The 57,671-nt window shown below is 44.4% G+C and carries 46 protein-coding genes (1 of these 46 running past the window's edge); 17 read left to right on the top strand and 29 right to left on the bottom strand.

Translation table 11 applies throughout. The features are described from left to right. The 27 genes from G563_RS0109680 to G563_RS0109545 all read right to left on the bottom strand — a co-directional run. A protein-coding gene (locus tag G563_RS0109680) for a D-TA family PLP-dependent enzyme (protein WP_028665144.1) crosses the window boundary here: on the bottom strand, positions 1-82 show its start. Its footprint begins 1,034 nt before the window's first position; 82 of the gene's 1,116 nt are visible here — the first part of the coding sequence; its start codon is at positions 80-82; its stop codon lies off the left edge, out of view. Positions 83-131: 49 nt separating this feature from the next. Beyond that, entirely contained in the window at positions 132-1,508 is a 1,377-nt protein-coding gene (locus G563_RS0109675) for a neutral/alkaline non-lysosomal ceramidase N-terminal domain-containing protein (protein ID WP_028665143.1), read from the bottom strand. A gap of 158 nt (positions 1,509-1,666) precedes the next feature. Beyond that, the gene (locus tag G563_RS0109670; RefSeq protein ID WP_028665142.1) at positions 1,667-2,749 is read right to left on the bottom strand and encodes a dipeptidase; all 1,083 of its coding nucleotides are present in this window, start codon (positions 2,747-2,749) and stop codon (positions 1,667-1,669) included. A gap of 4 nt (positions 2,750-2,753) precedes the next feature. Next, complete coding sequence (locus G563_RS34210) at positions 2,754-3,638, bottom strand: 3-hydroxyacyl-CoA dehydrogenase family protein (RefSeq protein WP_051210867.1); 885 nt, start codon at positions 3,636-3,638, stop codon at positions 2,754-2,756. A gap of 110 nt (positions 3,639-3,748) precedes the next feature. Further along, on the bottom strand, positions 3,749-5,050 hold the full coding sequence (locus tag G563_RS0109660; protein WP_028665141.1) for an aspartate aminotransferase family protein: 1,302 nt from the start codon (positions 5,048-5,050) through the stop codon (positions 3,749-3,751). A 63-nt stretch (positions 5,051-5,113) separates the two neighbouring features. Beyond that, on the bottom strand, positions 5,114-6,106 hold the full coding sequence (locus G563_RS0109655) for a 3-hydroxyacyl-CoA dehydrogenase family protein (protein ID WP_028665140.1): 993 nt from the start codon (positions 6,104-6,106) through the stop codon (positions 5,114-5,116). Between the two features lie 19 nt (positions 6,107-6,125). Next, positions 6,126-6,506: a RidA family protein gene (locus tag G563_RS0109650; RefSeq protein WP_028665139.1), complete on the bottom strand. Its 381-nt coding sequence runs from the start codon at positions 6,504-6,506 to the stop codon at positions 6,126-6,128. A 176-nt stretch (positions 6,507-6,682) separates the two neighbouring features. Continuing rightward, the gene (locus G563_RS0109645; RefSeq protein ID WP_028665138.1) at positions 6,683-7,462 is read right to left on the bottom strand and encodes an SDR family oxidoreductase; all 780 of its coding nucleotides are present in this window, start codon (positions 7,460-7,462) and stop codon (positions 6,683-6,685) included. 362 nt (positions 7,463-7,824) lie between these two features. Further along, positions 7,825-8,742, bottom strand: coding sequence for a Gfo/Idh/MocA family oxidoreductase (locus G563_RS0109635; RefSeq protein ID WP_028665136.1), 918 nt, complete (start codon positions 8,740-8,742; stop codon positions 7,825-7,827). 25 nt (positions 8,743-8,767) lie between these two features. After that, positions 8,768-9,724 (bottom strand): aldo/keto reductase, encoded by a 957-nt coding sequence (locus G563_RS0109630; RefSeq protein WP_028665135.1) that lies wholly within the window; start codon positions 9,722-9,724, stop codon positions 8,768-8,770. A 15-nt stretch (positions 9,725-9,739) separates the two neighbouring features. Beyond that, the gene (locus G563_RS0109625) at positions 9,740-10,552 is read right to left on the bottom strand and encodes an HpcH/HpaI aldolase family protein (RefSeq protein WP_028665134.1); all 813 of its coding nucleotides are present in this window, start codon (positions 10,550-10,552) and stop codon (positions 9,740-9,742) included. A 97-nt stretch (positions 10,553-10,649) separates the two neighbouring features. Further along, complete coding sequence (locus G563_RS0109620) at positions 10,650-11,597, bottom strand: hypothetical protein (RefSeq protein ID WP_157585208.1); 948 nt, start codon at positions 11,595-11,597, stop codon at positions 10,650-10,652. An 87-nt stretch (positions 11,598-11,684) separates the two neighbouring features. After that, the gene (locus G563_RS0109615; RefSeq protein ID WP_028665132.1) at positions 11,685-12,470 is read right to left on the bottom strand and encodes an SDR family oxidoreductase; all 786 of its coding nucleotides are present in this window, start codon (positions 12,468-12,470) and stop codon (positions 11,685-11,687) included. A gap of 5 nt (positions 12,471-12,475) precedes the next feature. Further along, the gene (locus G563_RS0109610; RefSeq protein WP_028665131.1) at positions 12,476-13,240 is read right to left on the bottom strand and encodes a phytanoyl-CoA dioxygenase family protein; all 765 of its coding nucleotides are present in this window, start codon (positions 13,238-13,240) and stop codon (positions 12,476-12,478) included. 22 nt (positions 13,241-13,262) lie between these two features. Beyond that, on the bottom strand, positions 13,263-14,456 hold the full coding sequence (locus G563_RS0109605) for a sialidase family protein (protein ID WP_028665130.1): 1,194 nt from the start codon (positions 14,454-14,456) through the stop codon (positions 13,263-13,265). Positions 14,457-14,496: 40 nt separating this feature from the next. Next, entirely contained in the window at positions 14,497-15,174 is a 678-nt protein-coding gene (locus tag G563_RS34205) for an acyltransferase (protein WP_051210866.1), read from the bottom strand. Positions 15,175-15,182: 8 nt separating this feature from the next. Continuing rightward, complete coding sequence (locus G563_RS0109595; protein WP_028665129.1) at positions 15,183-16,676, bottom strand: hypothetical protein; 1,494 nt, start codon at positions 16,674-16,676, stop codon at positions 15,183-15,185. A gap of 54 nt (positions 16,677-16,730) precedes the next feature. Next, positions 16,731-18,002 (bottom strand): MFS transporter, encoded by a 1,272-nt coding sequence (locus G563_RS34200; RefSeq protein ID WP_051210865.1) that lies wholly within the window; start codon positions 18,000-18,002, stop codon positions 16,731-16,733. Between the two features lie 24 nt (positions 18,003-18,026). Further along, positions 18,027-19,289: a sialidase family protein gene (locus G563_RS0109585; RefSeq protein ID WP_028665128.1), complete on the bottom strand. Its 1,263-nt coding sequence runs from the start codon at positions 19,287-19,289 to the stop codon at positions 18,027-18,029. A 197-nt stretch (positions 19,290-19,486) separates the two neighbouring features. Next, entirely contained in the window at positions 19,487-21,067 is a 1,581-nt protein-coding gene (locus tag G563_RS0109580; protein ID WP_051210864.1) for a hypothetical protein, read from the bottom strand. 31 nt (positions 21,068-21,098) lie between these two features. After that, positions 21,099-22,568, bottom strand: a complete 1,470-nt coding sequence (locus G563_RS0109575; protein WP_028665126.1) for a glycoside hydrolase family protein — start codon at positions 22,566-22,568, stop codon at positions 21,099-21,101. Between the two features lie 441 nt (positions 22,569-23,009). After that, positions 23,010-23,708, bottom strand: coding sequence for a fibrobacter succinogenes major paralogous domain-containing protein (locus tag G563_RS34195; RefSeq protein WP_051210863.1), 699 nt, complete (start codon positions 23,706-23,708; stop codon positions 23,010-23,012). 33 nt (positions 23,709-23,741) lie between these two features. Further along, positions 23,742-25,211, bottom strand: coding sequence for a glycoside hydrolase family protein (locus G563_RS0109565; RefSeq protein ID WP_211235263.1), 1,470 nt, complete (start codon positions 25,209-25,211; stop codon positions 23,742-23,744). 298 nt (positions 25,212-25,509) lie between these two features. Beyond that, entirely contained in the window at positions 25,510-26,991 is a 1,482-nt protein-coding gene (locus G563_RS0109560; protein WP_063828396.1) for a RagB/SusD family nutrient uptake outer membrane protein, read from the bottom strand. Between the two features lie 28 nt (positions 26,992-27,019). After that, positions 27,020-30,247, bottom strand: coding sequence for a SusC/RagA family TonB-linked outer membrane protein (locus G563_RS0109555; protein ID WP_028665123.1), 3,228 nt, complete (start codon positions 30,245-30,247; stop codon positions 27,020-27,022). A 554-nt stretch (positions 30,248-30,801) separates the two neighbouring features. After that, positions 30,802-32,280 (bottom strand): RagB/SusD family nutrient uptake outer membrane protein, encoded by a 1,479-nt coding sequence (locus tag G563_RS0109550; RefSeq protein WP_028665122.1) that lies wholly within the window; start codon positions 32,278-32,280, stop codon positions 30,802-30,804. Between the two features lie 25 nt (positions 32,281-32,305). Next, the gene (locus tag G563_RS0109545; RefSeq protein WP_051210861.1) at positions 32,306-35,518 is read right to left on the bottom strand and encodes a SusC/RagA family TonB-linked outer membrane protein; all 3,213 of its coding nucleotides are present in this window, start codon (positions 35,516-35,518) and stop codon (positions 32,306-32,308) included. A gap of 456 nt (positions 35,519-35,974) precedes the next feature. Between G563_RS0109545 and G563_RS0109540 the strand changes: the two genes are divergently transcribed. From G563_RS0109540 to G563_RS0109460, 16 genes are all read left to right on the top strand, one after another. Then, on the top strand, positions 35,975-36,574 hold the full coding sequence (locus tag G563_RS0109540) for a Crp/Fnr family transcriptional regulator (protein ID WP_028665120.1): 600 nt from the start codon (positions 35,975-35,977) through the stop codon (positions 36,572-36,574). A 167-nt stretch (positions 36,575-36,741) separates the two neighbouring features. After that, positions 36,742-37,206 (top strand): c-type cytochrome, encoded by a 465-nt coding sequence (locus G563_RS0109535; protein ID WP_028665119.1) that lies wholly within the window; start codon positions 36,742-36,744, stop codon positions 37,204-37,206. 17 nt (positions 37,207-37,223) lie between these two features. Beyond that, positions 37,224-39,263 carry a Sec-dependent nitrous-oxide reductase gene (nosZ, locus tag G563_RS34190; RefSeq protein WP_051210860.1) on the top strand — a complete coding sequence of 680 codons (2,040 nt, stop codon included), beginning with the start codon at positions 37,224-37,226 and terminating at the stop codon, positions 39,261-39,263. 70 nt (positions 39,264-39,333) lie between these two features. After that, a complete protein-coding gene (locus G563_RS0109525; RefSeq protein ID WP_028665118.1) occupies positions 39,334-40,374 on the top strand; it encodes a nitrous oxide reductase accessory protein NosL in 1,041 nt (346 codons plus the stop codon). 162 nt (positions 40,375-40,536) lie between these two features. After that, on the top strand, positions 40,537-41,778 hold the full coding sequence (locus tag G563_RS34185) for a nitrous oxide reductase family maturation protein NosD (RefSeq protein ID WP_229598473.1): 1,242 nt from the start codon (positions 40,537-40,539) through the stop codon (positions 41,776-41,778). A 4-nt stretch (positions 41,779-41,782) separates the two neighbouring features. Further along, a complete protein-coding gene (locus G563_RS0109515; protein WP_028665117.1) occupies positions 41,783-42,541 on the top strand; it encodes an ABC transporter ATP-binding protein in 759 nt (252 codons plus the stop codon). Further along, positions 42,538-43,605, top strand: a complete 1,068-nt coding sequence (locus G563_RS34180) for a DUF8744 domain-containing protein (protein ID WP_051210859.1) — start codon at positions 42,538-42,540, stop codon at positions 43,603-43,605. Before G563_RS0109515 ends, G563_RS34180 begins: the two co-directional genes overlap by 4 nt. Further along, positions 43,598-44,365 (top strand): ABC transporter permease subunit, encoded by a 768-nt coding sequence (locus tag G563_RS0109505; RefSeq protein WP_028665116.1) that lies wholly within the window; start codon positions 43,598-43,600, stop codon positions 44,363-44,365. The genes G563_RS34180 and G563_RS0109505 overlap by 8 nt, the downstream gene beginning before the upstream one ends. Before the next feature lie 50 nt (positions 44,366-44,415). After that, a complete protein-coding gene (locus G563_RS0109500) occupies positions 44,416-44,967 on the top strand; it encodes a fasciclin domain-containing protein (protein ID WP_028665115.1) in 552 nt (183 codons plus the stop codon). Between the two features lie 8 nt (positions 44,968-44,975). Continuing rightward, complete coding sequence (locus G563_RS34175; protein WP_037326328.1) at positions 44,976-45,266, top strand: cupin domain-containing protein; 291 nt, start codon at positions 44,976-44,978, stop codon at positions 45,264-45,266. Between the two features lie 204 nt (positions 45,267-45,470). After that, complete coding sequence (locus tag G563_RS0109485) at positions 45,471-46,070, top strand: RNA polymerase sigma factor (protein ID WP_028665114.1); 600 nt, start codon at positions 45,471-45,473, stop codon at positions 46,068-46,070. 162 nt (positions 46,071-46,232) lie between these two features. Beyond that, on the top strand, positions 46,233-47,438 hold the full coding sequence (locus G563_RS34170) for a FecR domain-containing protein (RefSeq protein WP_051210858.1): 1,206 nt from the start codon (positions 46,233-46,235) through the stop codon (positions 47,436-47,438). Between the two features lie 326 nt (positions 47,439-47,764). Beyond that, positions 47,765-51,235: a TonB-dependent receptor gene (locus G563_RS34165; RefSeq protein ID WP_169579742.1), complete on the top strand. Its 3,471-nt coding sequence runs from the start codon at positions 47,765-47,767 to the stop codon at positions 51,233-51,235. Positions 51,236-51,249: 14 nt separating this feature from the next. Further along, complete coding sequence (locus tag G563_RS0109470; RefSeq protein ID WP_028665113.1) at positions 51,250-53,064, top strand: RagB/SusD family nutrient uptake outer membrane protein; 1,815 nt, start codon at positions 51,250-51,252, stop codon at positions 53,062-53,064. Positions 53,065-53,103: 39 nt separating this feature from the next. Further along, the gene (locus G563_RS0109465) at positions 53,104-54,372 is read left to right on the top strand and encodes a hypothetical protein (RefSeq protein ID WP_028665112.1); all 1,269 of its coding nucleotides are present in this window, start codon (positions 53,104-53,106) and stop codon (positions 54,370-54,372) included. A gap of 96 nt (positions 54,373-54,468) precedes the next feature. Then, positions 54,469-55,566, top strand: coding sequence for a DNA alkylation repair protein (locus tag G563_RS0109460; protein WP_028665111.1), 1,098 nt, complete (start codon positions 54,469-54,471; stop codon positions 55,564-55,566). A 288-nt stretch (positions 55,567-55,854) separates the two neighbouring features. Here G563_RS0109460 and G563_RS0109455 read toward each other — a convergent pair whose 3' ends face one another. Both G563_RS0109455 and G563_RS0109450 read right to left on the bottom strand, forming a co-directional pair. Continuing rightward, positions 55,855-56,094, bottom strand: a complete 240-nt coding sequence (locus G563_RS0109455) for a hypothetical protein (protein WP_028665110.1) — start codon at positions 56,092-56,094, stop codon at positions 55,855-55,857. A gap of 354 nt (positions 56,095-56,448) precedes the next feature. Beyond that, a complete protein-coding gene (locus G563_RS0109450) occupies positions 56,449-57,063 on the bottom strand; it encodes an SMI1/KNR4 family protein (protein ID WP_028665109.1) in 615 nt (204 codons plus the stop codon). A gap of 394 nt (positions 57,064-57,457) precedes the next feature. Here G563_RS0109450 and G563_RS38630 point away from each other — a divergent pair. Beyond that, on the top strand, positions 57,458-57,671 hold a 214-nt coding region (locus G563_RS38630), incomplete at its 3' end, for a hypothetical protein (protein WP_037326326.1).

Here is a 57,671-nt window from a genome sequence, read left to right as displayed (position 1 = left end):
TGGCCAATATCCGCTCAGGATACACCAACAATACAGGTGAATCCACACTATCCGAATTCTCTATTTCAAACCAATTATCCATAGATAAAAGTGAGTAGTCAACTCTAAAAAGTTAGCAGAGGTTCAATCACCTATTGAAGTCGTTGGATGAGTGTTAATAGGCTTTTTTTGCAAATTTCTTCGGCTTCATCTTCCAAGCAACTATAGCGGCACCGCCAAGTTTCATAACCTCCTTTTTGTTTTTCTAAAAAAGGTGGTACATAGCCCACGTTGGCATTGGCCAGAGATATCGTAAAATAATTATCTCTTTCTACTTTTTCTTTTAATGTCAATCCTGTTTGGGCAAAAAACTCGCCCGGAAGCGCGCCGATAATTCCCTCCCCAATCCTGAATGCCTGCAAAGGAGCGGACAGCTGGGCGGGGTATTGACTCAACAATAATTGCTCACGCGCATAGAGACTCCGTAAACCTTCTTCGTCGGGTATGATATGCTCATAATTGCTTGCCAATACTTTTTCCGTAGCCGTTGTTATCTCTTCTTCGGTGGGTTTATTGACTTTGAGCGACAGCTCTTCATAAACCACTTTCAACACTGGAGCACTCTCCCACTCCAGCCCTTCCAGTGCCTTAACTACCTTGGTAGCAAGCTCACTTCCAATCAATTCACTTTTGGCAAAAGGCTCGGTAGGATAACGCTCGGGATGCAAAAACTCCCAAATATTAATGTCACCACTCGTGCCATTGCTCATGATACCTACAAAATCCCCATCTGCCTCCAGCAACTCCTGCAAGGTAGCGGCAAAATATCCAAAATAATCAGCTGAAATAGTGCCATTGGGCCAGTCGCCCACATAGTGCAGCGAATAGTTGCCCAAGATGCTAATCCATTCATCGTTTAGGTCTTTTACTGCCAAAAAACTCAATTCAGGGTCTACGGGCGTATCGCTCTGAATGATGTAAGACTCTACCCCAAAAGGATTGGTTTTGATGGCATCGCCATCCCAATGCAGGGGATTAAATGGCTCATAATCAGGCTTCATTTGATAGCGACGACTAAGTACGTGCTCTGGTGCAACCGCTTTTCCAAACGCGATTTTGGCGGGTTTGAGATTGTTTAAGGCCTTTATCACCGATTGCACTATCAAGCCCGGGAGCTTGGTTCTGTACAAAACATCGGGCCCCGTAAGATGTACATCTGCTACCGAACCTGCCGCATGAGTGTGCGTACTAGAAATCAGAATATGCTCTTTGGAGAGACGAGTGACTCGGGTCAAGGCATCTTTTACTTCATCCACAAAATCTTTGGGCATGACACAAATATCCACGACCACAAACACGAGGGTAACGTCATCGTTTTGTAGTACAAGTGCTTTTGAAAAAAGTGGGTCATGGAAATAAACAGCATAATGCGGCACAAAATCGCCGTTGATGATGGTACCCGGAACGGGAGTAATGTCTATTTTGGCCGCCCCTGCTTTTAACTGTTTTTGACTTGCCGATTTCTTCATTTTTAAATTTTTATCATCCTAAGTGTTTAGCACAGTACATTTTCTCTAACAATAATCCCAAGACTAATCACCTCAAACCCCACGCCTTTAGGCTGGGGAGTAAACCAACATTGCATCTAAAAAGGGCTTTAGCCCTGACATTTTCAGGGCTACAAAACCTATTTAGCCCATGCTTTTCTCAAAAACCGTAGCCAATTTTTGCTAAAGATATTGTCGATATCTGTTTCTTGATAGCCTCTTTTACGCAAAATTTCCTCGTATTTCTGAAGGTCAGCGATTGAGTTTAAATCCCAAGGTGACTGCTCCGTACCAAAAATACCATCCAAATCGCTACCGATAGCTACGTGTTGGCTATTTCCCGCAATCTGACAAATATGATCCCAGTGGTCCACTAAGTGTTCGAGGCGGATGTCGAGCTGCCACGGATCTGATACTTGGTCAATAAAGCGTATGTCCATCGCCCAGCAATCAAGCATCCCACCAATGACCGCCCCTCGCTCTACCAATTGCTTGATTTGGGCGTCGGTAAGCTGACGCTGATTAGGTACAATCTTCCTGACATTGTGATGACTCGACCAGATAGGCCCTTCGTAGTGCTCCAACGCCTGCTCAAATCCAAGATCAGTCAAATGGGTGGTGTCCAAAATCATATTCAGCTTTCCCATTTCTTTCATCAATTCAAACCCCAACGGCGTAATCGCCCCTTCCATTTTAGTACCGGGTGCATACCTACCAGGCCCAAAATGAGAAAGCCCAATAGCTCGCAGCCCATAGTCGTAAGCTCGGTAGAGATAAGAAATATCTACCAATGAATCGGCCCCTTCTAAGCTCAAAATATACCCAATGGGCTTGGTGGCGTCGTCGATAGTAGTATCTTCCCACAAGCTGAGGTGCGCTTCCAAAGCGGGCCAGTTGGTGATTTGCACCATTTCTCCTAAGGCTTCCATTTCGCGGTACCATACCAATTGGGCTTGGGTCATGGCCCATGCTTGTTGGGGGCTGTTCCATCCGGGCAAGGCACTTCCGGGAGGCGTGTATCGCGCCAACTGCGTAGCTACCACTATACCGATTTTACCTTTTCGTAGCTCAGGCAAGCACACTGTACCTTTGCCTCGGTCGTTTTTGTCGCGCATGTGCATCTCTCGCTGACGTATTTCGGTCAATGGGCGAGATAGGTCACGATTCCATTCGATGGCATTCATCGACAAATCCAAATGAGCATCAAATATCAATCGACTCATACTTTTATTTTTTATTCATTGCCGAGACTTCCTCTGCTACGGTACTGAAGGGGTATTTATTCATTAGGTCTCTTATCTCAAAACTAAACTTTTGCATCAATTCTTCCCAACGCTCATGTTCGCCTTCGTTGTATTTATAAAATCCTTCTCCTGCTTTCATTCCGGTCGCCCCTTTTTCCAACAATTCGGTAAAAGACGAAGGTAAATCACTATCGGTCGAAAGCTCAGGATTCAAGTCCTTCATTACCATACCATAAGCGTAGGTTCCCATCAAATCCATGTATCTTAGATTGCCCGCAAAAGGCAAATAATAGCCCGCATCATTTCGGCAAGCTCTATCGATATCTTCTATGGTAGCGTATCCATTTCTGACCAAAAAGAATGCTTCCCGAATCAACGCACTTATCAGGGGCATTCTAACCCCAAAATCGCCTTGGATGACGTAAGGGTCTTTGCCCCAGTATTCAATGGCGAGCTGTTCTACGGTAGAAAGCAATAAAGCATCGGTGGTGTCGTTGCCCACAATCTCCAAAAACAGCGTAGAATAAACAGGGTCTACCCAATTGGTCACCATGATTCGTTGGGGATGACGAGCTTCTTTTTGTAATTCTGATAAAGCAATGCTTTCGGAATTGATTCCAATGATGGCATCGTCGGGTAAAATGATTTCCAGCATTTTGACGGCTTCTCGCTTTTCGTGTAGGGTTTCGCCCGTTACGACAAAAGCCAATTCGGCCTGTATATCTTCTATCTCATCTTCGAGCATCCTCATATTGCCCAAAGATGCCTCACTCATGCCGCGCTCACGTACTTCCTCCCAAGCCGCTTGGATGCGTTTTTGTGCCAACTGTGGATGCGAGGTTTTTAATAACACTAGATGCCCCGACATCTGTAGACAAACCGCCAACCCATAGATAGACGGATGGTTGCCGACCAACAGTATTTGTCCTTTACTTAACTTGCTAACCCTCATTACGTACAAGAAAATAAGTTTTTTGATTAAGAAAGACTTTTCAAAACTTTGTCAACAGTACTGATGGCCAAATCAATATCTTCTTCGGTGTGAACAGCACTAATGTACCACAAACCGCGACCAATCACCCTTACTCCTTCGTCGTGCATAGCTGCAATAAACCGCGCCAGCTTTGCTTTGTCGGCTCTTAGGGTATCTCGGTAATCTTTTGTTTGGGCGATTTCGGTAAACGAAATAGCAAACATCGGCCCTGGCCCTTCTACCAACATGGCATGACCATGTTCGGTGGCGGCTTTTCGGATGCCTTGCATTAGTTTGTTTCCCAGCTCAAACATCCGTTGGTAAGGTAGCTCACGCTCAAGTACGGTGATAGTAGCCAACGCCGCTGCTACCGTAGGGTTAGCGGCATTCATAGTACCTGCATGAATTACTTGTGCTTGCTCAATCAGCGCCATCCATTCTTTTTTGCCAACGATTGCACTAATGGCATAGCCACTCGCAATTGCTTTCGCAAAAATTGATAAGTCGGGCGTAATACCAAAATACTTTTGCGCTCCGCCGATAGACAACCTAAAACCAGTGATGACTTCATCAAAAATCAAAGCGATACCGTACTCACTACAAATCTCTCTTAAACCTTCCAAAAAACCTTCGTTGGGCAAAACGCAGCCGTTGTTGCACATAACAGGCTCGGTGATAATGGCCGCAATTTCTTCATAGCGCTCGGCTACAGTACTGCGTACCAACGCTAAATCATTCCAAGGCAAAATGATAAACTCATCTTCTACCCCTTCGGGCAAGCCTTTTGTCCAAGGAAAAACATTAGGATGCTCGCGGCTACCTAGAGCATCTATCGAAGGCGCAGATATGCCCCAACATACATTGTCCATCCAACCATGATAATGGCCTTCAAAACGAAGGAATTTTTTCCGTCCTGTTTTGGCACGCGCTACTCTGAAAGCAGTCTGCACGGCTTCTGAGCCATCCAAACAAAAACGCATCAACTCCGCCGACGGAATAAGCTCGTTGATTTTTTCGGCCAATTCTATTTCTTTTATATGTTGCCCCGCAAAAAGCTGTCCCTGAGCCGAATAAGTGGCTATTTCGGACAAAACCTCAGGATGCGAATGCCCCAAAATAAGCGGACCTTGACTGAGCGTAAAATCTAGGTATTCGTTGCCGTCTACGTCAAAAATCCTACTTCCAGCTCCGTGCGTATAAAACAACGCATGAGGGTGATTATACTTCCGAAATTCGGATGATACGCCACTTGCCAAAACTTTTTTGGCACGTTCTAAAAGAGCGGCCGATTGTTGATAACTTTTCATTTTATTGTTGAGTGCGAACGCACAATTTTATCGCCATTCGTTAATGGTGCTGAGTATTCAATTTTAAGTAAGATTATTTTTGACGACTTTGGTAACACTTTCGGCGGAGTATTGAGCTGCAAGACTATGGATTTCGTGGTTGAAACTCGCAAAAGCCTCGTCCCAAGCAGCAGCTTCGCCTTCCTCGTATTCATACAAGCCGTCGCCATTGTGAATACCTCGGGCGTGTCGTTCTACCATTTTTTGCATCAAAGTAGGCACTTCTGTCGAATTGCTCAGGCGCCCAAAAATCTGGCTTAAAATCGGCTGATAATCCTCCAATCCGTGGTAATCCATGCGTCGAAAAATCCCCATGAGCGTCATCCATGAGCCTGCATCGTAGCGAAAGGCTTTGTCGAGGTCTTCTTTGGTAGCCGCTCCTTTTTCAATCTGGTGAAAAATCTCTCGATATACCGCATACATCAAGCGGTTTGTGATAAACCCACGAATGTCTTTTTTGAGCAATGTAGGTTCTTTACCCCAGTACCCGGCAAGGTTGAAAATGCGCTCGGCATACACCGCTTCGGTAAGGGTTCCACAAGTAATTTCCAGAAAACGAGTCATAAACGCAGGCTCGGCCCAGTGTACGCCCAAAAACCGCTCAGGTTTTTTGATGTACTTTTGCAGTTCACTTATCGGGATAGCGGAGGTATTGGTTCCTACTACTACGTCGTCGCTCACTACTGATGTAATTTTTTGATACACCTCTGCTTTGATAGCAAGGTCTTCAATCACACATTCCAAAACGATTTTGCAGTCGGCCAATTCGCCATAGTCTTGCGAAACCGTCAATGCTTTTGAATAAGGGGCTAAATCGGCCTCTATCAAACCTGCTTTTGAGCACAATAGCAATTGGGATTGTATTCTTTCTTCAGCCTTGAAAGCATCTGCCTCAATCGGAGCAATGGCTTTGACGGTATGCCCTGAAATCAATAATGCAGCCACAATACTGCTGCCCATCAAACCTAATCCTATTACTCCTATCGGAATTTGGCCTGTATTTAACTGTTCGATCATAAGCGAAATCGGCTAATGCTTACGGTAATTTGACAATACAATCTATTTCAACTTTGATATTTTCGGCAAGCACGGATTGAACGGTGGTGCGAGCAGGCTTAATGCCCGGGAAATAAGTAGCATATACGGCATTGTAGCGGTCAAACTCAGCAATATCGGCCAAGTGTACTGTACATTTTACCACGTTTGCCATTGTAGCCCCTGCGGCCTCCACAATACTCTTGACATTGTCTAGGGTGCGTTGTGTTTCTTCTTCAATCGTTCCCAACACAAATTGCGAGGTTTTGAAGTCAACGGCAGCTTGACCACTCACAAACAAAAAACCTCCAACAACAATACCATCTGAATAGGCCCCAGTTACAAAATCAGGATTACGTTCGGGATGAATTACTTTTTCCATTCTTTACAAAATATTATTTTACATAATTCTAACTTTACAAAAATAAATATCATCCCTTTGTCATATCTCCTACTTTTATTTGAATTACTAATACTATTTTTTGAACCTTTTCTATCCTAAAAAACGATTCTTTTTTTACCGTTTTTTTTGTTCAAAGAAGATATTATTTATTCTTTTTAAGCATTGAGGCCTCCGTCCATGAGGATATTTTCACCGTTGATATAAACCCCTGCCTCTGAGCACAATAAAACCACCAACCCTTTGATATCGTCTTTGTTGGCCATGCGTCTGAGTGGTACTTTTTTGCAGTAATTATCGAGAAAAGCTTGCGGCTGATGATTAAACAATCCACCCGGACTAATGCAATTGAAGCGGATGTTTTTGCCAGCATTCATCTGAGCCATGTATCGGGTTAGGTTAATCAAGCCTGCATTGTGAAAGAAATAATCGGGCGGAAGATCGCCCATATTGGTAGTACCTTCATAATTGCTAAGGTCGGGTCCAAACATGCCCATCATTGAGGCGATGTTTACTACACTTCCGCCGCCGCTCTCGACAATCAGCTTTGTCATTTCACGAAGTAGGTTCATCATGCCCGTGGCGTTGACATCCATTGACTCCGCAAACTGCTCAATCGGAGCGTTGTAACCTTTCATGGGTCGTGATACGGCATTGTTGATAAATCCATCGAGACGTCCGAATCGCTCTTTGATAAAATGCACTATTTCTTTGACCGATTCGGGGTTCCCTTGATCCACCACCGCTGGATGCACGTCCAGTCCGGCTTCTTTCATCAAAGTGGCTGTTTGGGTAGCCGAAGCTAAGTCTCGCGAAGAAGTAATAACGGTAGCATCTGCTTCGGCCAAACCTTCTACAATACACTGTCCATACTGCCCAGAGCCACCTGTCACCAAAATGACTTTCCCTTTTAGGCTCAATAATTCTTTTACGTTCATATTCTTTTTAAAGCTTATCTATTTTGCGTCGGAGACGCTACACCATTTTTTGACCCAAATGATAGTTTGGAGCAAGCTATCCTATCTATTTTGCGTCGGAGACGCAGTGCCATTTTTTGACCCAAATGATAGTTTGGGTCAAGCTACATTATCTATTTTGCGTCGGAGACGCTGCACCATTTTTGACCCAAATGATAGTTTGGAGCAAGCTGCATTATCTGTTTTGCGTCGGAGACGCTGCACCATTTTTTTGACCCAAATGATAGTTTGGAGCAAGCTATCCTATCTATTTTGCGTCGGAGACGCTGCACCATTTTTTGACCCAAATGATAGTTTGGGTCAAGTAGAATGCATACCTCATTTTAAAATTTTATGATTACACCACCTACCAATCGGCTTTGATTGGCAGCGATAATGATACGCATTAGCAATTCGGTTTCTGAAAATGCAATACGAGGTTTGCCTTCTGCTACTGCTCTTATAAATTCGATAAGATTGTCCCGAAACATCGAATAGGAGTTTTTGATATCGACCAAACGCCAGCCTGATTGCCCAAAAAAGGAAAACTGGAAAGTGCCCGCGATGTCTTGAAACAAGTGCAGCGTAATCTGTAGGCCGCTTTCTAATTCAATATGAACAATCTCTTTTTCTAGCTCTCCAATGTGCCGCACGCTAGCCACAGGCGGAAAATCAATAATCGAAAAAATCCCTTCCAACAGGTGAATGCCGTATTTTTTCCAGTCTTTTTTCCCAACTGCCGTAATCAATTCTAATTTTCCTAATGCGGCCAATTCTTGCTTCAAGATACGTCCTTCGTTGGAATAGCGCATCGATGAACAAGACATGATAAACTTGCCTTGGTGCCATTGACTTGCAAACCATTCCAAATCTTCTGTCGAATAGGCCAAGGGCTTATCCACAAAAATTGGAATACCTGCTTCGATAAAAGGCGCGGCCATTTCGCGGTGACGCTCGGGGTCGTCGCGGGCGAGCAATACCGCATCTACTTGCCCAATCATGTCTACCAAATTCGTTGCGATGTGGGGTATGCCCGTCGTGTGGGCAATACTCTCCGAAATCGCCGTATCTTGCGTCCACACCTGCGTGACATAAGCTCCCGGAATACCCAAAGTGTCTTTGTTGACGTTTAAGTATGCTGCAACTGCGGGATAACCCACGCGGCTAATCTCCTCAGCGTCAAACTGTCCATTGATAATAGCCGACCACGAATAAGGGTGGGCATTGCCAGGACTCATTCCAATTACACCTATCTTAATCATCTAAATTTCGTTCTTGAGGTCATTACTATTTCAACCAGCCCATTTTATCCCAATGATGCAAGTTGAGAAAATCAGGATCGGGGTATGCCATTTGCGCCAACTTTTGTCGGGTCATTGCATCAATGTCAGGTCGTTGGGCGATAGCCACGGCGGTGTCCAAATATTCCATTTTATCAATGCCTACCAACACCGAAGAAATCCCATCGAACGATAACGCAAACTTGGTCGCTAACGTAGGCAAATCAGGATAGTGTTCGTTTAGAAAGTCCTGATAATCTGCAATATGTTGCTCTACTGCGGCCAAAGCTGGATGCATATTTTTGCCTCGGTCACTCAGCAAGCCTTTCATCAAAACAGAACGCACTACAATACCGACGCCTTTTTGGGAAGCCTTTTCAAAATATATCCCTTGGCTTTGATTCATAAGGTTGAAAGGAAGCTGAATCACATCCCACGCGCCTGATTCAATCGCAAGATTGGTTTCTTCTAAAGTATAAACCGACGCGCCCGTGGCTCGGACAATACCTTGCTTTTTGAGGTCTGCAAAAATTTCGGCAATCAATGGATGCTTCAGTATTCCCAAGTCAGCTTGGTGCAGCATAAACACATCCAAATAATCGGTTTTCAAAGCGGCCAAGCTTTCAGCCAATGACCTTTCGACGAAAGTTTTCAAATCTGTATCGGCAGGTAAAGCACCGTCTTGTCCTCGAAAATGTCGGCATTTGCTGGCAAGTACAAGTTGCGGACGCATCCCGACAAAGGCTTTTCCCATGACATTTTCGCTGGTACCGTACATCCGAGCGGTATCAAAAAAATTGATTCCTTTATCGACAGCAGCGTGTAGCAACTCAATCGCCTGAGCTTCAGTGGGCATATCTGCCTCATTTTCGACGCCAATGCCATACGGAATTCCTATTTCTACACCCCCAAAGGCAACTTCCGAAACCGTCAATCCCGTAGTGCCGAGCTTTCGCATTTTCATTCTTTCAACCAATTGCTAATTTTCTAAATAAGAAGAAGAGGAAGCCTCAGAAGTTGTGTTTTTAAAAGCCGACACCAACTCCATGCAGTAGTTTTTCAGACCTACGACATCCGCACCAATGCTCACAAAATGATAGCCCATGTCTAGCAGGTCTTTCAAATTGCCCGGCCCGCCTACAGTTCCTGCAAACTTGCCGTACTTGGCCGCCACTTCTGCCACTCTGATGCGGGTTTCGAGTAGTTTGGGGTGATTCCATTGTCCTGGAGCACCAATTCCCTGACTAAAATCTCCCGGCCCGAAAAATAGCATATCAAAGCCGTCTAAAGCGGCAATTTCTTCCAGTTCTTCCAAAGGCTCTGGCCCTTCGATTTGAAGCACCACAAATCGCTGCTGATTGGCCTGCACCAAATATTCGTTGAAATCGATACCCGTGTAAGCCGCATCGGCATTACCCCCATCGATAGGCCGACGACCTACGGGGTAAAACCTGACCATGTCTATTACTTTTCGAGCATCTTCCACCCCTTTGACGTGCGGCACCATGATACCCGAAGCGTCCAATTCGAGCGGGCGTAGGTAATCGCTGTAGCTTCCTCGTGGTACTCTTACGAGCAAATCCACATTGTGAGATTTGGTAGCCCAGACGTTGGCCGTCATAATCGACCAATCTTGCCCAATATGCTCTTGGTCAGCCCATACACAATCAAAACCTGCCAAAGCGGCGATTTCGACTGAGCGTGGATCCGCTAAATTTATTTTAAAACAACACACCGTTTCGCCGGCTCTTAGTTTGGCCAACACGCGGCTTTCTCGCATTTTCAATGACATATCTTGACTCTTTTCTTGATTTCAAAGGTAATTTCGGACAATTATCCTTTCTTTCTCTTTTTTACCAAAAAGTGATACTATCTTTCACTAAGACAGTTTAGCGATTCCTTTGCTTTATTTTCAAGATAGCGTAAGCAGCGGCGGCTTTGATATCTTCATTGTCGGCTTCGCTTGGCAATGGATTTTCTGCTTTTAACATTGCATTTAAAAGCCCTAAATCTTCCAAATTTCCTTTATCAGCCAGTACCATTGCCAGTTCAAACCGCTCACCTTTGCGCGGGGATTGGCTGTATTTGAGCAATTCAGCTTTGAGTTTTTTACCTAAAGCATCATAGCCTTCCCGAAAACTGTTGGCCCATGCCGAACTCAATAAATTGGTTCGAGCAGGAGAATCCATTGGCTCCGCAAAAGCTCGGCTTGCCAATATCTGCCATTCGGATACCGAAAGTCCACCCAACTGCCGCAATGCGTAAGCAGGAATGCTCCGCGCTACTATATCCTCGGGGGCAGCATTTTGAAGAGTGGCTAATAGCTTCGTTCTAATTTCGCTTTCTTTGGCGGCACTATGATAAAAAGCATCCCATAAAGTGTACATTGCCAAAGGCTTAGAGGTAGAGGCTAGCGTGGTTTCAAACAAAGAAGGGTTCTCGTCGTAGGGGCATATTTTCAGCTTGGCAAGGGTTTCGGAAGCGTGAAGTCTATCCGCTCCGTCAGGATTGAGAAAAGCCGCTTTTATCTTTTTAATCCACCTATCGCGTTCTTCACCTACGGAAGCCTGCGCCAAAACACGCCAAATCCCAATCCGGTAAGGCAACTGAGTGCCATACAAACGCTCTTCTGCTTCGTATGCCTCCTTGACTCCCGCCGAATGACCCGACCACAACAAAAACTCTGCGGCGTGTACTTTTACCCATTCTTTTTGTTCTCTCAATACTTTATGCAACACCTCCACACACTGCTCCTCCGAACGTGTTGCCTGTAAGGATTGAGAATTACTTTCATAACTAAACAACATACAACAGAAAACCGAAATAATGAAACGCATATTTTATAAATCCTCCCTTAAGACGCTGATTAGAAAGCTGATTAACTACCTGTCAGAAAATCACTACTTTTTTGCTGACAAACAAAATCACCAGACTGTCCAGCCGCCATCTACTACTAAATTGTGGCCATTGATGTAAGACGCCGCGTCTGACAAAAGAAACGCCACCGAACTCGCAATTTCCTCGGCACGACCGATACGCTTCATGGGTGATTTTTGAGAAAGTCTATCCACAAAATCAGGATGATGCGTTTGTACGGCAGGGTTGGGAAAAGGGCCGGGCGAAATACAATTAAATCGTACATTTTGCGCCCCCCAATGAACGGCCAAGTACTTCGTCATCTGAATAATACCCGCTTTGCCGACGCCGTATTCGATTGGATTTTTGTTCATTGGGGCTTCGTACACCTCAGGATAGGGCGAAACCGTGCCGTACATACTCGAAAATAGCACCACATTTCCGCTACCTCGTGCGGCCATTTGCTCTCCCACCCATCTCGCCAGCATAAAAGTAGCGGTGATACCCCCGTGATTGACTCGGTCAAAATCATCGGCTGACAAGGCTTCCATTTTCAACGCTGTAGTAGAAGCCGTCATGTTTACCAAACCGTCGGGCAGGCCTGAGGAACTGATTTGATATTTTACAAACTCTTCCGTAGCGGTCATGTCCGTGGCATCAAGCGAATGTGCCATAAGCCTACTTGAAGGTGATAACGTACTGATGAAATCAGCGGCGCGGTTTTCTAAATCTATACAATGTACCGTGGCTCCTAGTTGATAGAGTTGCTTCACGGTGGCTTGTCCTAAATATCCTGCTCCTCCTACTACCCAGATGGTTTTATGCGTCAAATCAAAAGGCGATGTGAGTGTCATAACAATCAGTTTTGCGCGGCCACGGCTCTTTCGGCTTTGAGTTTTTCGCGGTAAGCCGCTTTGGCTTCGTCATCTTCTTGGGCCGATTCTCCAAAAAACACCAAACCAATGACTTTGCGGGCGCGGTTGGGGCTGTGGTTGCCAGGTGCCGAATGTACCGTCATGGCATGATGCGCCAATACACCACCTGCTTTCATGGGTACGGCTGTTTCAACGGCCAAGTCTTCTTCGGTTCCATAATCGACGATTCCTTGCGAAAAACCCAACGTTTGGGTTCGGCCATGAAGCCGCATCCCTTTTGTATGAGAGCCTTTTAAGTAATGAAGGCATCCATTTGCTGCATCCACGTCTTCTAAAGGAATCCAAAACGTAAGGGCTTGCGGCGGCGTAATCATGAAATAATACGCATCTTGATGCGGTGGCGTAGGCTTTCCGATACCCGCAGGTTTGTTGAAATACTCTACCTCGGCTTTCGCTATTTTTTCGCCTAGCAATATTTCCGCTAATTTTTCAAAACGGCTCCCATTGACCATCTCATGAAAGAAAGAGTCGTGGTGAGCCATTCGAAAAACCTGCTTAAGAGATGACAAATCCTGACTATCTTCATAAAAAGCATCCGACGAACCGAGGGTAGGGACAATCTCTTCGATAAACCGTTTGAGGTTGGCTTTGAGATCCTCAAGCTCTTGTGGGGAAGTAAAATCCTCACACAATACAAAGCCATTTTGGTCAAAATCGCTTTTTATTTTTTTAAAATCTAATGATTGCATTTTCTGAATGTAATTAGTGAGACTACTTAATTTCCAGCACTGTTCCGGCGATATAGCGCGTACCCATATCGTGGTTGAAATAATAGACCACTAAGACGCGATTTTTGTCCAATTGCACCGTCCAAGGATACCCCAAATCTGTACTGCCACCGTCGTCTCTCAACGTAAACTCAGGAGCAGTGGCAAAATCCGTACATTCGGCGTTCAAAATTCTGGCTTTGATTCCGTAGGGTTTATGACGATATCCATAAACCAGCAACACGCGATTATCAGGCAGCCGATGCGCCTGAAGCGGATGGCCTTTGAAGCCCATACTTTGCCAAGGTTTGAAGGTTTTGCCGCCGTCGGTTGAGCGAGCAATACAGGCTTGATCTTCATAATTGGCAGTGCGCATAAATGCTACCAAGTCACCTTTGGGCGTTTCGTAGATAGACGTTTCGTTGAAAGTCACTTTGGGGTCTTCGGCCACCACGGCGGTGTATTTCCAAGTCACCCCTTTGTCGTCAGATACCAAGAGATGATTGGATGTTTTAGCAGGACTTTTCGAATCATTGGCTGCTACTACCCAATACACCCTACCGCTTTTGCCTTCGTACAATGCTCCACGGTTGTAGGCGGGCATCGGTTCGCCCATTGGTGTGAAGTTCAATTCGGGGCTGATATGCGGTGGATAATAAGGGCCTTTCCAAGTTTTGGCGCCGTCGGTCGAACGAATCACGTAGCCTCCCATAAAGGTGGCACCACTGTTTTCACTGATTGGCTTTTTCATTTGTTCCCTAGCTTCGGGTTTGATAAAACCCCAAGTGTAACTAGTACAAATGATAGTTCCGTCTTTGAGTTTTAGGAGACAAGGGTCTTGGGAGCCACCAAAAGGATAAGCATAAATAAGCTCGGGTTCGGACGACCAATGCAGGCCGTCTTTGGACGAAACTCCTACCAAATAGCTGTTTGGATCCACGTGATTATTGCCTTTTTCGCCGAAGATTCGGCGGTCGGGAGCACGTCGAAAAGCCACCAAAAAAGTACCGTCGTTTTTTCGTATCACCGACGGAAACGCACAATAAAATTGAGGAGAAGTATAAATCACCAAATCCTGCACTTTGGTGATGCCTGAGGCTTTGCTCAACGAATCGGTAGTGGCAAAGGTCGGAGATACCAACCCTGATACCGCACCACAAAGCAAGACCAATCGAGCAACAAACAAGCTACGTTTCATTTTTTTATGAGGGGTTTAGAAATAGTCTTACGCTAAAAACTCATAGTTTTCCGGGGTAATCTTCCTCTATCCAAGTGCCATCATCGGGGCGATTATCCCACAAATCAAGCCCCGTAAAGATTTGTCGGGGGTCATTGCCTTTGCCGAATTTTTCGGGTAAAGGCTGTACTTTGGCAGGCACACCATACGCCATAGAATTGGGCGGAACATCCTGCAACACCGTAGCTCCTGCTCCGATAAAACTATTGTCGCCGATGCTAATGCCCGGTGCCAATGTCACGCCTCCGCCTATCACCACGTGATTTCCGATGGTAGGCCCTTTGACCCCCGCAGCACGCATAGGAAACATAGCGTTGAGGAAATTAACACCCGGCCCCACAAATACCATATCACCTATCACCGTGGCACTCGGAATATACACATGAGACATAATTTTGACACCCTTCCCGATTTTCAGCCTTCCTTCGAGCGTAGTTCCGTGCAGGATTACCACCCTATCTCCGATTTGACACTCGGCTCGTATAGTCACATTGTGACCACAGGTAAAACGCTCTCCAATCACGGTATCAGCATAAATAACCGTCCCACTGTGGATTCGGGCTTTTTTACCGATTTTCAAAGGTTCTTTCCAACCGTGGTAGCGATAGCCCAGCATGACATTAGGCTGAATTTCAGCTTCTTCGCCAAGTTCGCAATTGCGCATTTCGTCGGTATTCATAGTCTTAACTATCGGGCAAAAATGGCTAACTTATTGACAGCAATCGTGGCGCATTGGTCACCGCCAGGAGCCTTGTAAGGTGGAACATTTCCACGGTATCTAAAATAACCCGCTTGGTATTCGCGGTCGTCGCAAGAGGTAGCATCTGGAATATACCCAAGTGTTCCGTCGGTAAAACCAGCCGTAAGAACCACCGGCAACGCGGCTTCACGTTTAATCTTGAGTCCTGTTTTTACAAAAGGCTCAAAAGGAAGACCCACAAATCCGACATCGCCGATTCGAGCCACCGAAATACTAATTGGCAACTCGGTAGGTACATTTTTGAGATTATTGGTTTTGTGCTGCTCCAACGCCCAGATATACCAAGGTCTGACGATTTCTACTAAACGAGCACGATAAGGCGGCGAAAGGGCTTTCGGGAAATTCATTCCCACACACTCATACGTATTTTCATCACCTGCTTTTCCCCTTTTTACAAAATCATCAATCGAAGCAAGGTCTTTTTCTAGGGCTTCACGGCTTGGAAGTTGTGCCAAAGGGATATTCACTGTTTCGCGGCTCCATTCTATACCCGTTCTTTTGGATTTATGAAGGTTTTTGGCCGCAATGATATAGGTATCTCCCAATTGCTGCCCGAGCAACTCGGCTTGCTGAAAAGTACCAGTAAGCATGTGTTTTGAATTAATATCACCAGAACATCCTTGAAAAAAGGCGACTGGAATTCCTCCCAAATAAGAAGATAGTTTATCGGAGGCTGTTTGGGGAAATTGCCCGTAACTGATTAGCTTTTCGGGATTATAAGCCGCTACGGGGTGTCCAGAAAAAAACGTAAAGGCTGTAACAGGTTTATCATTTTTATTTTTGAAAATCACCACTGTAGCATCATCGTCAATCTCCCCAATGTAACCTTCGCCTACAAGCATACGGTCTTCTTCACGCATAAAATAAGATTTGCCGTCGAGGCGTCTTCCTCTGCGATTGTAGGTGATGCGATTTTCTTCGGCTACGCCCCATTCTACGGTTACGGGTTCTAGTGCTTTTTCAAGTTTATTGGCCGCTTTTTGCAGTTTTTCCAAAAAATCCACTCCCAATTCCCAACTCAAATAAAGCGGTGTATTTTTTTCGGGGATATGGGCGCTATCCACCTGAATCCACGGAATCGTATGCGTATGCGCCGAATTGGCGATAATCGCTTTGGGATCAATTTTGAGCGTTTTAGCCAAGATTTTTACGCAAGCGGTTCGCAAGGCATTGCCTTCTACTCCCATTGCAGAAGTGATAAAGCAAAGCCGATTGGTGCCTTGTTCCAATAGCACCACCGTGGTTTTTAAATCGCCGTGTACGGCTTCAATTTTGTTACCAGTCTGACTATGACCACTAGGTGTACCTACTTTAGGAACAATCGAAAATGTTTGGGCCGATACTTTCAGTTCATCACCCCAGGCATGAGACGTATGTCTGTAGCCCACAAGAATCATTACTAGAAGAAAAAAACGTTTCATATTCAAAAAATAACTTAAGGAAATGTGAAAATGTGTCAATTTGAAAATTGGCTATCACTTAGCCGCTACCTCGGGCACCTCCTCGGTCTGTTGTAAATTTTTTATGGGAATTTTATAAAGAAGAAACGCACAAACAAGCAAGGTAAGAGCCGCCACCTGAAACATCAGCGAAAGATTGATGTTGGCATCGCGCAAGGTTCCCCCTGCATAAATACCTATACCGCCTACTACGCAGCTGAATAAGTTCAGAATACCATAGCCTGTAGCCAAATAGCGGCTATCCGATACCATCGACAACACGGGCATCATATTGGCATCCAGAAAAGGTCTCATAAAAGCATACAGCATAAAACCTGCCACCGCTACCCAAAGTATGCTTGTGGTGCCGCCAAGTATGATACCCGGACAAGCCAAAACTAAACTAATAGCAGGCAACAAAACCCGCGCTCTTGGGTTGGATTTGCTCCAATAGTCGGCGAGGGCGCCGCCCGTAAGTACGCCAAAAAACATCGCCACATAAAAATACGCCGTAGCATATACTCCCGCGTCGGTTTGGGTCAAGCTGAAGGCTTCTTTGTAGTACGTAGGCAGCCACGCGCTAATCATCCAGCTAGCCACCCCAAGCAGCCCCCAAGCCGCAAGTGCAAGGAGGTACGCAGGTTGACGGAAAAGCTGCCGCAAGGCATCCCCAAAATTGATTTTAGGCGCTTGTACTTTGAGGGTTTGAGGCTTGGGGGCATCTTTTAACAAAAAGGTCAAAACGACAGCATACGAAATCCCTACAATACCAAACACACTAAAAGCATAATTCCACGAATGACTTTCGGCGAGCCATCCTCCTAAAAAACCAAGGCTTTGGCCTACATACACGCCCGCAATATGAATGCCCGTAGCCAGCGATTTGGTGACGTTTTTGTGATAATCCACAATCAGCGCCAGTGCGGCAGGAATATAGCAAGCTTCGCTGATACCCATCAGAGCCCGTGTGGCGAGCAATTGCTCAAAAGTAGTGGCTTGAGATGTAAGCCAAGTAACCAACGACCACACAAACAAACTACCAATGATGACCCGACTGCGGTTGAATCGGTCGGCCAAAAAACCTGCTACAGGACTCAGCAAACCATATATCCACAAGAAGACGGAGGTCAGCAGACCAAATTGCGCATCAGTCATTGGTATTGCATCAACGATAGAGGTGCGCATCGTGGTAATAATCATCCTGTCGAGGTAGTTGAGGGCACCTACTACGCACAAAAGCCCCACAAGCAACCAAGGATAGGAAAACAACTTTGGTTTTTGATTAGGAATATCGTTGTTAGTAATCATTCTATTTGGTTAGGTTTTTAGGTATTACAAAGGCAAGGTCGAAACTTGTTTGGGTTGGTCCAACGGAAACCCTTTTTTTGTTTTTTTGGGAAGTGTGAAACGCGACGCCCGAATACAGCTTCTTTGCCCTTCTTCATAATAAACCGTCAGAATCGTACCATCTTTAAGCTCAATCGTCGAAGGATACGCCCCCCACATCACATCAATTCGGTAAGGCCCTTGCCAAGTTTTTCCTTCATCATAGCTGATTCTCAGTCCAGTATATCCTTTTTTATGTTGAAAATCATCATAAAAGGCGCGGTAAGTCAATAGAATGGCACCCGATTTTAACCGCGTAAAAGAAGGGGAATGCCCCTGAAAACCAATGTCATTTACCTTCGACCATGTCTTGCCAATGTCTTTACTGATGGCATAGTGCATATGTACGGTATCTTTGATGGAGCCACGTAGCGCGGCAAAAAGGCTTCCGTCTTTTAAGGTAATCACGTCTGTTTCGGCAGGTAAATACCTGCCTTCTCCCTTACCAATCGGGATAGGCTTCGACCATGTATTTCCTTTGTCTTTCGACAAAATAACACCCCCAAAAGCTGCTTTGGCATCTTGGTGATATATTGGAAAAATCCAAGTACCGTCTGGGGCTTCGCGCATTTCGGCTGAGCAATTCCATTTGATATCGTCATGTTCGGCGGGATAATGAGGCTTTGTTTCCCATGTTTTACCTCCATCCAGCGACTTGATATACAAAGGCCCACCCCCACTCAACCACTCACGGTGTACCACATCTCCATAATAGGCCGCCGAGCCGGTCGATTCGCGCTTGATAGGTTTTCCGAATTTAGTGGAGAAAAAAGTACAAACCAACGTACCGTCGCTCATCTGCGAAATGTGGGGGTCGCGATTGTCGTTTTCGTCATCATAAATAGTAACTGGAGCCGTCCAAGTTTTACCTTCGTCCGACGACCGAATCATACAAATCCGTCCTGCTTTGGGGTATTTGTCGCTTGGATAAGTGACATGCGCCCCTCCCGAATAAAACACCGCTACGATGTCGCCGTTTTTCAAACGATACGAATCTGGAAAAGCTTGATACTCACCCGCTTCTCCACCGTTGGATACGACTTTATAAATCACCGAGTCGGCAGCGATTGCGATTTGCGTATTATTTTTCGAATTCGAAATAGGGGGAGTATATTGGGTAGCTGCGGCAGATGATAATACTGCGGCAGCTAAAATGGTGTTTTTTACCTTTGTTGACCAAGAAGGTAGCTTAGTTCTAAATTTTGTCATTATTAAAAATTCAATAATTAATCCTAATAATTTCAGTATGTACAAAATTATATTTTTCAATACGCCCTTGCCACTACTTTTGTACTATTAAATGATACTATTTTTCATGGGCATTTTTTGACGAAAAAAATCCAGAGGGCTGACGACAAACAAATAATTGAGGCATACTAGCTAGTCGAAGAAAAGTATCATTTGAATCAGTCAAAAACCCCAAAGGAAAATACATCCGCATCTTTCACAATGATTTTTGCACGAATACTTTTGCCCTTTAATTCTCCAATGTTTCTGCCACTCTTCCATTGTACTAAGCCGTCTACTTCATCGCCAGTAATAGGAAGCGCGTCTGCGGTGCCAAAACCAGCCAGCTCAGTGCCTTTCTCATCGGTCAGTACGATTTTGATGTATCCTTTTGAGCCAGTTGAATAATTAAGAAGTAGACGTTGCCCTTCCCATACCATTGGTTTTGTGAGTAATACGCCTTCTTTAAATCCAGCGTGCAAAGCCGCAAATCCATCTAATCTGAGCGTCATTCGTTCAAGCGATACCTCAGGCGTACCGTATCCTCGGGTGATAAAAAACGACATTTCGCGTTTGGCCGTTTGAATCACCCCCATCGCGGGCATATTGCTCCGTGCGCCCCAATTTTTGGAATCATTGCCAGGACGCACAAACGACTCCATAAATTTTCGGTCATAGCGGGTTCCCCCTCTGGACGTCATAAAAACCCCGTCCGATACACCTTTCCATTGACTAGGATGAGTACCGTTTTGGGCCAGTTGCTCGTCAGACAAGACTTTGGTTTGGGGAGAAAAACGAAAAGGCATGGCAATCAGCAAGTGAGGTGCTCGAAAATAAGGGCGGGTAGCGTTGGTATATAAATGCTCTTTTTCGGTATCTCCAAATGACATAAACTCGGGTTTTGTCCAGTTTATGAAGTCTTTGGAGGTAGAGCGCATAATCGTTCGGGTACCATTAGCGGGAAACAATTCGCCCGGAACTCCTCCCGACCATCCACGAAAATACACGGCGTAGCATTGCTCATTTTCGAGCCAGACCAAAGAGTTTTGCGAATCCAACGCATAATCATGAAACAAAGCCGTGGTGTCTTTAGCGTATCGTTTCCAACGAAGACCATCTGCCGACACATACCTAAATAGCCCCGTATTGGCTCTTAATTTTGGGTCCATATCATAAGTAAGATAAGCCGAATAGCTTCTAAATCCGCCTCGTTCGGGCTGAGACTCATACGAAGACCCACCCACGGCTTTGAAGCGTTCGTCAGACGGTACACCTTCTCTGCCGTCATACATGACCGTAAAATTGTGGGTGTTGCGGAGCTGTTGCTCTTCGAGCATGACTACATTGTTGGCCTTACTGCCATTGACACTACAAATCCCCAAAGTTGGCTTAGCCCAATGTATGCCGTCGGCACTTTCGGCATAGCAAGTATATTCGGCGTGTTTTCCGTCGGCGTTAGCACCTGCACCTCGATAATACATTCGGTACCGAATGCCGTCAGCCACAATACCTACATAGGCACAAAAACGACCTTCCCAAGGCTCCGTAAATCGGATAGCCGTACCCGCCGATTTGGGTGTTTGTAGTCTGATTTCAGCGTTTTCTACTTTTTGGGTCACATAATCATCCACAAACAATTCGCGGCGGTTTTTAAAATGAATGGGTTGGGCAAAAACCGAAGAAAAACACCAGATAAGCAGCCAGCTAGTCAATACAAATGCAGAAGGGCGGTAACCGCCCCCCAAAAAAATCAATTTCATATCTATTAGTTTTGAGTAAGGATTCGTCCGATTAAGGATTGAATTTATAGGAGTATAAATCAGCGTCTTTCAAATAAAATTTTAGCTGAATAGCTTTCCCTGCCAACGAGCTAACGTTCGTATTTTGGTTCCAAGAAACAATGCGTTTGATTTCGTTGCCAATCATAACTTTTGAATCAGACACCTTAAAACCCGGAATAGGATTGCCGTTGGCGTCGAGTATTTCTACTTTTACGTCGCCTGCTGCCGAAGTTGAATAATTGATTTCTAGCTCTTTGCCTTTAAAAACGAGAGGCTTTGTTATCATATATCCACCCACGGCTGGGGCGTGTATGGAAGCAAATCCGTCTAACCGCAACGAATAACGCTTAATATGAGCCGAAGGCTGGGCATAGCTTTCGTTGACATAGACAGAGAGTTCGGTAGGGCTGGTTTGGACAACATTCAATACGGGATAATTAGACCTCGAAACCCAGTTTTCTAAGCCTATACCCGGTCTGATATACGATTCGATAAAGATGCGGTCGTAGGCATTGCCACCTCGTGAACTCATCAAAACCGCGTCCGAACAATCATTGAAATACTTCGGATCTACTTTCAACACTGCCGCTTCTTCGGGCGTTAATACTTGTCGTTTGGGCATAAAACGCGCCCCAATGGCTAGGTACATATGCGGCGCTCTGATATATGGTGCCGTTTGCTGCGTATAAAGATGATCGAGGGGTGCATCTCCAAAAGTCATGGCTACGGGTTCGGACCAATTGACAAAATCTTTTGAAACAGTACGCCCTACCGAACGAAATCCTTGGTATTTTGAAAAACCGCCGTCTGACCAAATTCTAAAATAACAAACATAAAGCTTCTCACTTTCTGACCAAAATACGGTGTTTTGAGAGTCAAAAACCCCTTTGGTAAAGACGGGTGTTTCCTGCTTTTTTTTCCAATGAATACCATCTGCCGACACAAAAGCCATCAGGCCTGATTTTTGAGTACCAGCCAACGCTTTGTAACGTTCTTGGGGGTTAGCATTGGGGTTGGTGTCCAAAAAGGGTGAAAAATTGTGCGAAGCTGGCACATGATGCGCCAATACCACATTGTTTTGTTTACTGCCGTCCAACTCATAAATTCCCAAAGCAGGCTTTACCCAGTTGATGCCGTCTTTTGATTCGGCATAGCAAGTTACTTCGCTGTCGTTGCCGTCTTTGCCTGATTCTCTCACGCCCCGATAATACAATCTAAACAAGTCTTTGTCTTGAATAATGGTGCAATAAGCGCTAAAGTTTCCTTCCCAAGGGCGATCAAAAGCCAGTACTTTGCCTTCGTTGTGGGGATGATGCATAAGCACTTCTACGCCTGATAGTTGGGTTATTAACTGTTTATCTACAAAAATTTCTCTACGGTCAGCTATTTCGATTGGAGCGTTTTTTTGGTTTTGGGCAAAAACAAAAATGTTATTGAGTGCCGCAAGTAATAGGCTGCTAATTAGGATGCTTCTGATCATTGGTTTAGGATATTTGATTTATTTGGAATGTTTTTTATCGATATATAGCCCCTACGGGGCAGAATCTACATTGTCAAATTCTCGCATTTGCTACCGATATATAGCCCCTACGGGGCAGAATCTACATTTTTATGTTCACGCATTTGCTACCGATATGTAGCCCCTATGGGGCAGAATCTGCATTGTCATGTTCGCATATTTGCTACCGATATATAGCCCCTACGGGGCAGAATCTACATTTTTATGTTCGCATATTTGTTATCAATGTGTAGCCACTACGGGGCAAAACATACATTTGCGAATTTTCACATTGGCTACCGATATATAGCCCCTACGGGGCAGAATTTGCATTTTTATATTCGCACATTTGCTACCGATATATAGCCCCTACGGGGCAGAATTTGCATTTTTATGTTCGCATATTGGCACATTTTCAAATCATCAATCTTTCACTAGTCTAACCGATAATCCTGCCATTTGTACAAAGCTATCTTTTTGCAATTTTCCATTTTTTTCCGAAACAATCCGACAAAAGGAGTTATCGACCAAATAACGGCTACTGCTCCACCAATAGCCTGCCTTGCCACCTTCAAAAAAAGGACCTCCATAATACTTCGGTCCTTCGTTGCTACGGTAGCCACTAGGTACAGCCGCAAAGCCACTTGCTTTGGCGGTAGAAGTACTCTTTTTACCAAAAGCGGCTGATTTCAGGGCATCGCCCGCTTTTTCAACCCCACCCAAAGCCGCTGCCAGTTTGTCCCACTCAACATCCGTAGGTACGTGCCATCCAGCAGGAGCAAGGCCGCGTTTGTCGGATACTGCCCAAAAATTATATAGCTTCCCATATTTTTTGCCATTAGTGGGGTTGTTTTCATAATAGCACCAGGCAGGTAGCCCTTCTATATTTGCTTTTTCCCAAGCTTCGGCGCTGTTGGCTTCAAAAAGTGCTTCTCCATTTCGGAAGTGGGTGACGTCGAGGTTTTCGGTACTCCATGTCTGCTCTCCAATCATCACCGACGGAATATCTGCTTGAGGGAATGATTTTGAAGGAGTGACCATCGCCATTCCAACAATTACCAGCAACATCCCTGCAAGACCCCAAGTAGAAGTCGATAGTATATTTTCTAATTTACTTTTCATTCTTTTTCAACTCTAAACAATTGTTAATCAGATTTATTTGAAACGAATCGAGTATAGATGCGCATCCGCAAGATATACCCTCAGGCGAATAGGTTTTCCTGCCAGTTTCGACAAGTCACTATTATCGCCCCAGTTGACGATTCGAGACAGTTCATTGCCAATAATCTGCTGACAATCAGCCATTGAATAGCCAGGAATTACTTTCCCATGTTCATCTTCTAACCCAATTCTGATTTCACCCACGGCCGAAGTTGAAAAATTGATTTCCAATTCTTTACCTTTAAATATAATCGGTTTAGTGACTACATATCCACCTTGGTAAGCTCCTTTCAACGAACTAAATCCATCAACCCTCAACGAATATCTCCGCAAGTGTCCTGTGGGCTGTGCATAGTCTTGATTGACGTACAATGACATGCGCCCTTCTTCGGTTGGAACTACATTGAGGGAAGGATAATTGGTACGAGCCGACCAATGATTTTGCCCCATTGCGGGCGGAATAAAAGCCTCCATAAAGGTACGGTCGTAGGTATTGCCGCCCCTTGAAGTCATCAGAAAGGGTTCAGAAAGTCCTTTGTGCTGCGAAGGGTCTACTTTGAGTCTCTCGAGTTGTGCGGTGCTTAATATTTGGCGATGCGGAACAAAGCGCGAACCGATAGCTATATACAAATGCGGAGCGCGAAAATAAGGACTCGTCTGTTGGGTATAAAGATGTTCAAAAGGCGCATTGCCGTAGGTCATTTCTACTCCTTTCGACCAATTGATAAAATCCTTTGAAGTGGCTCTGCTGATAGAGCGGTAGCCGCCTTCTCCCCCACCCGTCCAAGACCGAAAATAACAGACATACATCTGCTCTGATTCCGACCAAAAAGCTACATTTTGCGAGTCCAACAATCCGTCGGTAATGACGGGCTTATCGGTGATTTTTTTCCAATGAATACCGTCGGCTGATACATACGGAAACAAACCCGTGCGGTCGGTGCCGGCAAAAGCCTTGAAGCGTTGCTCGGCGGGCACACCCGGTTTTTTATCAATAAAAGGACTGAAATTGTGCGTAAATGGTACTTCTTCCAAAATCACATTGTTGTCTTTACTACCTTTTACATCGACTATACCCAAAGAGGGGCGCTCCCAATGAATGCCGTCTTTGGATTCGGCATAGCAGGTATTTTCCTGACGCTTGCCATTGTCGCGCTCATGGCCTCCACGATAATAAAGCCGATAGATATCATCTGCACCGTCGTGGAGTATGGTGATGTACGCGGGTGTCGAAGATTCCCAATTTTTATCAAATTGTAATACGGCCCCTTCGTCTCGTGGAACGTGGGCGGTAAGTTGTACGCCTTTGAGGGTATCAAGTAGATAGGAATCAACAAAAATCTCGCGACGATTGCCAAGATTGATTACTTTCTCATCCTTCGAGTGGTCGGCTCCTGTGTAACCGCACATGACGGTCAGTGCCAACACAGATAAGGATTTCCATGGTTTTATAAAACTCATCATTTTAAAATAATAACACTTGCTTAGGTGCTAAAGCACCATTAATTACTGACTTTCAATATCTTACCACAAAAACTGAGAGAACCTATTTTGCTCCTATGGAGCTTCTTATTGAGATGTTCTCTACTCTTTCTATTACTATTTCGCCTCTCTGAGGCTATTTTTAATGCGTTTAACCTATACAAATTAAGCGATTTCCTCCCCAATGCTTCAATGTTGAAACAGGTGGCGACATGACGTCGCCAACCTGTCTTGGAACTTAACCAACTAATTAACCCAATCTTTATGTATCTTAGACTTATTAATAGCCCGGATTTTGTTTTACCAAAGGCTCCAAACTCAAAATCGTTTCGCTGATAGGATATAAAAGGTCGTTTTGGGTTTTGCCCTTCAACAAGGGTACTTTCTCCAATGCCTTGTTGAAGCGTACCAAATCCCACCACCGTTTTCCTTCATTTAAAAACTCAAACAATCTTTCCTGCAAAATAGCCTCATCGTTGGCCTCTTTGGTGCCATTGACAAAGGTATAATTGGCAAATTTAGCTCCATAAGCGCGTTGCCGAATTTTATTGATTTCTTCGGCAGGGTTTTGGCCTAAACCGTTTTTGGCTTCGGCTTTCATCAATATTACGTCGGCATAGCGATACAAAATAAAATCATCAAACATCACCGTTATGCCGCCGCTAGTGGTACCTGGCCATTTCAAGTCGATGTTATACATAAAGCTAGTGGTGCCATTGCGGGTTTGATTTACTTCAATGAAGCTCGCATTTTTGCGGCTATCGTCATCGCTAAACTGCTTCGTCACCAGCGTTGACATCTGCCAATAGGCATCTTTACCAGCATAGTAGGGCAAGATTTTGTTGATAACTTCCTGAGACGTAAACGGAGCCGTAGGAGCTGTAAGGGTAGGTACTCCCCCCAACACCGTCCGAGCCGACGACTCGCCTTCTTGGAACCTCATAGAAAGCAGGATTTCTTTGTTGCCTTTGTTGGCAAATCTGAATACATCACTAAAGCTGCTCAACAATGCCACATCGGCTTTTTCAATTTCACTGATAGCACTCAGCGCAGCATTGAAGTCAGTAGCACCTCCATTGAGTCGTTTGGCCGTCCAGAGAAATACATCCGCTTTTAAGGCGTTGAGAGCGGGTTTTGACCATCTATTACGACCATTAGGGAGGGTATTGTCAGGAAACAAAGTCAGGGCTTTTTCGATGTCACTTTTGATTAACTTAAATACATCGGCTTGAGGGGCACGTTCTTTGTAGATAGTAGTGGGGTCAAAACCTTCGGTAGGCTGCTCAATCAAAATCAAGTCACCCCAGATTTTGGTCATGGTGAAGTACGTAAAAGCCCGCATGGCATAGGCTTGAGCCAATGTCGCGTTTTTTTCTGCTTCGGTCGTAAACGTAATGGTAGGTACGTATTTCAAAAGCAAATTGGCATCGTGAATGACCGAATACATCGTAGTCCAGTCAGGCCCGGGATTGACTCTGCTTAGGTTGTTGGTATAAACGAAGAAATTGATAGAGGGGTCGAAGCCAAAATTCTGCACCCAAATTTCACTTCTTCCTTCTCCCCACACAAAAAGATTGGTCGTGGCCTGCGAACGCATTCTAACGTACATTCCGTTGAGAGCCCCTCTCGCTTCTTGCGGCGATTTCCAAAAAGAAGCATTGGTGATTTGGCTAATGGGGGTCAGAGTGAGGTCATCAGTACAACTTCCCAATCCAAAGCCCACAAGGCAAGTAAATATCAGTTTTTTCCAAATAATTTTCATTTTTAAAGCGCTTTGAGGTTTTTAAAACTTAAAAAGCAGGGGTAATCTGAACGCCAAAAACAAAATTTCTCGGCATAGGGTACCTTCCATTGTCGGTTCCTCCTTCTTCGGGATTTAAACCCGTAAACTTCGTAAAGTATTTTAGATTGTTGGCGGTGGTGTATAGTCGTAAGCTGCTCATTTTCAATTTATCCAATACTGGTTTTGAGAAATTATAAGAAAGGGCTATTTCTCTCAGACACAAAAAGTCTCCTTTTTCGTAATAGTTAGAATTGCCGCGCCACAGATTTTGCTTCTGGTTTTGGTCAGCCCAATAATACCGTGGAATATCGGTGATATCTCCTTGCTTTTGCCATGAGCGCGTTATGGCAGCAGAGATGGCGTTTTGTCCTGAGAAGTTCCCCAAAACCCGCGCTTTGGTTTCGTTATAAATCATGTGGCCTGCGGTATAGTCTAACCGCACCGTAAGGCTAAAGTTGCCGTAATTGAAGCGGTTGGTAAAGCCTCCCGTCCAAGTAGGGAAGGGATTTCCCATGTAAATACGGTCTTTATCATCAATGATGCCGTTGCCATCTATATCTTGCCAATTGACATCACCGCCGTGCTTGGTTTTGTCGGTACCTACCACCAATTGGTCTTTAGGACCCGCTTGCGCTTGCTCGTCGGTGGCATAGATGCCTAGTTGCTTATAAGCAAACATATCGCCGATGCGTCCACCCTCTTGTAAGCCGCCTTGCCACTGATACGCTCCGGTTTGGGCATTCCAGACATAAACCCCGCCGATACGGTTGTTTTCGATGCCATTGTTGGGCAACTTCAAGATTTTAACTTTCACATAAGCCGCGTTAAAAGCAGCGGTCCACTGTAATTTTGATTTGGCGGGCAGTACTTGGGCACTGATTTCAAGGTCAATACCTTTGTTTTCGAGGCTGCCTAGGTTGGTTAAGATACTCGTAAAACCTGTGGTACGAGGCAGAGCCAGTTCTGTAAGAAGATTGTCGGTGACGCGGCGATACGCATCTACTACCACATTGGCGCGGTTGTTGGCGATTCCTAAATCAAATCCAAAATTGAGGGTTTTGGAGCGCTCCCATTGTAGTTCGGCATTGGCCAAAGCTGAGTTAAAAATCGCCGCTTCCCCAAAATACCTCGAACCTACGCTATACGCCCCTTGCGCTTGATAATTGCCTAATCCACTGATGTTTCCGTTGACCCCATAGCTTCCACGCAACTTAAGCGAACTAGCCACCGACGACGGTACCGACTCCCAAAACGCTTCACGGTGTAGGTTCCAGCCTACCGAAACACCAGGGAAAAAGCCCCATTTGTAATTGCTTCCCAAATTGGACGCGCCATCATAGCGGCCATTGACGGTAAGTAGGTATTTTTGCTCGTAATCATAATTGAGGCGTCCAAAATAACCGTACAACAATAACTCCGACTCGCTACTGTTTACACTCCAAGGCGTAGCTGAGGCATTGAGCGTCGGAATCAAATCCGTAGCCGCGTTTCGTCCTACGGCAGTTACATCTCTTAGCATTTCTTTATAGTAAGAAAAACCAAGCGTACCTTCGAAATTGTGTTTGTTGTCGATGCTCTTGACATACTTCAAAACCGCATCGGCTTGCTGATCCACAACGGTATTTTGGGTGTAGGTAGCTTCGCGGTCTTGAACTAAAGTAAGCGGTCCGTTGAGATAAGATTTAAGGAATACACGCGTGGCAAAATTGTTGTTTATCAACGAAACCTGCGGACGGAAAGTAAGCCCCGGCAAAATCTCCCAGTTGGCACCTACCACAAACATATAGTTGTCGCGGCGTCTTTTGGAATCATATCTACTAATATAATAAGCGGGGTTTCCGTTGGTAAAAAGACGACCCGGTGCCAACGAACCATCTTCAAATTGATACTTAGACGTCTGTGCCGTATTGATATTGTTTTTGAATACAACCCCTACGTTAGGTACTTGATTGTCGTCCACATTGGCATAATTGAGGCGTCCAAAAAAGTTTAAGTTTTTGGCTACTTGCACATCTCCGTTGAGGTTGAGCGAAATCCGCTTGTAATCAGTATTAATAGCAATCCCCTTGTTGTCGAGATAGCCTAGCCCCATGCTGAATTTAGCTTTTTCAGAGCCTCCCGACACCGAAAGAGTATGATCGTGGCTGTAGGCAGTTCGGAATATTGTCTTCTGGAAATCAGTCCCTTTAAATATCAAAGTTTTGGAAGGGTCTAAAGGATCGGGAATGGTTTCCCACTTAGCGCCCCACTGATCGGCGGGCAGATTGAGAAGAGACCGATTTTGATCTGACAGGTACATCGTCGTAAAAGCCGTATTGTTGGTGAGGTCGTTGCCAGTTCCTCCGGCATTTGCCTGCGTCAAAAAATCCAATACCGAGGGTGATTTGACGCCACTAGCTGCAATACCGAGCCGCATAAAACGCACAAAATCCTTGGCGTCGGCCAATTCGTACATTTTACCTACATCCGATACATTCATGTTGTATTGATAATTGACCTGCGTAGTACCTGCTTTTCCCGATTTGGTTTCGACAATAATCACCCCATTGGAAGCCCGCGAACCATAGATAGAAGTAGAAGCGGCGTCTTTGAGTACTTGGATAGATTCGATATCACGGGGGTTGATATGATCCATATCAGTCCGAATCACCCCGTCAATCACGTACAAAGGATTGGAGCCATTGGGGTTGTTGATAGAAGTTCCCCCTCTCAAAACCACCCGTGGCCTATCGCCCGGTTGTCCCGACGTACTTTGCACCCGTAGCCCTGCGATATTTCCTTGGAGGGCAGAGGTGGCATTGGCATAGGTGACATTTTGTAACACCTTTGTATCCAATTTTGAAATAGAGGTAGTAACGGTTTCCTTGGATTGCGAACCATACCCCACTACGACTACTTCACTCAGACTTGCTACATCAGTGGCTAAACTAACGTTGATAGATATACGATTCCCGATCGCAATCTCCTGCGTTTTGTAACCAATAAACGAAAATACCAGTATCCCGTCACTCGCTGCCGAAATCGTGTAGTTACCTTCGGCATTGGTGGTGGTTCCCGAACTTGAGCCTTTTAAATACACATTGACCCCAGGCATTTCAGCCCCTTTGTCGTCAGAAACTTTACCTGATATTTTTACCGTCGATTGGGCATAAATGCCCCCTTCGAAGAGCGCAAAAAGTGCCAGTAATAGCACATACTTACATCGTCTCCATGACGACTTTTTTGGTTTTTCCATGTTGTAAAAATGATTCATCTATTTGTTTGCATTATTTCAGAGTAAGACATCCCATAGCACAGACACAACAATTATTCTGCATTCCTGCTTTTTCCTATAAAAAAATTTGATTTATAAGAACGAAAACAAAATTATATTTTACCCCAGAAGACTTCCTCTACTTTCATTTGAATTTATAATACTATTTTTCAAAGGTACTTTAGTGGGTAGTTCTAAGCACAATTATCATTTGAATAGTGCTATTCATTGCTTTAATGAGGGGCGGCAAAAGCAGTGAGTTTTTTACCGCTGGTACATACATCACCGTACAGTACACATTTTCGATAACGTATTCTTTGCGGCTAGAGGCAGTAAGGATTGAAAGACGAGCGTAGGCAATTAGGACAATTTCAATAATTTACCCGCCGAAATTCGCTGATCAATCAAAGCACGGATTTTCATTGACAAACAGCCCTATATGGCTAACTATCTGCATAAATCGGCGACTTCAAATCGGCGGGTAAAATTTCAACCAAACTTAGAGAACAGAGTACTAAATAGCCTTGTAACAGACACTATTTCCAGCCCGTATTTTCTACCACCAAAGGCTCTAGGCTAATGATAGAATTGCCAATCGGGAACAGCAAAAGATAAGTATCGCTGTCTTTACCTTTGAGTGACGGCACGAGTTCAAATACTTTTCCAAATCGGCGCAAATCCCACCAATATTTCCCTTCGGTACAAAATTCGAGCAAGCGCTCTTTAAGAATGGCCGCGTCGTTGGCTTCTTTGGTACCGTTCACAAAAATATAAGCTTGTTTGGCCGCGCCATAGGCCCTTGCTCTCACGGCATTTATCTCCACAGAAGGGTCTTGACCTAGTCCATTTTTGGCTTCGGCCTTCATGAGCAATACATCCGAATAGCGATAAAGCATTACATCGTTTTTGAAATGTCGCACTCCTGACACGACCGTGCCGTTGCCTTTTGCGCCAATTATCGAAGTAATAAAAGCATTGGCGGTCGATTTTATTTCGTAAAAAGTTCCTGCCTTGCGGGTATCATCGTCCGAAAATTGGCTTCTCACCGATGCCGCCACTTGCATGATGCTATTGCCTGCGTTGCCAGTTCCTATTACACCAATTACGTTTTTGGTATCCTGCGTGATGTTTGAGGGATTGTTGGACGAATTGAGGTACATGTATTGGTAATAATTATTATCACTTTCCAAAACTTGAAATCTTACCGACATGATTACCTCTCGGTTGCCTTTGTTGTCGTACGAAAACACGTTGCTAAAATTATCGAGAAGTCCCAAATCCGCAGTTTGCACTTCATTCAACGCCGTCAGAGCAGTCTGATAATCAGCCGATCCGCCCGACATGAGGCGGGCTGTCCAGAGGTATACTTCTGCTTTCAATGTATTGGCACCTGCTTTGTTCCATTTGTTTCGGCCTGCCTCAAAACTATTGTCAGGAAAAAGAGAAATAGCTTGGTTCAAGTCCTCTTTGACTTGCTTGATAATATCCGCGACGGGTGTGCGCGGCACTTGGATTCCCTTGGGGTCATATCCTTCGGTGGGTTCTAACCGCAAAGGCACATCTCCCCAAGCTTTGGCCAAGGTAAAATACACGTAAGCACGCATGGTATAGGCTTGGGCCAAAATTCGCTTTTGAGAGTTGGTATTAGCAATACTGATAGTAGGCACGTACTTGATGATAAGATTGGCAGCGTCAATCACTTTGTACAACCCCGCCCAGTTGACGGAAGTAGTACCGACATTGAGCGAGTTTAGATAAAAAATATCCAAACCCACAGTTCCTGCCAAGGCTTGTGACATGGTCTGAGAGCGTCCTTCGCCCAATATAAACAAGTTCAATACGGCTTCATTGCGTAGGTTTACATACATTCCGTTGAGGGCGCCTATGGCGTCGCTCTCTGTTTTCCAGAAAGTCTGACTCGTCAATACACTGGTGGGATCGACTTCTATGTTTGATTTGCAAGCGGCATTGAGCAAACACAAAATGCCCACAATATATCCTGTTATCTTTTTCATGTTTGTAATAATTTTAGGTACGGATTTAAAATGTCACGTTGGCTCCCACGGTAAAGTTGACTGGCATCGGAAAATGACCATTGTCTTGTCCTCCGTCGTCAGGATTTTGGCCCGAATAGCGTGTAAAATAGTGCAGATTACTACCCGTAAAATTCAATCGAATATTCGACATTTTGAGCTTATTGACAATCCGCGAAGGCAACACATACGCCAAGGTTACTTCTCTAATGGCCAAGAAATCTCCTTTTTCGTAGTAAGTATTGTTAGGACGGATATTGTTAAACTGATTTTGCCACACATAGCGAGGCGTGTTAGTTACATCTCCGGGCTTTTTCCACATGTTGTCGATGTATCTTTGGGTGGGCAAGGCATCCCCCTGTAGCTGACCGTCGGCGAAGACAGCTGGATAATTGTAAATGGTAGCTCCCAAACTATAATCCATGCGCACATAAAAGCTCAATTGCTTATAACTCAACGAACTACTCAAGCCGCCCGTCCATTTGGGATAAGGATTACCGACATACACTTGGTCGCGAGTATCAATGATATTATTTCCATCCACATCCCGCCAAATGGCATCTCCCCCGTATTTTGTTTTATTAGCAGTGTTTACCAACTGGTCCGCTGGTGCTTTTGCGGCTTCTTCATCTGTCTTATAGACGCCAATCAACTGATACGCGTACATATCTCCCACACGCCCCCCTTCTTGCAAACCACCGAGCCAATTGTAGGCTCCGATGGCAGGATCCCACACATATACGCCACCGATGCGATTTTTGTCAACGCCATTGTCAGGAAGTTTAAGAATTTTGGTATTTACCTTTGCCGCATTTACCGATAAATCCCATTGCAACTGCGAAGTAGGAGGCAATATCCTAACATTGATTGCAGCTTCTATTCCTTTGTTTTGTAACGTACCTAAATTGGTAAATACCGAACTATAACCCGACGAAACAGGCAAACTTACCGTGGTGAGCAAATCGCTCGTGGTCCGATTATAATAATCAAACATAATGCTAATCCGCTGCTTAAACAAGGCTGCATCAAATCCCACATCTACGGTTTTGGATTTTTCCCATTTCAAATCGGCATTAGGCAATACCGACGGAATGACCGCCGCACCGTTGGAATAGCGACTGCCCACGGCGTAGTTGCCCATGGCCTGAAAATCCCCCAAACCACTAATATTTCCATTTACCCCATAGCTAGCTCTCAATTTTAACTCCAATAGGTTTTCGGGAATGAGTTGACTCCAAAATGCTTCCTTGTGTAGATTCCAACCCGCCGAAATCCCTGGAAAAGTTCCGAACCGATTTTGAGCTCCCAAATTGGAAGCACCGTCATGACGGATGTTGAGGGAGAGTAAGTACCGCTGTTTGTAATCATAATTCAAACGAGCAAATACCCCTTCAATGCGCAAATCTGACACCGACCCTCCCACCGAAGTAGGGGTAGCCGCCGCATTAAGAGTAGGGATATTGTCGGTTGCCGCGCCTTCTCCCGTTGCCGACTGGGTCAATAGATTTCTTGAATAATAAGAGTAGCCCGCCTTAGCTTCCAGATTGTGTTCGCCAAAAGACTTTGCATACGTAAATACCCCTTCGGCTTGGTACTGTGTGGTTTTGTTGTAGGAAGCCGAAGCCGAACGCGTAGTAACTACCGCTCCCACGCCATTGAGCAATGCCGCCGGTTGGAAAGTATAAGCGTCAGCATCTACTTTGAGCAACGAAAGTTGAGGCTCAAAAGTAAAGTTTGGTAGTATTTCCCAGCGTCCATTGAGCGAGATAGTCATGTTAGAGAGGTTGTTGTTGCCTTTGGGAGCATAAGGCCCTCTCAAAAAATAGTCGGGGTTTCCAATCGTGCGACTTTGTCCAGGAGCCATAGTACCATCTTCAAATTGATACTTGGCAGTACCGGGCAAAGAAGGATAACGGTAAAACATATACGAATAGTTGGAAACAGGGTTGTTTTTCCGATTGCTAAACAAAAGCCGTGCTCCAATGCTCAGATTTTTCTTAATGTTGAGATTTCCATTCAGGTTAACATTCAATCTTTTATAATCAGTAGCCACTACCGTACCCGCTCCCGTCATGTAGCCCATCGCCGCGTTAAAGGATGCCTTTTCGGTACTACCAGAGGCGCTGATATTGTGCTGATGAATCATACTGCTCTGATAAATCAAATCCGAGTAGTTGGTCTCTTTGTAAATAATGGTTTTGGAAGGGTCTACGGGGTCGGGCATACTGGTCCAGCCTTCGTTGAGTTTGTGTTGATTGTCGGGCGACAAATACATCACGGTATAGGCTGTATTATTGCTAAGGTCATTGCCCGTCCCCGAACCGTTGGCTTGCTGATTGCGTGCCGCTAAAGCCGCATTTTTGTTGGCCGCCGCCACCGTCCCCAATCGATTATAATAAATATAGTCATACGCCGAAGCGTATTCGGTACGCCTGCCGGGTTGGGAATTGGTAAAAGCGTAGGAATAATTCACCACCGTTTTGCCCGACTTGCCTGATTTGGTCGTAATCAAGATAACCCCATTAGAACCTCTAGCCCCATAAATCGCCGTAGCAGCAGCATCTTTCAAGACCTGCATGGTTTCGATGTCATTAGGGTTCAAATCCGTAAAACCTGCGTCTCTTATCACACCGTCAACGATGTAGAGGGGAGATGCGCCGTTGGGGTTGTTGATGGAAGTACCACCGCGTAATATAATCCGAGAAGCCGCGCCAGGTTCGCCGGAGGTTGTCTGCACCCGTAAGCCCGGTACTGCTCCTTGCAAGGCTGCGCTTACATTGGTGTAAGGAGCGTTTTGCAATACTTTGTTATCTACTTTAGAGATTGCCGTCGTTATGGTCTCTCGTGATTGTGTTCCATAACCTACGACCAATACTTCGCTTAGGGTCGATACTTCTGGTTGCATTTCAACATCCAATTGGGTTCGCCCGCCGATTTTTACTTCTTGGGTTTTATAACCAATAAACGAAACCACCAACACATCTGCATTACTAATTTTGAGAGAAAATCGTCCTTGTGCGTCGCTAGTGGTACCTACGCTTGTCCCTTTGAGCAACACATTCACACCAGGCATTTCGCCACCTTTTTCATCAAGAATTTTCCCAGAAATTGTCCCCGTGGTTTGACCAGCTGTTTCGTGGTAAAGTGTGACGAAAACAACCGCAAAAATCAATACGACGCGTAGGAGCCGTCGGCACAATGGTAAAGCTTTGTTTTTCATAAAGACATGATAATAGATTATTAAACTGGATTCAAAATGTACTCTAAACAAAAGGCGGCCTGAGGGAATCAATATTTCACAATACCTAAATGAATCGGTATATAATTTTGAGAAATTTATCTTTTACAAAATTATTTTACACCCAAGGAGACTTCTTCTACTTTCATTTGATTTTATAATACTATTTTTCAAAAAGGCATTATTATAAAAAAAAGCACTGTGAGATACTCCAGTTTTCCATTGTCTAGCCCTTTAAAACATCAAATTCGAACATACTATCACTGTAGCCTCGTGTAAGCACTAGTCCCTGAAATAAAATGACAACAACAACCTCATAAAGTATAATATAAACAGCCTTTGCTTGAGTCTACTTCATCTCTCCTTATGATTTTCATCATAAAAATACCCAAGAATATTACTCAATTTGTCTATAATTACTAAAATTAAGATAGGCAAATGGCGGGTATTCCATCAGCGATATTACAACAATATGGCGCATCACTCAATCGCTTTGTTAAAGGTGAATACATCTTTTACGAAGGTTGGCCTGCCCACTTTTACTTCCAAGTGGAGGAAGGAACTATCAAGATGCTGAATGGAGGTGAAAATAATGATTATATCCAAGGGGTCTTTTCTCAGGGAGAGGGTTTCGGAGAACCGCCATTAATCGGTGACTTCCCCTACCCTGCCGATGCCCGAGCCATTTCCAATGCGAAGGTGTGGGTCTTAAAAAAGGTCGATTACCTGCGTCTATTGCGCGAAAATCCCGCTATACATTTTGAATTTACCAAGGTATTGGCCAAACGTCTTTGCCACAAAACCAAGTTGCTCAACGCCATGAATACCCAAAGCCCCGAGCAGCGGATTTTAACAATCATTGATTTTTTCAAACAAAAATCACCACGCTCTGGCGATTGTTTTGAAGTCCCCATCACTCGTCAAGCCATTGCCGACATGACGGGGCTACGGGTAGAAACAGTCATCAAAAAAGTGATTCAACTCGCAGATATAGGAGAGTTAAAAATTGCTAATCACAAAATTATGCGACCTTGGTAGATTCCTCAACTGACACTTCTCAAGCCCCTCATTGGGGCTTTTTTTATTTAGTACACTTCCTCCCAATTCCTGCCAAAGATTAGGAAAGCAGTATGATTCAAACCATAAGTTTTTGGGGGTAAGCTGCTGTACGTTTGTACCGTTGTTAACCAAAAACCAATTTCCTAATGAAACGTTTATTCCTTTATTTATTAACCCTCACCGCTCTCCTTTGGTATGGCTGCTCTGGCAAGGGAGCAGAGCAACGCGCCGAGTCGCCCGAAACAGACACTACCGCTATTTTACAACAACCCGAAACGCACGGTACTGAAGTCAAAGAGGTAGCTCTCTCTACCCCACTCGACCAAGCCATGGTCAAAAAAGGAAGCGATATTTACGACCTAAAATGTATGTCGTGTCACAAGCTTACCGACGAAAAATTAGTGGGGCCTGGCTGGAAGGATGTGACAAAAAAACGTAAGCCTACGTGGGTTATTAACATGATTACTAACGTAGACATGATGCTCGCCGAAGATGCTGAAGCCCAAAAACTGTTGGAACAATGCTTAGTCAGAATGCCTAACCAAAACATCACCGCCGAGGAAGCCCGCAGTGTCTTAGAGTTTATGCGTAAAAACGACGGGGAAAAATAATTTAAAACCATACTTCAATGAAAAACAATATCATCAAAGGCATCGCAGTAGCGGTGCTTGCAGGGGGATTTTTTGCCTGCAAACCCGACAACGCTGGTAAAAATGGCGGTTCGGAAATTGCAGGAGATGCCGCCCAAAAAGTATATGTCGCCCCAGGGAAACATGACGAATTTTACAACATCGTTTCGGGAGGATTCAACGGACAACTTTCGGTTGTCGGATTGCCTTCAGGGCGGGTATTTCGAATCATTCCTGTTTTTTCACAATTTGCCGAAAACGGCTGGGGCTACAGCGAAGAAACCAAACCCATGCTCAATACGTCGCACGGATTTGTTCCTTGGGACGACTCTCACCACGTAGCACTCTCGACCACCAACGGCGAACATGACGGACGTTGGGCATTCATCAACGGCAACAACACGCCTCGCATTGCCCGCGTCAGCCTTTCGACGTTCCGCACCGACGAAATTATAGAGCTCCCAAACTCAGGTGGCAATCACTCGTCGCCATTCATTACCGCTAATACCGAATACGCCGTAGCAGGAACCCGTTTTTCAGTCCCTCCCGACGCCAACGCCGATGTGCCCATCAGCAGCTTTAAACAAAACTTCAAAGGGTATATCAGTTTTGTGAGTATCGACAAAACGACTGGGCACATGGGGGTTAAGTTTCAGTTGAAAACCCCTGGCGTGAGTTTTGACTTGGCAAGAGCTGGCAAAGGAAAGTCAGATGGCTGGTTCTTTTTCTCTTGCTACAATACCGAACAAGCCGCTTCTTTGTTGGAAGTAAATGCCTCTCAAAAGGACAAAGACTTTATTTTGGCCGTCAACTGGAAAAAAGCAGAGGAGTACTTAGCACAAGGAAAAGGTAAAAAAGAAGCCGCTAAGTACGCACACAACATTTATGACGAAAAAACGCACTCAGCTACTTCTACCATTCTAACGGAAGTAATGACCCTCGATCCCAAAGAATGCCCAGAGATGTTGTATTTTATGCCTTGTCCCAAATCCCCTCACGGTTGTGACGTCGACCCTACGGGTAGCTATATTGTAGGTTCGGGCAAACTGGCGGCAGTCATTCCTGTATTTTCGTTTGACAAAATGCAAAAAGCCATTGCTGCCAAAACATTCGATGGCGATTTTGACGGTATTCCTGTCCTAAAATACGAAGCCGTCCTTCACGGTGAAGTGAAAAAACCAGGTTTGGGCCCTCTTCACACCGAGTTTGATGGTCAAGGCAATGCCATTACTTCGTTCTTTGTATCGTCTGAATTGGTAAAATGGAACATCGAAAAACTCGAAGTCCTCGACCGTGTTCCTACTTACTATTCTGTGGGGCACTTGTGTATCCCAGGCGGCCCTACTGCCAAGCCTCACGGCAAATACGTAATTGCGTACAACAAAATCACCAAAGACCGTTACTTACCAACAGGTCCAGAATTGACTCAATCGGCACAATTGTATGATATTTCGGGCGACAAAATGAAACTTTTGCTCGACTTCCCGACCATTGGCGAGCCCCACTACGCCGAGGCTATTCCAGCTTCATTGGTTGAAAAAAATACCAAAAAGATATTCAAGTTGGAAGAAAACAACCACCCTTACGTGGCTAAAGGCGAGAAAGAGACCAAAGTAGTACGCAAAGGCAACGAAGTACACGTCTATATGACGTCGATTCGGTCGCACTTTACCCCTGACAATATCGAAGGAGTAAAAATGGGCGATGAGGTATTTTTCCACGTCACCAACCTCGAACAAGACTGGGACGTGCCCCACGGATTTGCCGTGCGCGGCGCACAAAATGCCGAAATCCTCATCATGCCAGGCGAAACTTCGACCTTGCGCTGGAAACCTACCAAAGTCGGCGTTACGCCAATGTACTGCACCGATTTCTGCTCGGCACTCCACCAAGAAATGCAAGGTTACGTGCGGGTTTCACCAGCAGGCAGTAGTGTTCCGTTGACCTGGGGAACGGGCAAAACCCCAACCGCCGAAGCTGAAAAGAAAACGGCCAATGCCAAGCCCAAATTAAATACACCTAAAGTAGCAATGAAATAAGGTTTCCACTACCGACAAGGGGGCAAGCGCCTCGTTTGCCCTCCTCTGTCGGTTTTCAAAAACTATTTTTATGAAACCCCTCCGTCCGTTTACCATTGGTAGTTTGTATGTCGCGTCGTTGTCGCTCATTGCTACCTATTTTCTCCCACTTTGGCGCATCGACTTATGGGCGCCGCAGTATCCAGAAGGGCTTTCGATGCAAATTTGGCTCGACAAGCTTTCGGGTCAAGTCGAGATCATCAACGGCCTCAACCACTACATTGGTATGGCTCACATCAAAGAAGAAATGTTTCCTGAATTTCAGTTTCTTTCTTACATCGTCGCTTTCTACATCGCTTTTGGCCTGCTGACGGCCTTTTTAAAAAGTCGCAAAATGCTCATTAGCTATTTGGTCTTGCTCATTTTAGCTGGAGCTGCCGCTTTGTACGATTTTTGGAGTTGGGGCTACGAATACGGGCATAATTTGAGCCCAGATGCTGCCATAAAAGTCCCAGGAATGTCGTATCAACCTCCGCTAATTGGCTATAAAGAACTCCTCAACTTCGGGGCATATTCCATTCCCGATGCAGGTGGCTGGGTTTTTGTAGCAGTGGGTATTCTCGTGATTCTTTTGGTCGCCTGCGAAACCTACTTCTGCCAACCCAAAAACCAGCTAGCTCCCAAAAGCAACGTTTCACCCGCCTTGGTGGTGTTTTTGTTGGGAACCATGGCTAGCCTCCAAAGTTGCGCCCAGCAACCCGAACCCATCCGCTATGGTCAAGAAGCCTGTGTGTTTTGTAAAATGACAATTATGGATAAAAAATTTGCGTCTGAAATTGTCAATAGCAAAGGAAAAGCGTTCAAGTTTGACGACCTAAGTTGCATGGTTAAATACATAAAAACCAATCAATTAAAACAAGAAGACCTCACTTTTGTGGTAGTAAATGATTACAATCGACCAGGGGAATTAATTGATGCAAAAACGGCCATTTTTTTGAGTAGTAAAGAGCTTCGCAGCCCAATGCGCGGCGACATAGCAGCCTTTTCTGACAAATCCAGTGCTGAAGCCGTAAAAGCTAAGTTTTCAGAAGCAAAAATACTGACGTGGAAAGAGGTTTTTGAAAGTTTATAAACGCCTTACTCTCAACTAATTTTAACCAAGTGTGTCATGTTTCAGGTCAATAACTCTCCTTGTTGGGGTCACAGAGTTTCACGAAGTTTTTCACGGAGTTACACAACGTATCCTCAACATTCCTCGGTGCAACTCTGTGCTTTTCAAACTCTGCGTCACTCTGTGTCGAGTAATTGGCGCACGTGCACTCTTTTCACTATCATCGCTTTCTTCATTTGCTTTACGAGTTATGCGCGTCTTTGGAAAATCACCCCAAAACAGCCTTTGAAACACGCGATTGAACAGGCGAATGCCTACGATACACTCCTGATTCAAAAGGGCTTATACCATATCCAAAATATCGTCATTGACAAACCCCTAACCCTCATTGGCCAGCAGTTCCCAATTTTAGATATTCAATTTAAGAATGAAATTTTTACTGTCAAATCCAACGATGTCACCATCAAAGGCATCGAATTTAGAAACGTGGGTATGACGAGTATGATTGACTGGGCAGCCATCAAAGTATTGGAAGCGAGCAATATCCGTATTCTAAACAACCGAATCAGAAACTGTTATTTCGGGATTTATTTGTCGGCTTCCGACCATTGTTTGGTGCAAGGAAACGACGTCCAGGGCAACCCCAAAGAAGAGCAAAATACTGGCAACGGCATTCACGCCTGGAAATGTGACAGCATTCTTATCCAACACAACCATACCCAAGGCCACCGCGACGGTATTTACTTTGAGTTTGTGACCAACTCTACCATTCAACACAATGATAGTCAACAGAATATCCGTTACGGACTGCATTTTATGTTTTCGCACAACAATGGCTATTTCTATAATCATTTCCATAAAAATGGCGCTGGCGTAGCCGTGATGTACACCAAGTTTGTGACCATGAAACACAATATTTTTGAACAAAATTGGGGTGGGGCAGCCTACGGACTTTTGCTCAAAGATATTTCGGATAGTCACATCGAACAGAATAGCTTCAAAACCAATACTGTCGGCGTATATATGGAAGGGTGTAGCCGTTCGGTATTTACCAAAAACCAATTTATCGCAAACGGGTATGCCCTCCGTGTTCAAGCCAATTGCGACGACAACACGCTTACTTACAGCAACTTTCGAGGGAACACCTTTGATGTAGCTACCAATGGCGACGTTGTTTTGAATCACGTCTCACATAATTATTGGGACAAATACGAAGGCTATGACCTCAATCGCGACGGCATCGGCGACGTGCCCTTTCGCCCCGTGAGCCTCTACGCTACCGTCATTGAGCGAATCCCACAAGCCATGATGCTACTGCGAAGCTTTACGGTCACCCTCCTCGACCGCATCGAAAAGATTATTCCTACCCTTACCCCCGAAGGAATGAAGGACGAAAAACCACAAATGAAACCTTTAAAACTATAAACCCATGATTCGCGCAGAAGCTATTTCAAAATCTTTTGGTAAACTCAACGTACTCCGCAACGTAAGCGTGCGACTCGACGCAGGGCGGGTCGTGGCGGTCATCGGGCCGAACGGTTCGGGAAAAACGACCTTTATCAAAACCCTGCTCGGGATGGTCGTGCCTGACAGCGGAACGGTATTATTTGATAATCAACTCATTGAAAAACAACACACCTATCGTTCTCAGATTGGTTACATGCCCCAAATCGGGCATTACCCCGCCAATTTGAAAATCAGGCAGTTGTTTGAGATGATGGTGGATGTCCGCAAAAATGCCGCGACACAACTGGACGAAGATTTGGTAGAAGCATTTCATTTAAAAGGATTATTTGAAAAGCCATTAGGCACGCTATCGGGAGGAACCAAGCAGAAGGTGAGTGCAGCGTTGGCGTTTTTGTTTAACCCTTCGGTATTGATTTTAGACGAACCGACGGCAGGCTTAGACCCGCTTTCGAGCGAGATTTTAAAGGAAAAAATTCAGAAAGAACACCAAAACGGAAAGCTCATTTTGATTACGTCTCACGTCATGTCTGATCTCGACGAACTCGCTACCGACGTGCTATACTTGCAAGATGGCAGCGTTCAGTTTTACAAAACCATCACCGAACTCAAGCTAGAAACAGGCGAGAACAAACTCGGCCGCGTCGTTGCACAACTGATGTCGCAACCTCGTAAAAGCCATCAAAACATTAAAACATTGGAGTTTTCAAGCCTACAAATATGAAAATCAAGCCCATCTATTTTATTCTCCCTTTTGCGATACTGTCACTACTACTAGGGGTATATGCTGGATGGTTGCGGCTGGGATGGGGGATACCAGTAGTTCACAGTCAAGCCATTGCCCAACACGGCGCACTTATGGTAGGCAGTTTTTTGGGAACGTTGATTGCCGCCGAACGCGTTGCGATGTTAAAAAACAAAAGTTGGTGGCTAGTTCCTGCCATTTTTGTAAGCAGTTCACCCCTGCTTTTACACGTCTCTCCCTCAGCAGGATACGGAGCATTGTTACTTGGAAGTATCGGTTATTTCATCGTTTCGACAAGGGCTTACCAGCACTATCGCTTCACGGGCGACGCCCTACTGCTGGCAGGGGCTATTTTTCAGGTAGCAGGGCATTTAGCACTTTATTTTACTTCCTCCTTTGCGATGGCGTTTGCAGGTTGGATGGCCTTTTTTGTTTTTACCATTGTGGGCGAGCGCCTCAATCTTACGCGTTTTTTACCCGTTACCAAACGCGACCATTGGGAGTTACTGGTATGGTTAGGGGGATTTTTGATAAGTATTTTTTTATATCATAAAGGCTACGGTATTGTTCTCACAATCACGCTAATAGGCATCGGCCAATGGCTCATCAAAAACGACATTGCCCGCCGAAATCTGAATAAAAAAGGCTCGTATCAATTTTTAGGAATTACCCTATTATCGGGCTATGCTTGGTTAATGCTCACAGGAGTAGTTGCGCTTTCCAACAACGGCTCTCCTTGGATATACGATGCCATCTTACACGCTTTTTTTGTGGGTTTCGTTCTTTCAATGATTATGGCACATGCTCCCATTATTTTTCCAAGTTTACTGGGGCTTAGTATCAAGCCTTTCCATCCTTTTTTATATGTCTGGGTAGGGTTGCTCCAAGTAAGTCTTCTGGCTCGTGTCCTAGGAGATTTATCTCAAAGTTTATCGCTACGCCAATGGGGAGGATTGCTCAACGGCAGCGCCTTTTTAGGCTACTTAGCAACGATTATATACCTAATAATCAAGCACAAATACAACCATAGAAATCATGTATAAAATCACCAAATACGTCCTATACGACATCGTCCGAAATCGTTTCGTGATGGGATACACATTACTGCTGCTTGCCATCAGTATGAGTTTTTTTGGCTTCGAGTCTGACCCAAACAAAGGACTTTTGAGTTTGCTCAATATCATTTTGATGGTCGTACCATTGGTCAGTATTATTTTTTCGACCATTCATTTTTATAATTCTTACGAATTTATCGAACTGATGTCGGCGCAACCATTGAGCCGAAAAGCTATTTTTTTGAGCGAATACATCGGCGTTGCTGCCTCTCTTAGCTTGGCTTTTTTGATAGGTGTGGGCATTCCTACTCTTGCTTTCGGTGGAGGGGCAAGTAGCTTTATTTTGATTATCAGTGGATTGCTACTTACGCTTTCCTTTGTTTCCTTAGCATTTTTAGCCTCGGTTATTACCCGCGACAAAGCCAAAGGCATCGGCCTTGCATTGGTGATTTGGTTTTATTTTTCATTGGTATACGACGGACTCGTTTTAGGCATTTTATTCTCCTTCAACGATTATCCACTCGAAAAAGCGATGCTTGTTTTGACAGCTCTCAACCCTACCGATTTAGCGCGCATTATGGTATTGATGAAAATGGACATTTCGGCCTTAATGGGCTTTACGGGCGCAGTTTTTCAAGATTTTTTCAGTACCCATTATGGATTACTAATAGCGATGTTGGTGCTCATGACTTGGGTTGTGTTCCCGGCTGCCCTCGCCACTCGCATTTTTCAAAAAAAGGACCTTTAGTAAGTCTCACTATCGACCATTCAATCTTTTTTCAATAAACCTTTACAATAATGAAACGTCAATTCCTCATTTTAGGGCTCTTAGCCTTACTTTTGGGATGTCAATCCCAAAATCAATCACAAGACCAATCTACTACTGCGGGCATAGAAAACACAACCGCCGCTGGACAGTCGGGTGTCGAAGACAGCGATTCCCAAAAAGATGTCGTGAAAGTAGCAGTAGGCTCTCCCGACCACACAACCCTCATAAAAGCTGTACAAGCTGCGGGGCTTGTAGATGCACTTTCCAACGCAGGGCCTTTTACGGTGTTTGCACCGACTAATGCAGCCTTTGACAAACTCCCCGCAGGAACCGTGGAAGATTTATTAAAACCCCAAAACAAAGACAAACTCAAAGCCATTTTGGAACACCACGTCATGACTTCGGCACTGGCCGCCGACTTTTTCCAAGAAGGACAAAGCATGGGTATGGTCGACGGTACCAATGCCACGTTCCACCTCAAAGGAAAGGATGTCTATATCGGTGAAGCCAAAATTGTCGCTTCGATACGTGCTTCCAATGGTTACGTACATATAATTGACGGTGTTGTTGTTCCTAACTAAAAACTAACATGACTACCCATAATATCCCCGAACTATTGCCGTATGACGGTATTAAAACCAAAAAAATCGAAGCTAATGAACACTTTCGGGTGGTACTCATTAGTCTTCAACAAGGGCATCGCCTCGACACCCACACTTCGCCTACCGATGCCTTTATTTATGTTTTAGAAGGTAATGCCAATTTTAATTTGGAAGGAGTAGCGCATTTCCTTTCTCCCGGCGATGGTTTTTCATTCAAAGCCCACGCCGAGCATTCGGTCAATGCGCTCACGGATTTTAAGATGCTATTGTTTCGATAAACTTCCTACGCCATTTTAGCGCTGACTTATGGGTATCCGAATATTTGCTATTGATACCCATAAGTCAGGCATACTCTTGCTTTGTTACTATGGGCTTTCAATCCCTTAAAAACAAAAAAATATCTAACAAAAACCATAAAATATTATTACCTTCATAGACGTCATTGGTAAGTTAATTACCTTTGCTACTTTTAAACATCCTCTATGTTGGAGTATAGTCGTCATCCTGAAGAAGCCCTAACCGCCCTACTCCGCGAAGGCGACGAAGGGGCTTTTGTAGAAATATACCGACGCAACTGGCAAAGAATGTACAATACCGCCTATAAAAGGCTCAAAGACCCTTTTCAGTGCGAAGACCTTGTTCAAAATATCTTCACCGATATTTGGGAAAGACGCACTGAACTCCTCATCGCAAACCTCCAAGCTTATCTCCAAACAGCTGTCAGGTTTCAAGTCATAAAATACAGTACACGAATGTCGGATGTAGCTCCCTTTGCCGACATTCTGGAATCATCCTTAGCGTCGGCTATCGGCACCGACGACCCACTCATCGAAAATGAACTTCTGGATTTGGTAAAACTATGGATAGCTGCTCTTCCCGAAAAACGCCGTGAAATATTTGTACTTTATTATCTCGAAGACCTCTCTTCTGACCAAATCGCCGAACGAATAGGAATTTCACAAAAAACCGTCCAAAATCAATTGGCTACTGCCACCAATACGCTTCGTGCGCAATTGTCTAAAGTACTGATGTTGTGCTTGATATTGCAACTGCCCGTTCGGCTGGAAGATTTTTCTAAATAGTAAAACAAAAATTTTCAGGGCTTCATATCTCCCTCTAACTCATTGACTACAAATCAATAATCATTTATCAGCAACGATTAAAGTACACTTTAATACTGATTTTTTCATATTTCTTTTGGGAGTTTTATGCGGTTATGGTACATAGTATTATAAAGCAAAACTATGAAACCTTACAATAGCCAGCCAGACTTACAAAGTATGTTCAGAAAATACCTGAACGGCACCGCTACGCCCGAAGAAAAACGTTTGGTGGAGGCATTGTATGACCGTTTTGAAGAACAACCTGACATACTCGACAGCTACTCCGAGCAAGAAAAGCAAGCGTTGGAATACCGCATGGAGAGTTATCTCAAAACTCACATTCACCCCCAAACGCCTACGCTCCCTTTGACAGGGTGGGCACGTTGGCGGCAGCATTTTTCATGGCGCCATATCGCTGCTGCTTCGGTTTTGGTCGCTTGCTTGGGAGGTGGTTATTTTTATCTCAATACCCCCAAGCAACCCATTCCCCAAGTCCAAATTACGCCCCAAGACCTCACTCCCGGTGGCGACCATGCTACACTTACCCTCAGCGATGGTTCACAAATCATGCTCGACAATGCCTCCAACGGTATGCTAGCCAAACAGGGCGAAATGACCATCCACAAAGTGGAGCCGGGATTGGTGGCTTATTCGGGTAAGGGTCTGTTTGCTGAAAACCAGTTCAATACCATTACCGCCCCTACCGGTGGCCGATACAGCGTGGTATTGCCCGACGGCAGTCGCGCTTGGCTCAACGCCGAGTCGTCACTCAAGTTTCCTACGGCCTTTGCCCAAAACGAACGCAAAGTCGCTATTGCTGGCGAAGTGTATTTTGAGGTCGCTCCCGATAAACAAAAGCCTTTTTTGGTAGATGTCCAAGGGGTTCAGACCATAAAAGTACTGGGCACTCACTTCAACGTCAATGCCTATGGCGACGAAGCAGCAGTGACAACTACGCTTCTCGAAGGGAGTGTCGTCATCTCAGCAGCGCATACCCACGCAAAAGCCATTCAGTTGAAACCCGGCGACCAAGCGTCGCTTTCTAGCAAAGGGGCCATTCAGGTAGAAAAAGATGTAAATACCGAAAAGGTGATTGCGTGGAAAAATGGTTTTTTCCAATTTGAGAAAGCCAACATAAAAACAGTAATGCGACAGCTCGCGCGCTGGTACAATGTGGACGTTGCCTACGAAGGAACGCCTTCTGACCGAACTTTTTCTGGGAAAATTGCACGTAATGTCAATGCCTCAGAAGCCTTAGAAATATTACAATTTACGGGGGTCAATTTTCGAGTTGAGCAAGTCGGCAACGGTACCAAAAAAGGACGTATCGTAGTCACTACCCCTTGAGGGTAAGTCCCTTTTACCCAAATCAATCATCCATTTTTTAAGCTTTATCTTATGTAAAAAAAACTACAAACCTCTCAAAGAAAAGCGAAGCCTAAAAACAAAAAAGCCGTAGAAGTGTTGGAGCCACTTTTACGGCGAAGTCTGGGCGTCGTCTCGTCCGCTATTGCGGAAGTGACCCTTGTGTATCTAGTACTTATTGTTCAACCCAAACCTGTACAAAGTTAATGAAAATTTGTGCGATAGTAAAACCCATGCCCCTACTTGGGCAAAAGGCCAATGAATGTTTCATATGGCCCCCTTCCCTCACCCGGAAACTGATAAAACAAATGAAATTGATAGCCCTCCTTTTGACCATAGGTTTCGTCCAAGCAAGTGCCGCCGGCTATAGCCAAAAGGTCACCTTGCGCGAAAAGAATGTTTCTGTACAAGCCCTCTTTAGGTCAATCGAAAAACAGACCGGCTACGTGTTTTTTTACAATAGTGAAGATATTCCCAATACCCGTGTAAGCATCAACCTCAAAAGCAGTTCTTTGACGGAAGCGCTTGACCAGTGTTTTAGCAACTTGCCACTTACTTATAAGGTCATTGGAAATACCATAGCCGTTAAGAAAAAGGAGCGAACTTCTACCGAAAAACCCAAAGAAACAGGGCTACTTTCGCCTACTGCTTCACCCAAAGCAGATTGGCACGCTACGGATGTTTCTCCCCAAAAAGAGGTTTTGCCACTCCCCCTCCCCCTCTCACAACGTATAGTGGGTAAAGTAACCGACGAAAAAGGAGAAGGGCTGCCAGGTGTTAGTATTTTGATTAAAGGTACGCAGCAAGGAACAATCACCGATGTGCAAGGTGCCTACGCCCTTGAAGTACCCGACAACAAAGCAGTATTGGTATTTTCTTTTGTAGGCTATGTACCACAAGAAGTAGCAATAGGTAGTCGATTGTCGTTGGACATTGTCCTAAAAGTAGATGAAAAAAACTTGGATGAAGTGGTGGTAGTAGGGTATGGCGAACAAAAGAAGGTCAATCTGACAGGGGCCGTTGACCAAGTGACTGCCAAGCAGTTAGAAAACAAATCGGTGGCTACCATCGGGCAGGCGTTGCAAGGGTTGGTTCCTAACCTCAACATTACCTTTCCCGACGGAAATCCCGTCAAAAACCCTTCTTTCAACGTGCGTGGTGGCACCTCGTTTTCGGGTGGCAGTTTCCGAAGTGGCGCACCGCTCATTTTGGTTGACGGTATCCCGATGGAAATCAACAATCTAAACCCTTCCGACATCGAAAGCTTATCGGTATTGAAAGATGCCGCTTCTTCTGCCATTTATGGCGCAAGGGCAGCCTACGGGGTCATTTTGATTACGACCAAAAAAGGGCGCAGAAATTCGGCTCCCAAAATTTCTTATTCTACCAATTACCAAATCCAACAAGCCGTTAGGCAACCTAAACAATTGAATTCGGTAGAATACCAAGAAGCGGTCATCAATGCCCAAGTGTTGGAAGGGGGAGTTGCGTCAAATGATGACCTTTTCAAACTCGAACAAGTCAAAAAATACTTCAACAACCCCACTACCGCCCCTAGTTACTATGTAGCAGGAGGCACCAATATTTGGGTAGCAAACATCGACCCCTTTGATGAGTTTTTGAAAAACTCAGCCCCTTTAAAATCCCACAATCTCTCCGTTTCGGGCGGGTCTGAGAAGAGCAATTACTATGCTTCCGTAGGCTATCGCAACCAAGAAGGAATGGTAGCACTAGGAGAAGACTGGCGCAAGATTTATAACGCTACGTTGGGCTTCTCGACCGATGTCAACAAATGGCTCAATATTGATTCCAAGATATTATATACCCGCTCCGACACCAAAACCCCACACGGACAAGGTGGCTACTCTGCCTATTCCGACGGCTATTTTGCCTTTTTGGCACGGATAGGTTGGCGCAGCCTCATGACCCCGCGATTTACCCCTGCCACCTCTCCCGTAGGAGTAATGCCAACCCATACACCTCTCAATGCTTTCTTGAATAATGGGAATATCACCACCCAAAATTCCAACTTATTTGCCCGAATAGAAGCCACTGTAAAGCTCATGGAAGGACTTAATTTTAAAACCAACTTTGCTTACAGAACCATCGACGAAAACACCAAAATGTTTTTGCCCTTGGTATGGCGCGTAGAAAAAACGTGGGTTCCGTTTGCAGAAGGCTTTAGTACCGTGAGCAAGACATTTTCTAAAAGCGACTATACAGTCTTTAATTCTTACTTTGATTTTTCACGTGCGTTTGGTAGCAAACACGAAGTGGGGGCAGTGGCGGGTTTTAACCAAGAACTATCGACCTACAAAGACCTTACCACCCAAGGAAATGATTTAGTCACCGACGCGGTTCCCGCTTTGAAACTAACTACGGGTGCCAAAACCTATTCCGACAACGAATCTCATTGGGCAATTCGGGGGGCGTTTGTTAGGTTCAATTATATCTACAACAGTAAGTACTTGTTTGAAATGAACGGACGCTACGACGGTACTTCGAAGTTTCCGATGGGACGTCGTTTTAAATTTTTTCCTTCTTTTTCGGCAGGTTGGCGCATTTCGGAAGAAAACTTCATGAAAGCTACCCAATCCGTGCTTTCGAGTCTCAAACTACGCGCTTCGTACGGAAGTCTGGGCAACCAAGATGTAAACAACTACGCCTACATTGCTTCTTATGGACTGATACCGCAAGTAGCTTATCTCATGAACGGCGCAAGGCCCATTGGCATCAACCCGCCAGGGCTGGTAAGTGCTGACTTGACTTGGGAAACGGCCACTACTATCAATTTCGGCGCAGACCTCACCCTCTGGAATCGATTCAATATTACTTACGATTGGTACAAAAGAACAACTAGCGATATTTTGACTTCTGCCGAACAACTTCCTTCGGTGTTAGGAACGAGTGTGCCCAACAAAAACGCGGGAGCTTTGGAGACAAAAGGCTGGGAGCTTTCTACCAAATGGATAGATCGTCTCAAAAATGGGCTCAGTTATGATGTTACGTTGGTAGTCTCTGATAATCAGTCCAAAGTAACCAAGTTTTCGGGCAATCCCCAGCAAATCATTTCGTCGCTTTATGAAGGCAAACAAATGGGAGAAATTTGGGGTTTTGAAACCCAAGGTCTCTTCCAATCGTACGATGAAATCACCAACGCCCCCAAACAAACCCAAATCAACGGAGGCGTGTGGCGCCCCGGAGATGTGAGATACGCCGACCTCAACGGCGACGGCAAAATAGACAATGGCAATTCGACCGTAGCAAACCCTGGCGACCGTAAAATCATTGGCAACGGTATGCCTCGCTACCAATTTGGTATCGGTGCCAACGTAGCTTGGAAAGGTTTTGATTTTAATATGTTTTGGCAAGGAACGGGCAAAAGAGACTATTGGACAGACAGTTATCTATATTGGGGATTAATCAACGGCACCAACATCAACGGCGGCAACGGCACGCCCGATGTGTATTACAACTCTTGGACTCCCGAACGAACGGACGCCTTTTACCCTGCTTTTAAACCTGCCCTCAAAAACAAACAAGTACAATCGAGGTATTTGCTCAATGCGGCTTTTGTGAGATTAAGAAACATCACGCTAGGCTATTCGCTTCCTACTTCTTTGCTTAGAAAAATCAAAATAGACAAAGTACGGGTCTATGCGTCGGGTTTCAACCTACTGTCGATTTCGAAAGTGCCGCGTTTTCTTGACCCCGAAAATATGGAAGACGCCTACCCTTTGATGCGTTCCACTACTCTTGGTCTCCAAATTAACTTTTAAAACAAGTTTACAATATGCGCTTTATTCTAAACTACCGATATATAGCAGTTTTGCTAGCATTTTTTCTTTTCTCTGGTTGTGACGACTCCTTTATGGAACGCTATCCGCTGGATAGCATTGTTGACCAAAATTTTTGGGCCAGTGAGTCAGATCTGAAATTGTACGCCAATCGCTTTTACCCTACTTACATCGAAGGCTTCGACAATGCTTTGACCATCAGAACACCCTATGGCTACGAAGGCTCCCCTATTCCGTACGGAGATTTGCATTCCGACAATGCGCTGCCCGAAAATGTCAACCGAGCGCCGATGGTCAATGGCGTGTATGTCGTTCCCAATGCCGCTGGAAGTGGCGGTTGGAATTGGGGAAACGTCAGAGCACTTAACTATTTTTTGGTCAATTATAACCGAGCCAACATAGCCCAAAACATCAAAAATAGCTACGCTGGCGAAATATTGTTTTTCAAAACGATGGAGTACTTCGACAAAATCAAACTTTTTGGGGAAGTCCCTTGGTACAGCAAACCACTCGAAACTACCTCGTCTGAGCTGTATGACGCTCGAACCCCACGAGCCGTTTTGATGGACTCGGTTTTGACAAGCATCAACAAAGCCATAAGTTGGCTACCCGAAAAAGGAAAAGAAGCAAGCGGACGCATCACCAAAGAAATGGCTTTGTTGCTCAAGGCACGCGTTTGCTTATACGAAGGCACCTTTCGCAAATACCACACAGAAGTAGGGCTGTCGGGTCAAAAGTTTTTGGAAGAAGCAGTAAGTGCCTCTCAAGCCCTCATGAATTCAGGAAAGTTTAATATCTGGACGACGGGCGATACCAACAACGACTACCATAATCTTTTCATTCAGAATGATTACAAAACCAACCCTGAGATTATTCTTTGGAAAGAATATAGTAGCGGCCTTTTGATGCATGGTTTTTTACGGTATTTTTTGTGGAACCAAGGTGAAAATGTGGCAGGTTTTTCAAAGTCATTGGTAGAAGAATATCTCTGCTCCGATGGATTGCCTATTTCGGCTAGTCCGCTTTATATGGGCGACGATAGTCTCCAAAGCGAAATGAAAAACCGCGACCCGCGTTTACGACAAACCGTCTGCTATCCAGGCCAATACGCCCTTGACTCTAAAATAAGCGGGAGTTTTATGGCAAGAGGCAAAGGCTACAACAAACTCATGCCCGGCATCAGAGGTAGCGGGGAAGAATACCCCTCCCCTACGGGTTATTGGCCGGTCAAATTCTGGAAAAATGACCAAGTAGAAGCCAATGCCTTACAAACAGGCACAATGCCCTGCCCTATTTTTAGATACGCAGAAGCCTTGTTGATTCAGGCCGAAGCCCATGCCGAACTTGGCACTTGTACCCAAGGAGTCTTAGACCAAACTATCAACAGATTGCGCAAACGGGCCGGAATGCCCGATTTAACCCTTGCCAAATTACCACAAGACCCTAAACTAGATGCTCGGTATTTGCAGTACTGCGGCTATGTACCTTCGGCTTTGGTACGAGAAATCAGACGCGAACGCCGGGTTGAATTGGCTTGGGAAAATTTCCGTTGGGATGATTTGGTACGGTGGAAAGCAGGGAAATTGTTGACCGTTCCAGAAGCCATTTTAGGAATGAAATTTAATCAATACCAATACCCAAGCGTAGTGGTAGGCAAAGATGTATTCTTAGATAGCCGAGGTTATTTAGCTCCCTACAAAAACGCCCTTCCTTCGGGCCGAAGGTTTGAGGAGCCCAAACAGTACTATTATCCGCTTCCTACCGAAGATGTGGTTATCAATTCTTCCTTAAAACAAAGTGCGGGATGGTAGTCGTGGCTTTTTTGCAACCCTTAAAAATGACATTTTCTGATGAATTTTCTTTATAAAAGCAAAGCTCTCATCTGCTTGGCGGCCTTTCTACTGGTACAGTTGGCCCACGCCCAACCTACGCCAGAAACAGCTATCCAACAAGCCAATCATGCCCTTTGGACAAAGTTTATTGATAAATACGGAGTCGTCAATGATTTTGTAGGCGAGCGCCCCACGGCCAACGATTGTCGGTTGTCACGTCCAAACGCCTTTGGCTGGTGGACTCCCATTGAAGACGGCGCATTTTTCACGGGACTTTACCTGATAGCAGCCTGTGACCGCGCCAAAACAACCAAAAACGAAACAGACCGAGACAAAGCGCGGATACTCGCCCAAGGGCTACTCAAACTTTCTTTGGTCTCGGATGTGCCCGGATTTATCGCACGGGGAGTCAGTACTGATGGCAAAACTCACTATCCCAACGGCTCTAATGACCAAACGATTCCGTGGGTGTATGGGCTGTATTATTACCTCAAAACCGACATTCCTACTCCCACGGAAAGTAAAATCATGAAAGACAAAATCGTCGAAGTCATCCAAGCATTGCAGCTCGCAGATTGGCGGTTTCCAAGTGATGGCATGTTTACAGGCAAGTTCCGTGACGACTTACGCGACAATCGGTTTTTAGAAGCGCCTTGTTATTTACTTCTGTTGAAAATAATGCACCAGCTTACCAACGACAACAAATGGGCCTCGCTCTATCATACTGCCGCCCACGAAAAACCCGAAGGCTCCCTCAAAACAAGAGGAGAAGTTTGCGCAGAAGGCATCGAATATGATGTAAAAATGTGGGGCGAAAGCAAGTCCTACCTTTGGATATATGTCATGAAACAAGCGGCCTTGGTAGAACTCGCCTCTTCCGAAACCGACGCGACGCTCAAAGCACATTTCCAAGCTGGACAAAAACGAAACCGAGATTTTGTAATGAAGTTTGCGCAGCGATATACCGAGTTCAACAATCACGATGAAAGGGTATTTGGCAATGCCGATTGGCGCGCTTGCTACACGGATTGGTATCCACAATTTACGATTGAGGAAGCGATTGCCGTTTCAAAGCTGAAAAACGACGCAAAAATCGGCAAGCGCAAAGGATATGAACGCGAATTGATGACCACTCCTTTGGCGGCAGCAAGCATCATGGCACTGTTTGGAAACAAAGCGGATTGTGACCTTATTCGAAAAGTCATAAGCCACTATGATTATTCTAAATTGTATCTGGGAGAGTTTTTGTATGCCGAATTTGCTTATTACAAAACAGTCTGCCAATAGCATTTTCAGAAATATCTCTTACGTTGCCCCCTCTACTGTCATAAGGTTGTCAGTAGAGGGGATTTTATTTGTGAACAAATCAAAATCATTGTCCCTATGAGTGCCCTAAAAGATGCTTATTCTCCCGCTTTTTATCAAAATTTTGCCAAACTTATGGCCGAAGTACTTCCAGATTTTGATCAGCAGCAATTCCTATCTCTTATTTTTGATGAAAGGTTTGACCAAAAAGAACTCAAAGAACGCATGCGCCATACTACCTTGGTCTTGCATCCATTTTTGCCCACAGATTTTGGATTGGCAATGGACGCCATTGAAAAGTGTATTGTTTTAATCCAACAAAAAAGCGCATTTGCTAACAGCCTTGCCTACATTTTTTTACCAGATTATATCGAAGTATACGGATTAGATGAATTTGAAAAAAGCATGAAAGCCATTGAGACCGTGACACAATTTATCAGTTGTGAGTTTGCGGTCAGGCCTTTTTTGCTAAAATATGGCGATCAAATGATGCAACAAATGCTAAAATGGTCGCATCACCCCAACGACAAAGTGAGACGTTTGGCAAGTGAAGGTTGCCGCCCGCGCCTGCCTTGGGCGATGGCAGTTCCAGCCCTCAAACAAAACCCCCAACCTATACTAGAACTTCTAGAAAACCTCAAAAATGACCCTTCTGAGTGGGTTCGCAGAAGCGTGGCCAACAACCTCAACGATATATCGAAAGACCATCCCAAAATCGTACTAGAAATAGCGCGTTGTTGGAAAGGCTACACCAAAGAAACCGATGCTATTGTCAAACATGCTTGTCGCACTTTGCTCAAAAAAGGGCAATCTGAAGTGTTAGAGCTGTATGGATTAGAAGGCACCAAAGTAGGTTATGACCATTTCAAGATTCTCACCCCCCAAGTTTGCGTGGGCGAAAACCTCCTCTTTGGCTTTCAATTGGTCAATCTACACTACCAAAAGCTGAAGGTTCGGATAGAATATGCGGTGTATTATCGACTACAAAATGGGAAACTTTCAAAAAAAGTTTTTAAGATAAGTGAAAGGGATTTTTTACCTGCCGAAACTGCCGAGCTTGTCCGAAAACAATCTTTTGCTCCTATCACAACCCGAAGATTTTACAAAGGTCAGCACCAACTTTCGTTGATAATAAACGGAGAAGAAAAACAAATACTTGATTTTGAGCTGATTTAAAGATATGAAGTTATTCGTTAGTATGCTACTTTAACTGGACTGTTACAAGGATAGTACGCCTCCGTGGGTATCTATTTTTAGTAAGTAGTATTTAAAACACGCCCTACAACCACCTCTTACCTTATTAAAAATCAACTTTTCCCCATTTCACTTTTTGTAGTTGTATGCATAGTTTGGTTGTCCACTTTTCAAGTTTTTTTAGTTGTAGTCGTTTATATTTCTACTCATAACGACTCTCACCACTTAATCGGCACTGACGGAGCGAACGATAAGAAAGGATTTAATGATTTAATAATCTATTTCTCCACGCAATCTTTTAGCTTGAATAATTGCCCCAAAATCAAAACCCAGTCCAAATACATGATATGAGGAGGCAGTGCCAATATCAATCGTTGCAAAAGTTACTTCCTGACAATCATCAATATCTAAGATTTTAAAATTTGTCTTATGAGTATCATTATAATTAGCAATGATTTTTTCAGGCAACTCTCCATTGTCACCTATCGGAATTCGAATAGTTTTTATCATACATAATACATTTTGATTGCTCTGTCTTCCAAAGATATATTCAAAGTAGCTGATTTTAAAACCAAGTCGCACAATACATCAAAAATCCTAATCCTACTTTTCATTTTGATAAAATTTTACTAACAACCCCGGGTTTGAAATCCATTCTTGAATTATAACACCTGCTTTCTTGATGTTGATGATTTAGTTAGTAAGCTAACTAAAGTGAATGTATTGTCTCTTCTTTTTCTATCCTTATTAGATTAGGTCTATGATGACGTAGGCTACGAATTGAAGTATAGAAAAGGCTATACTCCGACACTCGTAAAGTATCATAACCCTACTGTGAGATAAGCACTTACAAAAAATGTATCATTACTTTACGGAGTGCTCTGATGATGAACTATCCTGCCCTTCTTCTCGTACTCGCCAAAAATCCTCTCCCCAGTTGCGGTAGAGTTGATTGTATTTTATGTCATCACTTAACTTTTCTCTTTCGACATATTCAAACCCTCTGATAAACTCAAAAATATTATTGGCAAGCAGTGTAAATCTTTCTCCTTCCTGAAAGGATTCATCTGGGGATTCTACATATATTTTCTCAAGATTATTTGTGCCAATGCCCACCATTAAAATAAAATGTCCGGTGCTATCCTGACCGAAAGGAAAATAACCATAAGAAAAAACCTCGTCTTCTACACTATATAAACGATTTCTTACGTCTAAACCTTTTTCCAAATCAAATATCTCTCCTAAAAACAAATCCTCAATTTTGGGAATGTAGTATAGACGTCCACTACCAAATGTATCTTTAAACTTAGATAAAAAGTATACTTCCGGAAAAACTTTGTCAATATGAAAAGATTTCAAAAACTCTTTGAATAAAACAGGGAGTTTAATATTGCTCTCTTTTTCAAAAAGTTCAACATCAAGATTTTCATTGATACCTCTTGGTTCAAATAAATGAAATGATTTTTTAATGGCTTTCATCGTTTTTACTTATTTGATTAAAAACTTATTTTAATACTTATCAATCGCCGTACTCTGTTTCCTACAGACCTGCTTGCTGTAACTCACACAGGATATCAAAAACCTATTCCTATTTTTCATTTTGATAAAATTTCACTAACAAACCCGAGTTTGAAATCCATTCTTGAATTACAACAGCTGTTTTCTTGATGTTGATGATTTAGTTAGTAAGCTAACTAAAGTGAATATATTACTTCTTTTTTTGTTATTCTTCTTGGATTTGTTCTATGATGACTTAGGCTACGGATTGAAGCTAACAGCAATGGATATGATTAAAAAATATTAGACTTGTTCTTTTGCTGATAATCAATATTTTATGATATATTTGCGGTAATTAACATTTTAATAAGTTATTATGAAATCACAAAGAATTAGTATATTTAGTAATATAAAATCTGATAGAGATTTTCGAGCTACAACAGGCCTTAGTAAAGAGGAGTTTAATAGGTTATCTGAAAAGTTTTCTTGTTATTATACTCCAACAGTTCTATCAGGATTTCCTAATGGGTTTGGTAACAATAGTATATTTCAAAACTCAAAAGAAGCTTTGTTTTTTTTATTATATCATT

The organism is Runella zeae DSM 19591 (assembly GCF_000423565.1).
GTDB lineage: Bacteria > Bacteroidota > Bacteroidia > Cytophagales > Spirosomataceae > Runella > Runella zeae.
This window is presented reverse-complemented; position numbering and strand designations above follow the sequence as displayed.

What these genes read in the sequence shown, in the direction of transcription:
- G563_RS0109675 (WP_028665143.1), bottom strand. Translation starts at nt 1,508, where the DNA reads ATGAAGAAATCGGCAAGTCAAAAACAGTTAAAAGCAGGGGCGGCCAAA.
- G563_RS0109670 (WP_028665142.1), bottom strand. Translation starts at nt 2,749, where the DNA reads ATGAGTCGATTGATATTTGATGCTCATTTGGATTTGTCGATGAATGCC.
- G563_RS34210 (WP_051210867.1), bottom strand. Translation starts at nt 3,638, where the DNA reads ATGTCGGGGCATCTAGTGTTATTAAAAACCTCGCATCCACAGTTGGCA.
- G563_RS0109660 (WP_028665141.1), bottom strand. Translation starts at nt 5,050, where the DNA reads ATGAAAAGTTATCAACAATCGGCCGCTCTTTTAGAACGTGCCAAAAAA.
- G563_RS0109655 (WP_028665140.1), bottom strand. Translation starts at nt 6,106, where the DNA reads ATGATCGAACAGTTAAATACAGGCCAAATTCCGATAGGAGTAATAGGA.
- G563_RS0109650 (WP_028665139.1), bottom strand. Translation starts at nt 6,506, where the DNA reads ATGGAAAAAGTAATTCATCCCGAACGTAATCCTGATTTTGTAACTGGG.
- G563_RS0109645 (WP_028665138.1), bottom strand. Translation starts at nt 7,462, where the DNA reads ATGAACGTAAAAGAATTATTGAGCCTAAAAGGGAAAGTCATTTTGGTG.
- G563_RS0109635 (WP_028665136.1), bottom strand. Translation starts at nt 8,742, where the DNA reads ATGATTAAGATAGGTGTAATTGGAATGAGTCCTGGCAATGCCCACCCT.
- G563_RS0109630 (WP_028665135.1), bottom strand. Translation starts at nt 9,724, where the DNA reads ATGAAAATGCGAAAGCTCGGCACTACGGGATTGACGGTTTCGGAAGTT.
- G563_RS0109625 (WP_028665134.1), bottom strand. Translation starts at nt 10,552, where the DNA reads ATGTCATTGAAAATGCGAGAAAGCCGCGTGTTGGCCAAACTAAGAGCC.
- G563_RS0109620 (WP_157585208.1), bottom strand. Translation starts at nt 11,597, where the DNA reads ATGCGTTTCATTATTTCGGTTTTCTGTTGTATGTTGTTTAGTTATGAA.
- G563_RS0109615 (WP_028665132.1), bottom strand. Translation starts at nt 12,470, where the DNA reads ATGACACTCACATCGCCTTTTGATTTGACGCATAAAACCATCTGGGTA.
- G563_RS0109610 (WP_028665131.1), bottom strand. Translation starts at nt 13,240, where the DNA reads ATGCAATCATTAGATTTTAAAAAAATAAAAAGCGATTTTGACCAAAAT.
- G563_RS0109605 (WP_028665130.1), bottom strand. Translation starts at nt 14,456, where the DNA reads ATGAAACGTAGCTTGTTTGTTGCTCGATTGGTCTTGCTTTGTGGTGCG.
- G563_RS34205 (WP_051210866.1), bottom strand. Translation starts at nt 15,174, where the DNA reads ATGAATACCGACGAAATGCGCAATTGCGAACTTGGCGAAGAAGCTGAA.
- G563_RS0109595 (WP_028665129.1), bottom strand. Translation starts at nt 16,676, where the DNA reads ATGAAACGTTTTTTTCTTCTAGTAATGATTCTTGTGGGCTACAGACAT.
- G563_RS34200 (WP_051210865.1), bottom strand. Translation starts at nt 18,002, where the DNA reads ATGATTACTAACAACGATATTCCTAATCAAAAACCAAAGTTGTTTTCC.
- G563_RS0109585 (WP_028665128.1), bottom strand. Translation starts at nt 19,289, where the DNA reads ATGACAAAATTTAGAACTAAGCTACCTTCTTGGTCAACAAAGGTAAAA.
- G563_RS0109580 (WP_051210864.1), bottom strand. Translation starts at nt 21,067, where the DNA reads ATGAAATTGATTTTTTTGGGGGGCGGTTACCGCCCTTCTGCATTTGTA.
- G563_RS0109575 (WP_028665126.1), bottom strand. Translation starts at nt 22,568, where the DNA reads ATGATCAGAAGCATCCTAATTAGCAGCCTATTACTTGCGGCACTCAAT.
- G563_RS34195 (WP_051210863.1), bottom strand. Translation starts at nt 23,708, where the DNA reads ATGAAAAGTAAATTAGAAAATATACTATCGACTTCTACTTGGGGTCTT.
- G563_RS0109565 (WP_211235263.1), bottom strand. Translation starts at nt 25,211, where the DNA reads ATGATGAGTTTTATAAAACCATGGAAATCCTTATCTGTGTTGGCACTG.
- G563_RS0109560 (WP_063828396.1), bottom strand. Translation starts at nt 26,991, where the DNA reads ATGAAAATTATTTGGAAAAAACTGATATTTACTTGCCTTGTGGGCTTT.
- G563_RS0109555 (WP_028665123.1), bottom strand. Translation starts at nt 30,247, where the DNA reads ATGGAAAAACCAAAAAAGTCGTCATGGAGACGATGTAAGTATGTGCTA.
- G563_RS0109550 (WP_028665122.1), bottom strand. Translation starts at nt 32,280, where the DNA reads ATGAAAAAGATAACAGGATATATTGTGGGCATTTTGTGTTTGCTCAAT.
- G563_RS0109545 (WP_051210861.1), bottom strand. Translation starts at nt 35,518, where the DNA reads ATGAAAAACAAAGCTTTACCATTGTGCCGACGGCTCCTACGCGTCGTA.
- G563_RS0109540 (WP_028665120.1), top strand. Translation starts at nt 35,975, where the DNA reads ATGGCGGGTATTCCATCAGCGATATTACAACAATATGGCGCATCACTC.
- G563_RS0109535 (WP_028665119.1), top strand. Translation starts at nt 36,742, where the DNA reads ATGAAACGTTTATTCCTTTATTTATTAACCCTCACCGCTCTCCTTTGG.
- nosZ (WP_051210860.1), top strand. Translation starts at nt 37,224, where the DNA reads ATGAAAAACAATATCATCAAAGGCATCGCAGTAGCGGTGCTTGCAGGG.
- G563_RS0109525 (WP_028665118.1), top strand. Translation starts at nt 39,334, where the DNA reads ATGAAACCCCTCCGTCCGTTTACCATTGGTAGTTTGTATGTCGCGTCG.
- G563_RS0109515 (WP_028665117.1), top strand. Translation starts at nt 41,783, where the DNA reads ATGATTCGCGCAGAAGCTATTTCAAAATCTTTTGGTAAACTCAACGTA.
- G563_RS34180 (WP_051210859.1), top strand. Translation starts at nt 42,538, where the DNA reads ATGAAAATCAAGCCCATCTATTTTATTCTCCCTTTTGCGATACTGTCA.
- G563_RS0109505 (WP_028665116.1), top strand. Translation starts at nt 43,598, where the DNA reads ATGTATAAAATCACCAAATACGTCCTATACGACATCGTCCGAAATCGT.
- G563_RS0109500 (WP_028665115.1), top strand. Translation starts at nt 44,416, where the DNA reads ATGAAACGTCAATTCCTCATTTTAGGGCTCTTAGCCTTACTTTTGGGA.
- G563_RS34175 (WP_037326328.1), top strand. Translation starts at nt 44,976, where the DNA reads ATGACTACCCATAATATCCCCGAACTATTGCCGTATGACGGTATTAAA.
- G563_RS0109485 (WP_028665114.1), top strand. Translation starts at nt 45,471, where the DNA reads ATGTTGGAGTATAGTCGTCATCCTGAAGAAGCCCTAACCGCCCTACTC.
- G563_RS34170 (WP_051210858.1), top strand. Translation starts at nt 46,233, where the DNA reads ATGAAACCTTACAATAGCCAGCCAGACTTACAAAGTATGTTCAGAAAA.
- G563_RS34165 (WP_169579742.1), top strand. Translation starts at nt 47,765, where the DNA reads ATGAAATTGATAGCCCTCCTTTTGACCATAGGTTTCGTCCAAGCAAGT.
- G563_RS0109470 (WP_028665113.1), top strand. Translation starts at nt 51,250, where the DNA reads ATGCGCTTTATTCTAAACTACCGATATATAGCAGTTTTGCTAGCATTT.
- G563_RS0109465 (WP_028665112.1), top strand. Translation starts at nt 53,104, where the DNA reads ATGAATTTTCTTTATAAAAGCAAAGCTCTCATCTGCTTGGCGGCCTTT.
- G563_RS0109460 (WP_028665111.1), top strand. Translation starts at nt 54,469, where the DNA reads ATGAGTGCCCTAAAAGATGCTTATTCTCCCGCTTTTTATCAAAATTTT.
- G563_RS0109455 (WP_028665110.1), bottom strand. Translation starts at nt 56,094, where the DNA reads ATGATAAAAACTATTCGAATTCCGATAGGTGACAATGGAGAGTTGCCT.
- G563_RS0109450 (WP_028665109.1), bottom strand. Translation starts at nt 57,063, where the DNA reads ATGAAAGCCATTAAAAAATCATTTCATTTATTTGAACCAAGAGGTATC.